This window comes from Mycobacterium sp. NGS49 (assembly GCF_059812565.1).
In genome coordinates, this window is record NZ_JCALCX010000009.1 from 1 (window position 1) to 57,671 (window position 57,671).

53 protein-coding genes and 1 pseudogene (1 of these 54 running past the window's edge) are annotated in these 57,671 nt (G+C 65.7%); 38 read left to right on the plus strand and 16 right to left on the minus strand.

From position 1 onward, the window contains the following. Positions 1-1,068: pseudogene (locus AC5Y7D_RS11100) on the plus strand (PE family protein); the annotation flags it as partial. Between the two features lie 257 nt (positions 1,069-1,325). On the opposite strand, the gene AC5Y7D_RS11105 reads toward AC5Y7D_RS11100, so the two are convergent. Next, positions 1,326-1,547, minus strand: a complete 222-nt coding sequence (locus tag AC5Y7D_RS11105; protein ID WP_499923905.1) for a hypothetical protein — start codon at positions 1,545-1,547, stop codon at positions 1,326-1,328. A 479-nt stretch (positions 1,548-2,026) separates the two neighbouring features. Between AC5Y7D_RS11105 and AC5Y7D_RS11110 the strand changes: the two genes are divergently transcribed. The 5 genes from AC5Y7D_RS11110 (at position 2,027) to AC5Y7D_RS11130 (ending at position 9,152) form a co-directional block, all read left to right on the plus strand. Continuing rightward, complete coding sequence (locus AC5Y7D_RS11110; protein ID WP_499923906.1) at positions 2,027-3,184, plus strand: PPE family protein; 1,158 nt, start codon at positions 2,027-2,029, stop codon at positions 3,182-3,184. A 54-nt stretch (positions 3,185-3,238) separates the two neighbouring features. Next, the gene (locus tag AC5Y7D_RS11115) at positions 3,239-4,078 is read left to right on the plus strand and encodes a PPE family protein (protein ID WP_499923907.1); all 840 of its coding nucleotides are present in this window, start codon (positions 3,239-3,241) and stop codon (positions 4,076-4,078) included. Between the two features lie 425 nt (positions 4,079-4,503). Then, entirely contained in the window at positions 4,504-5,862 is a 1,359-nt protein-coding gene (locus AC5Y7D_RS11120; RefSeq protein ID WP_499923908.1) for a lipase family protein, read from the plus strand. A 642-nt stretch (positions 5,863-6,504) separates the two neighbouring features. Next, positions 6,505-8,481, plus strand: a complete 1,977-nt coding sequence (locus AC5Y7D_RS11125; RefSeq protein ID WP_499923909.1) for a PE family protein — start codon at positions 6,505-6,507, stop codon at positions 8,479-8,481. 146 nt (positions 8,482-8,627) lie between these two features. Further along, entirely contained in the window at positions 8,628-9,152 is a 525-nt protein-coding gene (locus AC5Y7D_RS11130) for a hypothetical protein (RefSeq protein ID WP_499923910.1), read from the plus strand. A gap of 425 nt (positions 9,153-9,577) precedes the next feature. Here the strand turns inward: AC5Y7D_RS11130 and AC5Y7D_RS11135 are convergent, their stop codons facing one another. After that, positions 9,578-11,068 carry a cytochrome P450 gene (locus AC5Y7D_RS11135; RefSeq protein WP_499923911.1) on the minus strand — a complete coding sequence of 497 codons (1,491 nt, stop codon included), beginning with the start codon at positions 11,066-11,068 and terminating at the stop codon, positions 9,578-9,580. Positions 11,069-11,186: 118 nt separating this feature from the next. Between AC5Y7D_RS11135 and AC5Y7D_RS11140 the strand changes: the two genes are divergently transcribed. Then, positions 11,187-11,840 (plus strand): TetR/AcrR family transcriptional regulator, encoded by a 654-nt coding sequence (locus tag AC5Y7D_RS11140; RefSeq protein WP_499923912.1) that lies wholly within the window; start codon positions 11,187-11,189, stop codon positions 11,838-11,840. A gap of 14 nt (positions 11,841-11,854) precedes the next feature. Here the strand turns inward: AC5Y7D_RS11140 and AC5Y7D_RS11145 are convergent, their stop codons facing one another. Further along, positions 11,855-12,016 (minus strand): hypothetical protein, encoded by a 162-nt coding sequence (locus AC5Y7D_RS11145; protein ID WP_499923913.1) that lies wholly within the window; start codon positions 12,014-12,016, stop codon positions 11,855-11,857. A gap of 389 nt (positions 12,017-12,405) precedes the next feature. Between AC5Y7D_RS11145 and AC5Y7D_RS11150 the strand changes: the two genes are divergently transcribed. Further along, complete coding sequence (locus tag AC5Y7D_RS11150) at positions 12,406-13,278, plus strand: SDR family oxidoreductase (RefSeq protein ID WP_499924163.1); 873 nt, start codon at positions 12,406-12,408, stop codon at positions 13,276-13,278. Here the strand turns inward: AC5Y7D_RS11150 and AC5Y7D_RS11155 are convergent. Beyond that, complete coding sequence (locus tag AC5Y7D_RS11155; protein WP_499923914.1) at positions 13,275-14,312, minus strand: DNA polymerase IV; 1,038 nt, start codon at positions 14,310-14,312, stop codon at positions 13,275-13,277. The two genes, AC5Y7D_RS11150 and AC5Y7D_RS11155, sit on opposite strands and share 4 nt — an antisense overlap. A gap of 8 nt (positions 14,313-14,320) precedes the next feature. Continuing rightward, positions 14,321-14,947 (minus strand): TetR/AcrR family transcriptional regulator, encoded by a 627-nt coding sequence (locus tag AC5Y7D_RS11160; RefSeq protein WP_499923916.1) that lies wholly within the window; start codon positions 14,945-14,947, stop codon positions 14,321-14,323. A gap of 91 nt (positions 14,948-15,038) precedes the next feature. Between AC5Y7D_RS11160 and AC5Y7D_RS11165 the strand changes: the two genes are divergently transcribed. The 4 genes from AC5Y7D_RS11165 to nrdE all read left to right on the plus strand — a co-directional run bounded on the left by AC5Y7D_RS11165 (position 15,039) and on the right by nrdE (position 19,007). Beyond that, positions 15,039-15,599 (plus strand): NAD(P)H-dependent oxidoreductase, encoded by a 561-nt coding sequence (locus AC5Y7D_RS11165; protein WP_499923917.1) that lies wholly within the window; start codon positions 15,039-15,041, stop codon positions 15,597-15,599. A gap of 505 nt (positions 15,600-16,104) precedes the next feature. After that, complete coding sequence (locus tag AC5Y7D_RS11170; RefSeq protein ID WP_499923918.1) at positions 16,105-16,344, plus strand: redoxin NrdH; 240 nt, start codon at positions 16,105-16,107, stop codon at positions 16,342-16,344. A gap of 42 nt (positions 16,345-16,386) precedes the next feature. Further along, positions 16,387-16,860 carry a class Ib ribonucleoside-diphosphate reductase assembly flavoprotein NrdI gene (nrdI, locus tag AC5Y7D_RS11175; protein ID WP_499923919.1) on the plus strand — a complete coding sequence of 158 codons (474 nt, stop codon included), beginning with the start codon at positions 16,387-16,389 and terminating at the stop codon, positions 16,858-16,860. A gap of 8 nt (positions 16,861-16,868) precedes the next feature. Continuing rightward, complete coding sequence (gene nrdE / locus AC5Y7D_RS11180) at positions 16,869-19,007, plus strand: class 1b ribonucleoside-diphosphate reductase subunit alpha (RefSeq protein ID WP_499924164.1); 2,139 nt, start codon at positions 16,869-16,871, stop codon at positions 19,005-19,007. 60 nt (positions 19,008-19,067) lie between these two features. Here nrdE and AC5Y7D_RS11185 read toward each other — a convergent pair whose 3' ends face one another. Next, positions 19,068-19,811, minus strand: coding sequence for a hypothetical protein (locus tag AC5Y7D_RS11185; protein WP_499923921.1), 744 nt, complete (start codon positions 19,809-19,811; stop codon positions 19,068-19,070). A gap of 144 nt (positions 19,812-19,955) precedes the next feature. On the opposite strand from AC5Y7D_RS11185, the gene AC5Y7D_RS11190 reads away from it, so the two are divergent. The 5 genes from AC5Y7D_RS11190 (at position 19,956) to AC5Y7D_RS11210 (ending at position 25,087) form a co-directional block, all read left to right on the plus strand. Further along, positions 19,956-20,693: a TetR/AcrR family transcriptional regulator gene (locus tag AC5Y7D_RS11190; RefSeq protein WP_499923922.1), complete on the plus strand. Its 738-nt coding sequence runs from the start codon at positions 19,956-19,958 to the stop codon at positions 20,691-20,693. Between the two features lie 131 nt (positions 20,694-20,824). Further along, positions 20,825-22,384 carry a flavin-containing monooxygenase gene (locus AC5Y7D_RS11195; RefSeq protein ID WP_499923923.1) on the plus strand — a complete coding sequence of 520 codons (1,560 nt, stop codon included), beginning with the start codon at positions 20,825-20,827 and terminating at the stop codon, positions 22,382-22,384. A 25-nt stretch (positions 22,385-22,409) separates the two neighbouring features. Beyond that, entirely contained in the window at positions 22,410-23,456 is a 1,047-nt protein-coding gene (locus AC5Y7D_RS11200) for a YncE family protein (RefSeq protein WP_499923924.1), read from the plus strand. A 154-nt stretch (positions 23,457-23,610) separates the two neighbouring features. Next, the gene (gene nrdF / locus AC5Y7D_RS11205; protein ID WP_499923927.1) at positions 23,611-24,585 is read left to right on the plus strand and encodes a class 1b ribonucleoside-diphosphate reductase subunit beta; all 975 of its coding nucleotides are present in this window, start codon (positions 23,611-23,613) and stop codon (positions 24,583-24,585) included. An 85-nt stretch (positions 24,586-24,670) separates the two neighbouring features. Then, complete coding sequence (locus AC5Y7D_RS11210; protein ID WP_499923928.1) at positions 24,671-25,087, plus strand: DUF3349 domain-containing protein; 417 nt, start codon at positions 24,671-24,673, stop codon at positions 25,085-25,087. Here the strand turns inward: AC5Y7D_RS11210 and AC5Y7D_RS11215 are convergent. Together AC5Y7D_RS11215 and AC5Y7D_RS11220 are read right to left on the minus strand one after the other, a co-directional pair. Further along, entirely contained in the window at positions 25,076-26,116 is a 1,041-nt protein-coding gene (locus AC5Y7D_RS11215; RefSeq protein ID WP_499923929.1) for an NAD(P)-dependent alcohol dehydrogenase, read from the minus strand. The genes AC5Y7D_RS11210 and AC5Y7D_RS11215 overlap by 12 nt on opposite strands. A gap of 89 nt (positions 26,117-26,205) precedes the next feature. Further along, the gene (locus AC5Y7D_RS11220; RefSeq protein ID WP_499924165.1) at positions 26,206-27,282 is read right to left on the minus strand and encodes an iron-siderophore ABC transporter substrate-binding protein; all 1,077 of its coding nucleotides are present in this window, start codon (positions 27,280-27,282) and stop codon (positions 26,206-26,208) included. A gap of 192 nt (positions 27,283-27,474) precedes the next feature. On the opposite strand from AC5Y7D_RS11220, the gene ctaD reads away from it, so the two are divergent. From ctaD to AC5Y7D_RS11295, 15 genes are all read left to right on the plus strand, one after another. Further along, positions 27,475-29,235, plus strand: coding sequence for an aa3-type cytochrome oxidase subunit I (gene ctaD / locus AC5Y7D_RS11225; protein ID WP_499923930.1), 1,761 nt, complete (start codon positions 27,475-27,477; stop codon positions 29,233-29,235). A gap of 14 nt (positions 29,236-29,249) precedes the next feature. Continuing rightward, on the plus strand, positions 29,250-30,485 hold the full coding sequence (gene serB / locus AC5Y7D_RS11230; RefSeq protein WP_499923931.1) for a phosphoserine phosphatase SerB: 1,236 nt from the start codon (positions 29,250-29,252) through the stop codon (positions 30,483-30,485). 189 nt (positions 30,486-30,674) lie between these two features. Next, positions 30,675-31,019 carry an ArsR/SmtB family transcription factor gene (locus AC5Y7D_RS11235; RefSeq protein WP_499923934.1) on the plus strand — a complete coding sequence of 115 codons (345 nt, stop codon included), beginning with the start codon at positions 30,675-30,677 and terminating at the stop codon, positions 31,017-31,019. Between the two features lie 8 nt (positions 31,020-31,027). Further along, positions 31,028-31,507 carry an NADH-quinone oxidoreductase subunit B family protein gene (locus AC5Y7D_RS11240; protein WP_499923935.1) on the plus strand — a complete coding sequence of 160 codons (480 nt, stop codon included), beginning with the start codon at positions 31,028-31,030 and terminating at the stop codon, positions 31,505-31,507. A 50-nt stretch (positions 31,508-31,557) separates the two neighbouring features. Then, complete coding sequence (locus AC5Y7D_RS11245) at positions 31,558-33,474, plus strand: proton-conducting transporter transmembrane domain-containing protein (protein ID WP_499924167.1); 1,917 nt, start codon at positions 31,558-31,560, stop codon at positions 33,472-33,474. Next, complete coding sequence (locus tag AC5Y7D_RS11250) at positions 33,471-34,430, plus strand: respiratory chain complex I subunit 1 family protein (RefSeq protein ID WP_499923936.1); 960 nt, start codon at positions 33,471-33,473, stop codon at positions 34,428-34,430. Before AC5Y7D_RS11245 ends, AC5Y7D_RS11250 begins: the two co-directional genes overlap by 4 nt. Positions 34,431-34,434: 4 nt before the next feature. Further along, entirely contained in the window at positions 34,435-35,094 is a 660-nt protein-coding gene (locus AC5Y7D_RS11255) for a hypothetical protein (protein ID WP_499923938.1), read from the plus strand. 8 nt (positions 35,095-35,102) lie between these two features. After that, entirely contained in the window at positions 35,103-36,566 is a 1,464-nt protein-coding gene (locus AC5Y7D_RS11260) for a proton-conducting transporter transmembrane domain-containing protein (protein ID WP_499924169.1), read from the plus strand. Beyond that, on the plus strand, positions 36,566-38,023 hold the full coding sequence (locus tag AC5Y7D_RS11265) for a hydrogenase large subunit (RefSeq protein WP_499923939.1): 1,458 nt from the start codon (positions 36,566-36,568) through the stop codon (positions 38,021-38,023). The genes AC5Y7D_RS11260 and AC5Y7D_RS11265 overlap by 1 nt, the downstream gene beginning before the upstream one ends. A 116-nt stretch (positions 38,024-38,139) precedes the next feature. Next, positions 38,140-38,982, plus strand: a complete 843-nt coding sequence (locus AC5Y7D_RS11270; protein WP_499923940.1) for an ABC transporter ATP-binding protein — start codon at positions 38,140-38,142, stop codon at positions 38,980-38,982. Beyond that, positions 38,979-39,809 (plus strand): NUDIX hydrolase, encoded by an 831-nt coding sequence (locus AC5Y7D_RS11275; RefSeq protein WP_499923942.1) that lies wholly within the window; start codon positions 38,979-38,981, stop codon positions 39,807-39,809. Before AC5Y7D_RS11270 ends, AC5Y7D_RS11275 begins: the two co-directional genes overlap by 4 nt. Next, positions 39,806-40,573 (plus strand): enoyl-CoA hydratase, encoded by a 768-nt coding sequence (locus tag AC5Y7D_RS11280; RefSeq protein ID WP_499923943.1) that lies wholly within the window; start codon positions 39,806-39,808, stop codon positions 40,571-40,573. The genes AC5Y7D_RS11275 and AC5Y7D_RS11280 overlap by 4 nt, the downstream gene beginning before the upstream one ends. 21 nt (positions 40,574-40,594) lie before the next feature. Next, positions 40,595-41,569 (plus strand): class I SAM-dependent methyltransferase, encoded by a 975-nt coding sequence (locus AC5Y7D_RS11285; RefSeq protein ID WP_499923944.1) that lies wholly within the window; start codon positions 40,595-40,597, stop codon positions 41,567-41,569. A 47-nt stretch (positions 41,570-41,616) separates the two neighbouring features. Further along, the gene (locus AC5Y7D_RS11290; protein ID WP_499923947.1) at positions 41,617-42,753 is read left to right on the plus strand and encodes a class I SAM-dependent methyltransferase; all 1,137 of its coding nucleotides are present in this window, start codon (positions 41,617-41,619) and stop codon (positions 42,751-42,753) included. 83 nt (positions 42,754-42,836) lie between these two features. After that, positions 42,837-43,520, plus strand: coding sequence for an esterase (locus AC5Y7D_RS11295; RefSeq protein ID WP_499923948.1), 684 nt, complete (start codon positions 42,837-42,839; stop codon positions 43,518-43,520). Between the two features lie 4 nt (positions 43,521-43,524). Here the strand turns inward: AC5Y7D_RS11295 and AC5Y7D_RS11300 are convergent, their stop codons facing one another. Then, complete coding sequence (locus AC5Y7D_RS11300; protein ID WP_499923950.1) at positions 43,525-44,751, minus strand: outer membrane protein assembly factor BamB family protein; 1,227 nt, start codon at positions 44,749-44,751, stop codon at positions 43,525-43,527. Positions 44,752-44,880: 129 nt separating this feature from the next. Here AC5Y7D_RS11300 and AC5Y7D_RS11305 point away from each other — a divergent pair, with 129 nt between their 5' ends. Continuing rightward, on the plus strand, positions 44,881-45,618 hold the full coding sequence (locus AC5Y7D_RS11305) for an acyltransferase (protein WP_499923951.1): 738 nt from the start codon (positions 44,881-44,883) through the stop codon (positions 45,616-45,618). Positions 45,619-45,713: 95 nt separating this feature from the next. After that, the gene (locus tag AC5Y7D_RS11310) at positions 45,714-46,349 is read left to right on the plus strand and encodes a hypothetical protein (protein WP_499923953.1); all 636 of its coding nucleotides are present in this window, start codon (positions 45,714-45,716) and stop codon (positions 46,347-46,349) included. A gap of 145 nt (positions 46,350-46,494) precedes the next feature. Here the strand turns inward: AC5Y7D_RS11310 and AC5Y7D_RS11315 are convergent, their stop codons facing one another. From AC5Y7D_RS11315 to AC5Y7D_RS11330, 4 genes are all read right to left on the minus strand, one after another. Beyond that, complete coding sequence (locus tag AC5Y7D_RS11315; RefSeq protein WP_499923954.1) at positions 46,495-47,040, minus strand: anti-apoptotic protein; 546 nt, start codon at positions 47,038-47,040, stop codon at positions 46,495-46,497. Positions 47,041-47,150: 110 nt separating this feature from the next. Continuing rightward, positions 47,151-48,485 (minus strand): cryptochrome/photolyase family protein, encoded by a 1,335-nt coding sequence (locus AC5Y7D_RS11320; protein WP_499923956.1) that lies wholly within the window; start codon positions 48,483-48,485, stop codon positions 47,151-47,153. Positions 48,486-48,496: 11 nt separating this feature from the next. Beyond that, positions 48,497-48,976 (minus strand): TspO/MBR family protein, encoded by a 480-nt coding sequence (locus AC5Y7D_RS11325; RefSeq protein ID WP_499923957.1) that lies wholly within the window; start codon positions 48,974-48,976, stop codon positions 48,497-48,499. Further along, complete coding sequence (locus AC5Y7D_RS11330) at positions 48,969-51,056, minus strand: MMPL family transporter (RefSeq protein WP_499923959.1); 2,088 nt, start codon at positions 51,054-51,056, stop codon at positions 48,969-48,971. Before AC5Y7D_RS11330 ends, AC5Y7D_RS11325 begins: the two co-directional genes overlap by 8 nt. 59 nt (positions 51,057-51,115) lie before the next feature. Between AC5Y7D_RS11330 and AC5Y7D_RS11335 the strand changes: the two genes are divergently transcribed. Further along, complete coding sequence (locus tag AC5Y7D_RS11335) at positions 51,116-51,625, plus strand: MarR family winged helix-turn-helix transcriptional regulator (protein WP_499923960.1); 510 nt, start codon at positions 51,116-51,118, stop codon at positions 51,623-51,625. On the opposite strand, the gene AC5Y7D_RS11340 is transcribed toward AC5Y7D_RS11335, so the two are convergent. From AC5Y7D_RS11340 to AC5Y7D_RS11350, 3 genes are all read right to left on the minus strand, one after another. Then, entirely contained in the window at positions 51,595-53,853 is a 2,259-nt protein-coding gene (locus tag AC5Y7D_RS11340) for an MMPL family transporter (RefSeq protein WP_499923962.1), read from the minus strand. The two genes, AC5Y7D_RS11335 and AC5Y7D_RS11340, sit on opposite strands and share 31 nt — an antisense overlap. 142 nt (positions 53,854-53,995) lie before the next feature. Then, positions 53,996-54,379, minus strand: coding sequence for a hypothetical protein (locus AC5Y7D_RS11345; protein ID WP_499924171.1), 384 nt, complete (start codon positions 54,377-54,379; stop codon positions 53,996-53,998). 29 nt (positions 54,380-54,408) lie between these two features. After that, on the minus strand, positions 54,409-54,792 hold the full coding sequence (locus AC5Y7D_RS11350; RefSeq protein ID WP_499923965.1) for an STAS domain-containing protein: 384 nt from the start codon (positions 54,790-54,792) through the stop codon (positions 54,409-54,411). A gap of 470 nt (positions 54,793-55,262) precedes the next feature. On the opposite strand from AC5Y7D_RS11350, the gene AC5Y7D_RS11355 reads away from it, so the two are divergent. The 3 genes in view from AC5Y7D_RS11355 to AC5Y7D_RS11365 are tightly spaced (at most 49 nt apart) and all read left to right on the plus strand, a layout consistent with a single transcriptional unit that may run on beyond the window. Further along, positions 55,263-55,859 (plus strand): SOUL family heme-binding protein, encoded by a 597-nt coding sequence (locus tag AC5Y7D_RS11355; protein ID WP_499923966.1) that lies wholly within the window; start codon positions 55,263-55,265, stop codon positions 55,857-55,859. Between the two features lie 49 nt (positions 55,860-55,908). Continuing rightward, on the plus strand, positions 55,909-56,934 hold the full coding sequence (gene fni / locus AC5Y7D_RS11360; protein ID WP_499924172.1) for a type 2 isopentenyl-diphosphate Delta-isomerase: 1,026 nt from the start codon (positions 55,909-55,911) through the stop codon (positions 56,932-56,934). Positions 56,935-56,941: 7 nt separating this feature from the next. After that, a protein-coding gene (locus AC5Y7D_RS11365) for a glycosyltransferase (RefSeq protein ID WP_499923967.1) crosses the window boundary here: on the plus strand, positions 56,942-57,671 show its 5' portion. The gene runs 563 nt beyond the window's last position; the window shows 730 of its 1,293 coding nt (coding positions 1-730); the start codon lies at positions 56,942-56,944; its stop codon lies off the right edge, out of view.

Consider the following 57,671-nt stretch of genomic DNA (forward strand, 5'->3'; position numbering starts at 1 on the left):
GTGAGCGTTGTCACTGGTGGTGATGCGGTTGCCACTAATGGCGGCGATGGCCAAGATGGTGCGTTTGCGGCCGTCGGGGGCACGGGCGGCCCCGGCGGCGACGCTGTTTCCGAAGGTAGCCAGGGCAACGTTGCCGCTGGCAGTGGGGGGGCTGGCGGCGTCGGCGGAATCGGAGGCGCCGGCGGCGACGGCGGACTGGCCGCTACGAATGCAGGAAATGCAGCGGGAGGTTCCGGGGGCAACGGCACCGTAGGGATCGCCACCGGCGGCGACGGCGGTGCCGGCGGCAACGGCGGGAATTCCCTATCCGGTACTGGCGGGAACTCTACCGGCGGCCGTGGCGGCCTGGGTGGCGATGGCGGCACGGGCGCTTCTGGTGGTGTGGGTGGTACTGGCGGGACAGGCGGCGCTGGTGGCCGCGGCGGCCTACTGATCGGCAACGGCGGCGCGGGGGGGGCGGGCGGAACCGGTGGGACCGGAGGCAACGGCGCGATCGGCGGGAACGGCGCTCTCGGCGGCAATGGTGGCACTGCGCAGGCGGGTGCCTTACAAGCTGTCGGTGGCGACGGCGGTGATGGCGGTGTCGCGGGCGTGGGTGGCACTGGTGGCACTGGCGGTGCAGGAGGGAGCGGTGGCTCCGGTGGTGACGGCGGGCTCCTGTTTGGCAATGGGGGCCAAGGCGGCAACGCCGGGATCGGTGGCACAGGAGGCACCGGGGGTATCGGCGGTGTTGGCGGCGGCGGGGGCGCTGGTGGGAGCGGCAACGGAACCTCAGCTCAAGCAGGAGGCTTTGGCGGCGATGGCGGGAATGGCGGTAATGGCGGCACCGGTGGGGATGGGGGTAACGGAGGCGCCAGCGGCACAACAGGCCAGGGTGGGTCCAGCGGATTCTTGCTCGGTCAGGATGGCGCCAGTGGCAACAGTGCCCAGGGAGGCACCGGGGGAACCGGCGGAACTGGCGGCGGGTCCGGCGCGGGCGGCGTCGGCGGCAACGGAACCACCGAATCCGGCGCTGACGGCCAGGCCGGCACCGCAGGCATCAATGGCAACTCCGGCCAGAACGGCTAGTTGAACCCCCGGTCGCTTTGTTTCTGAACTCCCGACCGGACGGTGGGGCTGGTGTTCACGGTAGTAGGCGGCATCCGAGTTGGCTGGTGGGATGTCCGCGGTAGGACTCGTAGCGCCGGCGGTGATGGAACCAGTCGACCCCTTCGGCGGCGGCATCTTGGCCTGCGCGGCGGTGCCCCAAGGTCAGCGGGGTTTGATTAGCTCGGCGCTTACGCGGCAAGGGTTCCGCCGATACGCGTCGTAATCGGTCATCGGTGCTATTGGTGTCCCATGCCGGCTGAGCACGCGACGTGCCTGGACAGCTCGGCGAGGTTGGTCAGGCCGAGGCTCAGAAGTGCGCAGGCGGTGACTAGCTGCGCCGTGGACAGGGCACGCAGGTGCGTGCGTAGTGGCTCGGGTGCGGTGATAACCATCGAGCACAGGGTGTTGAGTGCGGCGCAGCGGGGTTTGGCCTCACCGTTGCGGGTGATGCGCAGCATCCTGGTGGGCTTTCGATTGGTCCGGCGGCGAGATCAGGTACGCCCCTTCCTTTGTTTGCCAGACCGATTCGTGCCGCTGCTTCGTCGCCGATCGGGTCGCTCTTGTCGCACGTGCAGCGCAACTCGCACGATTTGATTTAAGTATCTGGGGTACTACGTATTTCGTATATCACCATAGGTAAAGGTTGGGGATCGGATACCTGACAGGCGTGCGCCAGGGGGGCCTTGTTGCGCCGCGATCCAAACTTGCTGACCTCTTGCGCCGTCATGCAAAATGTCTAAAAGCGTTGTGGCAGAGGTATATTGGTGCAAACATGGCTTTACGCTGATCGCAATCTTCTGCAGTGGACAGTAGTAAACGCTGCCGATAAAAGCCTGTGATTCGCCTGCCGTTTGGCTGGCCGAGGCGACCGTTTCTCCGCCTTTGTGATATGCCTCACCGGGGCGGTCGGTGACAGTTCTATGGTCTAATCGTCTGTATGACAGTTGATTTCGCATCACTGCCCCCAGAGGTCAACTCTGGCTTGATTTTTGGTGGGCCTGGTCCGGCGGAGTTGGTCGTCGCCGCAAACAGTTGGCAGTCGTTGGCCGCGGATCTGCGCGGGTCAGCATCTTCGGTTGAGGCGTTGATTTCGACGCTGGCCCAGGACTCATGGTCCGGGACATCTTCCGAGGCGATGGTGACTGCCTCAGGTCCTTACGTCGAGTGGTTGCACCTGACGGCGGCGCAGGCGGAAGACTCTGCCGCAAAGATCCGTTTGGCAGTAGGTGCCTTCGAAACAGCACAGGCGTCATCTGTGCATCCAGCCCTGGTGATCGCAAACCGGATGCAATTGGCTTCCCTGGTTGCCACTAACGCGTTCGGTCAGAATTCGCCGGCCATTGCCGCAGTTGAAGCTGAGTACGGCGAGATGTGGTCGCAGGATGTCTCTGCGATGTTGAGTTACCAGACTCAGGCAGCTGGGTTTGCGACACTAGCTCCTCTCGAAGATCCGCCATCTCTGGCCGGTACTGCAGCGGACCTTCTGCCTGTTGCCCAATCGGAGGCGGCCGCCACGTTGACGGCGGCATCTCAGGTGGCCTCGGACGCCCCGGACGTCACGTTGCCGTCACTGCAAGACGTTGTGGCACCAGCGTTTACTGCGGCGCAGACACTTGCGTCGCCGGTCGGCTCACTCATGCAACCCGCCATGATGCTGCTGAGCTCGGGCATGCAATTCGGCATGCAAGGTGCGAATTCGGCTACCGGTGCGGCTTTGCCCGCGGAGGCCAATTGGACAAGTGCCTTGATGGGTTCAGAAGCTAAGCTGCCTGCAACTACCGGCTACAGCGGAACAGCGGCGTCTGCGGCGCTAGGTGAAGCCCGATTGGCGGGCGCGCTTTCGGTGCCCGCGGGGTGGGCTGGGGCCGTCGCCGGGATTGAGAACGGAGCTACAGCATCAGCGCTGTCCAATCTCAATGCCACCACTGGTGATGCACTAATGACTGAACAAGCTGCGGCAGCAGGCGGCGGGACGCCGATGCTGCCGATGGCTCCGAGCAGCGCGGGCGCGACTCCGCTCACACGAGCTATGGGCGGGGCCGTAAACCTATACACCAAGTCACGACCCAGCGTCGTACCCCGAACCGGGGTCTAGCCCAGATAAACACCAACCACTCAGTCCAATTGCGTCGAACTTGAAAGGAAGATCATGTCTTTCGCTACTTTGCCGCCCGAGATTACTTCAGCGCTTCTGTATAGGGGAGCAGGGTCAGCACCAATGTTTTCAGCCGCGAATTCATGGGAAGGCCTCGCGGCCGAGTTACGTTCAGCCGCAGCATCATTCGGATCGCTGACGACGAACCTCGCCAACGGACCGTGGCAGGGCGCCGCTGCAGTCAAGATGACGGAGGCAGCTGCCCCGTACGCGGCGTTTCTCGCTACGGCAGCGATCCACTCAGAGCAGGCGGCCGGCCAGGCCGCTGCGGTAGCGACGGCTTTTGAGGGGGCACGTGCGGCGGCCGTTCCTTCAGCGGTCATCGCGGCGAATCGCGCGGTTACGTCAGCCCTGGCTAGAGCGAACTTCTTCGGCTTCAACTTCCCAGCGATAGCGGCGAAGGAGGTCGAATACGAGGAAATGTGGGCACAGGATGTGGCTGCAATGTCGGCTTATCACGCCGGCGCATCGCAAGCAGCGTCACAATTGCACCCCGTCGAGCAACTTGCGCGATTCGTGCCCGCCGCGCCATCCTCACCCAGCGAATCTCGTTCACGCGGCACGGCCGCGGCCCCGAACTCGCCATCTGCGCCGGCGCTAGGCCAGCCCTCCACAACTCGACCTCTGTCACCAACGCCGAGACCTACCGCTCCGATAGCGCCGGCATCGCCGTCCTCCCGTCCCACGATCTCACCGACGCCTTCGACGACTAGCCCGGCGTCGCCAAACTTGCGACCTACAGCGCCCTCGACCACCGCTCCCATGTCGCCAGCAGCACCTGCGCCTGGCGTTGTCGGTCCCACTAGGCCCGGTGGGCCCGTTCCGCGGCGCTGATCACGGAGACCGGTCCCATGAATCCACAGCGGCGGCGCGAGGTTCGAAATCCCGATCGGCGCTCATCTGCAGTCTTGGCGCACAAAAGATTGTGAAGGGGTGAGGCCGGAGTCGCCACATTCGATAGAGGTGCGGCTCGAGAGCGTGTTATTGCACACGCCGAGGGTTCGGCACCGCAGGACCTAGGGGGACTGACTTCAGCACCGCGTCTGCACGCAATTGGCGGAAAGCTGATGGGTTTATCGAGGAGTCATTGAGAAAGACAACTCCCCGAGTACGTCGAGCACCGCAATGCCGCATGTCAGTGCCACTAAGACTTCTTTGGGCTGCCGGTGAGCCGGCCACGAGCCGGAGTTGGCCGTCTATTGCATTGAGTTAAGCACTGTTTCATTAGCGCCAGTGAGAGAGACAAGGACCGCGATCGGATGTTCCGCGACCATGAAGGAGGCAAAGCTGCCGCTAGCGCCCGACCAGATCGAACGCAGTGGATCGGGCGGTCCGCGCACGAGGAGTTGCAGCGTAAAGTGCGCCCGCTGCTCCCGGCGGACGACCCCTTCTACCAGCCGCCGGCGGGCTTCGAGCACGCCGCACCCGGCACGGTGCTGCGCTCCCGCGACGTCGAGCTGGCCTTCATGGGCCTGATCCCGCAGTCCACCACGGCCACCCAGTTGCTGTATCGCACGACGGACATGAACGGTAAGCCGGAGGCGACGGTGACGACGGTGCTCCTGCCCAAGGAGGTGGCTCCCGGCAAGACCATGCCCCTGCTGTCGTATCAGTGCGCGATCGACGCCATCTCGTCCCGGTGCTTCCCGTCCTACGCGCTGCGGCGCCGGGCCAAGGCCGTCGGCTCGCTGGCCCAGCTCGAACTGCTGCTGATCAGCGCCGCCGTCGCCGAAGGATGGGCGGTCTCGGTACCCGACCACGAGGGCCTGCACGGGCTGTGGGGCACCCCGTATGAACCCGGCTACCGGGTGCTGGACGGCCTGCGAGCCGTACGCAGTTCCGAACGGCTCGGCGTGCCCGCATCGGCGCCGATCGGGCTGTGGGGCTACTCCGGCGGCGGCTTGGCCAGCGCCTGGGCCGCGGAAATGTGCGGCGACTACGCCCCCGAACTCGACATCGTCGGTGCGGTACTGGGATCACCCGTGGGCAACCTCGGAAACACCTTCAAACGGCTCAACGGCAGCCTGCTCGCCGGGCTGCCCGCTCTGGTGGTGGCGGCGCTCACCCGTGCCTATCCCGACCTGGATGCGGTGATCAAGGAGCACGCCAACGAGGACGGCCTGGCCATGCTCGAGAGCATGGAGCGGATGACGACCGCCGAAGCGCTCATCTCGATGGCAAACAGAAACATCGGTGACTACCTCGACCACCCGTTGGAGGACATTCTGGCAACGCCGGGGGTCGCGCATGTCATTGACGACACCACCCTGGGTGTCGCGGTGCCGACGCCGCCGGTGTTGATCGTGCAGGCCGTGCACGACTATTTGATCGCCGTCGACGATATCGACGCTCTGGCGGATTCGTATTCAGCCGGCGGCGCCGACGTCACCTACCACCGGGACGCGTTCAACGAGCACATGCTGCTGCACCCGCTGTCGTCGCCGATGGCGCTGCGCTGGCTCATCGACCGGTTTGCCGGTCGGCCGCTGACCGACAACCTCATCCGCACCACCTGGCCGACCATGTTCAACCCGATGACCTACATAGGAATGGCACGCCTGGCCGTGATCGCGGCCAAGGTCATCACCGGCCGGACGATCCACCGCCGCCCGCTCTGAACTGCAGCCGATGCATTACGTGACAACCAGGTGGGGGCGCATGAATTCAGCGGCGCCTTGAGTCTGGCTGGGTGGCTCTCGTCGCAACTGGTTTCCAGCACGTGCAAGTGCCCTACTGGTTTCCCGTCTGTCGCTGCGGTGCGCACAATTCACGTTCAGTCGTTGCGCTATGACTCATCACATCAAGACTTAACCAGTACATTCGCGAGCCGTGGCCATCAAATCGCGATATGGGGATATCGGCAATACGTATTTCCTTACTCGTTGGTCGGCGTGGATACTAGAAATCATCAACTGTATGTGCCGCATGCCCAAGAACTGATTGGCCGGGCCTGTGTTGGAAAGGTAGGCAATGAACGACGCCGTTTGCCCTGACTCAATCAAGTGAGGTCGCCGTCCTGAGTCGTCGTCTCCCCTGTTTTCCGATCCCGACGCCTGGGAAATCGACACCACAACGTGCACAACTTTCACACGAATTGTTTCCGGCTTCGCCGCCTCTGTTAACGCGCAGTCTGTTGATCGATGGATGCTGAATAAGACCCACGAGAATGCTCATTTGTGGACAAAAAAATACATCGATGAACATTACGTAACCAAGACGTCTGATATGCGGCATTTTGATGGAGAAACGAGGTATTATTTATGTCGTTCTTGACTGTATTGCCCGAAGAAATAATTACCGCCGCTGCCGACTTGTCCGGGGTCGGGTCGACGCTGAAATCAGCACATGCGCTGGCGTCGACCAACACCATTGGACTAGCTGCGGCCGCAGAAGACGAGGTGTCGGCTGCGGTGGCGGCGTTGTTCTCCGGGTATGCGCAGGACTATCACCAAGTCAGCGCCAAAGCCGAGGTGTTGTACTCGGAGTTTGTGAAGACGATGGCATCGACAGCGAGCACCTATGCCAGTGCCGAAGCCGCTAGCGTCTCGCCGCTGCGTAGCTTTGAGCAAGAACTGTTGGAGTGGATCAATGCACCTACAAACGCGCTGCTGGGGCGCCCGCTTATCGGCAACGGCGCCAACGGCGGGCCCGGACAGAACGGCGGCGACGGAGGACTGCTGTTCGGCAATGGTGGCAACGGCGGCAACGGAGCCTCGGGCCAAGCCGGTGGGACCGGAGGCAACGCCGGACTCATTGGCAACGGCGGCAACGGTGGCAGCGGCGCTACCGGTTTCAACGGCGGCAACGGTGGCAACGGCGGACTGCTGTTCGGCAACGGTGGCAACGGCGGCAGTGGTGGAGCCGGAGCCATTTCCGGCGCCGGAGGCAACGCATTTTTCTTCGGCAACGGTGGTAACGGCGGCGTAGGCAGTAGTGGGGTTGCGGGTGGCGACGGTGGTAATGCCGGCTTTATCGGCGACGGTGGCGACGGTGGCGACGGCGGCGACGGACGCAGGGGGGGCCAAGGGGGTACAGGTGGCTCTTTGCTCGGGAATGGTGGCGACGGCGGGGCGGGCGGCATCTTTAGTGCTGGCGGAAAAGGCGGCGACGCCGGGCTGTTTGGCAATGGCGGTGATGGCGGCCGGGGCGGCGACGGCGTAGTCGGCGATAACAGCAACAGGTTCGTATTCGGGCAGGGGGCGACCCCCGGTACCGACGTGACCCAGGACGGCGAAGCCATCGCGACAAATGGCGGCAACGGCATTAACGGGCAGACTGGGCCCGGCGGTGGCGATGCTTCTCAGGGAGGCGCCGGCGGGGACGGTGGACGCGGTGGCATTTTGATTGGCCACGGTGGTGCCGGTGGAGATGGCGGGACCGGAGGGACCGGCGGCGTCGGCGGCCACTCTACGTTGATACTCGCTGGAGATCGTCTTTCAATAGAAGACAGCGCCGGTGCTCCTGGCGCTGATGGTGGCCAGGCCACTTCGCTGTCGGGTGATCTGGCTCAAGGGGGTGACGGCGGTGTTGGCGGCAATGGGGGAATCGGTGCGTCCGGCGGAGACGGCGGTCAGGGGGGATCTGGCGGCAACGGTGGCCGAGGCGGTCTCCTGATCGGTAACGGTGGTGCCGGCGGCTCGGGCGGGACCGGCGGGGCAGGAGGCGCGGGCGCGAGCGGTGGTGCCGGCGCGATCGGCGGTAATGGCGGAGCCGCCAATTCCGGTGGGGAGGCAATCGGCGGTGCCGGCGGCGACGCGGGCGACGGTGCGACCGGTGGCACCGGTGGCCGCGGCGGCGTCGGGGGTGTTGGCGGTAACGGCGGCGACGCAGGGCTGATCGGCAACGGTGGTCAAGGCGGCAATTCGGGCAACGGCGGTGTCGGCGGCACCGGCGGTGTCGGTGGTGCGGGCGGAAATGCAGGCTTCGGTGGAGTCGGCGATGGCGGACAAGCCACCGGCATCGGAGGCGACGGCGGGGACGGCGGTAACGGGGGCGACGGCGGTACCGGCGGTGCCGGCGGTGCCGCCGGCACCCGCGGCGTCGGCGGAGCTGGTGGATCCTTGTTCGGCCAAAGCGGTGCCGACGGCAACGTCGGCCAAGGCGGTGGCGGCGGAGCAGGTGGGGTGGGCGGTGCGTTCGGCACCGGCGGGGTAGGTGGAGTGGGTACCAATACCGATGGTATTCAAGGCTTGGATGGTACTGCGGGTCTCAACGGCAAGTCCGGGCAAAGCGGATGAAGTAACTCAACGTTACCGCAGCGTCGACCCAGCGAAATGCGTGGACGATCCCACTGATCAGGGTCGGACTGGAGGTGAAGAAAGTGTCGACGTTGTTGTCCATTCGTCCAATCTTCAGTTCGTTCATGACTTAACTACGACAGTATGTGCTTTTCGTTAATTGCACCCGCACCAGACTGATCGTTGAAACCGAAGTGCTGAGGCGGCGAGTTTACGGTGATCCTGTCGACGATCCGAAAGCACCGCCCTCGCCGATCAAAGGACTTTTAAGCTTTTCCTGGCACTATATTGTCACCGCTCCGACTTTTGAACCGGAGGCCATCATCTCTGCTCGTAAATCTACTTTGGACAAGAATGCCGCTACAATTGAGTCCGAATTTGTAGACTTGGGCACACGCGGTGTATCGCTTCGGCGGCGCCGCCAGCCGTCGCGGACCGAGTCAAGTAATGCCATAAAAGTGCCGAAAGCCGCTATCGCCGACACGGCGGTCATCGAGCCCGATGTCTCCGATATCGGCCAGCTGAATTTTCGACCGATTGATGCCGCGGTCGAAGTCGGAGGACTAGCGACGCGGCACACTTTCGAGGTGCAGCCGGAGCCGATTGAAGCCCTTCGACCGCACGGACGGCGTCGCTCCCATCGCCGAGTCGCGAGCAGTCCGGACTACTGAGGGATGCCCGATGAATCCCCGACCGATGACTGTTTTGCGGTTGTCACCAACAGTCTCACCGCCTACCTCCATGCGGTTGTCGAGGAGCGCTGGGTCGGTGAGATACGGCGACCACGAAGCCCTGTGACGCACGAGCCGCTCGTCGAGCGCAGCCCCGAAGATCATCCCAGTGGAGCAGACACCTCGGTGAATGGGATTGCAGTTCCCCGCACTTGACCGGCTGTCCGGCCGCGACCGGTGCTGGAACGGATGGTGCAGAAAAATCTCGTGTGTTGAGTCGTTAATTCGTGGGTTCTTGTTGAATGAGTGATGCCGTCACCGCACGCTGCGCAGATCGTGTTGACCGAGGACGAACGTGCCGAATTGGAGGGGTTGGGTTCGTCGGCGCAACAGGGCTGGATTGGCTCCACACAAAGCCCCGCGGCTCAGAGCGGGCGCAACACGATGTGCATGCCGTCCATCGGTACCGGCATGCCGCCGTAGTCCCAGCGCGGCTTGTAGTCGGGCCGGGGCAGCTCCAACTGGTAGCGGCGCAGCAGCCGGTGCAGGATCGTCTTGACTTCCAACTGGCCGAACACCATCCCGATGCACTTGTGCGCTCCGCCGCCGAACGGGGTGAACGCATACCGGTGCCGCTTGTGCTCATTGCGTGGCTCGGTGAACCGTTCGGGGTCGAATTTCAGTGGGTCGGTCCAGATTTCGGGCAGACGATGGTTCATCCCAGGGAATGCGGTGACGTTGGTCCCCTTCGGCAGGTAATGGCCGAGCAGTTCGGTGTCCCGCACCGTCCTGCGCATCGCCCACTGGACGGGTGTGACCAATCGGATCGATTCGTTCATCACCAGATCGAGTGATTCCAGCTTCTCCAACGACTCGATGTCCAAGGGGCCGTCTCCGAGGCGGTCCGATTCGTCGCGGCAGCGTTGCTGCCACTCCGGGTGCGCGGCCAAGTGGTAGATCATCGTGGTGGCCGTCGACGTGGAGGTGTCGTGCGCGGCCATCATCAGGAAGATCATGTGATTGATGACATCTTCGTCAGAGAACCCGTTGCCGTCCTCGTCCTCGGTCTGACACAGCACCGTCAGCAGGTCGTTGCCGTCCTTGCCGCGCCGTTCCTTGACCCGTTCGGCGAAATAGTCCTCCAGCAACTCCCGGGCCTTGAGCCCGCGCCACCACGTGAACGGCGGGACCCCTTTGCGGATGACGGCGTTGCCGGCCCTTGTAGTCGTGGTGAATGCCTTGTTCACCCTGGTGACCAACTCACGATCGGTGCCGGGTTCATGTCCCATGAAAACCATCGAGGCGATGTCGAGCGTCATCTCCTTCATCGCCGGATAGAGCAGGAAGCGGGCGTCGTTGGTCACCCAGTCATCGGCAATGACGTGCTGCACCACTTGGTCGATGTGCTCGAGGTAGCCCACCAGGCGAGAGCGGATGAAGGCTTCTTGCATGATCCGCCGGTGGAACATGTGCTCCTCGAAATCGAGCAGCATCAGGCCGCGGCGGAAGAAGGGGCCGATCACCGGTACCCACCCCTGCTGGGAGAAGTCCTTGTTGCGGTTGGAGTAAATTGCCTGCGCGGCGTCCGGCCCCAGGGCCGTGACGAACGGCAGAAACGGCGAGTCGCCGAAGATGAGCGGACCCTTGGTCTCGTAGAGAAACATCAGGTATTCGGGCCCGCCGCGCAGCAACTCGATCATGTGCCCGAGGATCGGCAGGCCGGCGTCGCCCACGACCGGCTTGAGTCCGCTGCCCGGCGGCGGGTCGGCAAGTGTTTTCTCCGGGAACTGGGTGTTGCGCAGCTTGCGTTCGACCAGGCCCATGCCGGGAAAGTTGTTGAAAGACGGCGTAAACCGGCGCTTGGCCTGGTCCAGGAGGTAGTCCGGGGTGCTGATGGTCGCCCTTCCAGCGGACATGACACGCGCTCCTCACCGGTTGTGGTCACCGTCACTTTTCACTATTTCGGACCGACTTGACGCCTGTCAAGTTTTCTTTTTGGATTGGTGTGGTGCAAGGTCAGGGTGTGATCGCGAAGTGAGTAGTCAGGCCGCTGACGAGGGCCAGGGGGCGCCGGCGTCGCGACGGCGCGGCGACAAGCACCGCCAAGCGATCATGCAGGCGGTTCGTGAGCTGCTCGAAGAGGAGCCGTTTTCCGAACTCTCGGTCAGCGCGATCAGCCTGCGGGCCGGGGTGGCGCGATCGGGCTTCTACTTCTATTTCGACTCGAAATACTCGGTGCTCGCGCAGATCCTGGCCGAGGCGGCCGAAGAACTCGAGGAGCTGACGCAGTACTTCGCCCCGCGGCAGCCGGGGGAGACGCCGGAGCAGTTCGCCAAACGAATGGTCGGCAGTGCCGCCGCCGTCTACGTGCACAACGACCCGGTGATGAGCGCCTGCAATGCGGCTCGCCACACCGATATCGAAATCCGCTCGATTCTCGATCGGCAGTTCGAGGCGGTGCTCCAGCAGATCGTCAGCATCGTCGATGCGGAGATGAGGGCCGGAACCGCACAGCCGATCAGCGACGACCTGCCGACGCTGATCCGCACGCTGGCCGGGGTCACGTCGCTGATGCTGACGGGCGACCCCCTGCTGGTCGGGCGCGACAGCGATCTCGAGCGCCGGGTGCGCGTGCTGGAGCAGATGTGGCTCAACGCGCTTTGGGGCGGGCCGGCCCGCCAGACCTGACCGCCCCCGCGCGATCAGCTGTTGGTGTGCTGCGGCGCTGTGTTCTCGCCGCCGGACTGGAGCTGGTAATTGGTGTGGAGGTCAGCCCCGCAGGCCGCCGTCGTGCTGACGACGGCTGTGGCCAGCGCGGCGGCCACCAATAGCCGAATCGCCCGCGTCCTGGCTTTTGTATTCATGAATGCCCCTTTCATGGGTAATGCGGTGTGCGATGGAGAATCGAACTTTAGCTCAGCCTGGACCAGGCGTAAATGGGGATTTGGAATGAAGTTTTTGGGCGGAACCGGCGCAATGGTGAATTGCGGGAGTGGTGATGTTTGTTATCTGTAGGTGAATGAAATAACCTGGCATGCAGCATATTTCGCGTCGTGCGACGGATCTTCGACAGCACGTCTGATCCTTGCCGAGTGGTTCTTTATCTGGCCGCCAAGCGGCGCGTGTAAACAATTTTTACACAGCCGGCATCCAATCTTCGGATGCAAATGCAGTGCGAGAACACCGGCGCAAGGCGAATCGTCAAGGTGCCGGGTTGTCTGGCCGTGTCGGGCCCGGCGGTATCGTTCCGGCCATGGTGCAGGGTGGCTCCACGGAGTATTTCGCGGGCAAGCGGTGTTTCGTGACCGGCGCGGCGAGTGGCATCGGCCGCGCCACCGCGCTGCGGCTGGCGGCGCAGGGCGCCGAACTTTATCTGACCGACCGCGACGCCGACGGGTTGGCGCAAACCGTGGCCGACGCCCGGGCGCTCGGTGCGGACGTGCCCGCGCACCGGGTGCTGGACATCGCCGACTACGAGCAGGTAGCCGCGTTCGCGGCCGACATCCACGCCGGTCACTCCACGATGGACGTGGTGCTCAACATCGCCGGCGTTTCGGCGTGGGGGACCGTCGACCGGTTGACCCACGACCATTGGGACAAGATGATCTCGGTCAACCTGATGGGCCCGATCCACGTGATCGAGTCCTTCGTCCCGCAGATGATCGCAGCCCGACGCGGTGGGCATGTGGTCAATGTTTCCTCGGCGGCCGGAATCGTCGCGCTGCCCTGGCATGCCGCCTACAGCGCCAGCAAGTACGGGCTGCGCGGTCTTTCCGAAGTGCTGCGATTCGACCTCCACCGGCATCGCATCACGGTGTCGGTGGTGGTGCCCGGCGCTGTGCAGACTCCGTTGGTCAACACCGTCGAGATCGCCGGTGTGGACCGCGAACACCCGCACGTCGCCCGCTGGGTGGACCGCTTCAGCGGCCATGCGGTCTCCCCGGAGCGGGCCGCCGAGAAGATCCTGGCCGGCGTGGCGCGCAAGCGATACCTGATCTACACCTCGCAGGACATCAGGGCGCTGTACGCGTTCAAACGGCTGGCCTGGTGGCCGTACAGCGTGGCGATGCGCCAAGTCAACGCGATCTTCACGCGTGCGCTGCGGCCCGGGCCCCCGGTGCGCTAGGAAGGCATTTCCAGTTCCAGGCGCACGCCGAGCAGGCGGATGGGGCGGTCGAGTTCGAACAGGTCCAGGATCCGCAGGGCCGCGGCGGTGATGACGCCGGAGTCGGTGGTGGGAGTGTCCAGCTTGCGGATCTTGGTGCGGGTGTAGAAGGTCGCGGTGCGGACGGTGACGGCTACCCGGGTGACGATGCGCCCCCCGGGGTGCATGCGCACCACGTCGTCGAGTGCCCGTGTTGCCAAATCGGTTACCGCCGACTCCATTTCAGTGCGGTCGGTGAGGTCGCGCGGGAAGGTGACGACATGACTGCGCGAGCGCGGTATCCACGGCTGCGCGCTGACCTCGGTGTCTCCGCCGCCCTTGGCAAGCAACAGTAACCACAGGCCGGTGCGTGGGCCGAACGCGGAAGTCAGCAGCTCTCCGTCGGCGTTCGCGAGTTGTGCCACCGTGGTGATCTCAAGGGCAGCAAGCTTTTTGGAGGTCTTGGGGCCGATGCCCCAGAGTGCGTCGACCGGACGGTCGGCCATCAGCGTCATCCAGTTGGCGTCGGTGAGCGCGAAGATGCCGGCCGGTTTCGCAAAGCCGGTCGCGACCTTGGCGCGTTGCTTGTTGTCGCTGATGCCTACCGAGCAGGACAGCCCGGTCTCCATGGCGATGACCGTGCGAATGTTCTCGGCGACCGCCACCGGATCGGACGGCACGCCGACGTAGGCCTCGTCCCATCCCCATACTTCGACGGGATGACCGAGGTCGCGCAACAGTCCCATCACGTGTTCGGAGGCCGCGTCGTAGGCGGCGGGATCCGAGGCGAGGAAGGTGGCACCCGGGCAGCGGCGGGCTGCGGCACGCAACGGCATGCCGGCGTGCACGCCGAACTCGCGGGCCTCGTAGGAAGCACACGTGACCACCTTGCGCGGTTCGGTGGGATCACCGCTGCCGCCGACGATGACAGGGAGGCCGACGAGATCGGGATGCCGGCGCAGCTCGACCGCGGCGAGAAACTGGTCGAGGTCGACGTGCAGGACCCAGTGCGACATGTCAGCGGTTATCGGCCACACAGTTTGTTGGCCAGGCTCGCCCAGGCATCGGCAAGCGTATGCATCGTGTGGCCGCCCTCGGTGAGTTGGTGCTGGACATAGTCGACGTCGAGCAGGGCAAGCAGCGCGTCGGTCTGGATGCCCAGGTCTCCTGTGGTGTGCGCGGCCTGCAACAGCGTGCGGACGTGCGTGCGCAGCACGACGGCGGCTCCCACGTGGCGCATATGCGGGTCACGGCTGGCCGCGGACATGACTTCACGGTGGGTGTGCACGAAGCGCATCCGTTCGCGACCGAACGCGACGAGCCGCTCCAAGGGTGGCGCGTCGGGCCCCAACGGCGGTGGGCCGAACAGGAATGCCTGTTGGCTGGCCTTTTCGTCTTCGTCGAGTAGCACCAGCATGAGCCCGGATCGGCTGCCGAACCGGCGAAATAACGTCCCCTTGCCGACACCGGCGGCCGCGGCGATGTCGTCCATGGTGACCGCGTGGGCACCGCGCTGGGCGACCAGCCGGCGTGCCGCCTCCAGCAGCAGCGCCCGGTTTCGTGCGGCATCGCTTCGCTCCGGCAGCGGTTCTGTCGTCAAGTCTTCGTGCGCGGATACCGGTAATCCGCGCAGCTTCTCGACACCGCCCACCACTGCACCTTAACGCGACCGGAATAAAACGGACTAAAGTCCGCTTAATAGGTGCGACGATGAAGACCAACAATCCGAAGGGGACGTAACAGTGTCGGGAATCAAGATCTTGGCCTTGGTGGGCAGCCTGCGTGCGGGGTCGGTCAACCGGCAGATTGCCCAATTGGCGGCCGACGTGGCGCCGGAGGGCGTCACGGTGTCGATATTCGACGGGCTCGGGGAGGTGCCTTTTTACAACGAGGATATCGACGACGCGATGAACAGCGAGCTGGACCAGGCTCCTGCGCAGGCCGAGGCGCTGCGAGCCGCGGCCGCCGGGGCCGACGCCGCTCTGGTGGTCACTCCGGAATACAACGGAAGCATTCCCGCCGTGGTCAAGAATGCGATCGACTGGCTGTCGCGACCCTTCGGCGACGGCGCCCTGAAAGACAAGCCGCTAGCGGTGATCGGCGGCTCGCTGGGCCAGTACGGCGGAGTATGGGCCCACGACGAGACGCGCAAGTCATTCGGGATCGCCGGCGCGCGGGTGAGCGAGGCGATCAAGCTGTCGGTGCCGTTTCGGACCCTGGGCGACGGTGCCCCGGCCGACAACGCGGAGTTGTCGGCCAACGTGCGGGACGTGGTGGAAAAGCTGGCCGCCGAGGTCGGCTGACTTCGCTGCACGGGATCGCCGGCGGGTGACAACTCCCGGATAACGCTCTGGTCAAAGCCGTCGACGGACCCCGTCGACGGCTTTGCTGGCTGGGGCGCCGATGTCGCCGGCCCGAACTTGTCGGTGCCGGCTGATATACCCGACACCATGTCGAGGTTCGGTACACCTTCCGCGCGTTGTTGTGATCTACGACACGCCGACAAGGCGGCGTCGACACGCTTACGACCTGGGAATTTCAAAAATGTTATTCAGAACATGTTGTATCTCTTCTCGTTGTCACCCCCTAGGTGTAGTGTTTCGAGCACCGGCAGATCCCAGGTTCACCAGGTCCCGCGGCCCGATGAACTTCCCAGAATCGACGCAACCGATTCGAGCCCGGCCGGCTCGGAACGGACGCCGCACGACGGGAATCTGGGGGCTCGCCGGGCCGCTGAACATAGCGCGGATGTACCACCCCAGTCGTTGCCAGTCCCGTTAACTCCCCCCGCAAAGGAGCGGTACGCCCATGAGCATCACCGTCTACACCAAGCCCGCCTGTGTGCAGTGTGTCGCCACCTACAAGGCGCTGGACAAGCAGGGCATCGACTACCGGAAAGTCGACATCACCCTGGACCCCGAGGCGCGCGACTACGTGATGGCGCTCGGCTACCTGCAGGCGCCCGTGGTGGTGGCCGACAACGCACACTGGTCCGGCTTCCGGCCCGACCGCATCAAGGCACTCGCCGAATCGGCGATGAGCGCTTAGTGCGGCAGACGATCTAGATAAGAGGAAGGGTTGCGGTGCCTCATGGACATCTCAGAGATCGCGGGGCGCAACCTGGTCTACTTCTCGTCCGTGTCGGAGAACACCCACCGCTTCGTGCAGAAGCTGGGTGTTCCCGCCACGCGGATACCGCTGCACGGCCGAATCGAGGTCGACGAACCGTACGTGCTGGTGTTGCCCACCTATGGCGGCGGCCGGGCGGCTCCGAACATCAATGACGGTGGCTACGTCCCCAAGCAGGTCATCGCTTTCTTGAACAACGAACACAACCGTTCGCTGATCCGCGGCGTCATCGCCGCGGGCAACAACAACTTCGGTGCGGAATTCGCCTACGCGGGCAACGTGATCTCCCGCAAATGCGGTGTTCCGTACCTCTACCGGTTCGAACTCATGGGCACCGAGGACGACGTGGCCGCCGTGCGCGACGGCCTCGCTCACTTCTGGGCTCAATATTGGAAGGAACAGACGTGCCACCAACCGTCACTGCAGAGCCTGTAACCGCCGGCGTGCACCCCCACCTTGCGGGAGGCGCGGCGGAGCTGGATTACCACGCGCTCAACGCGCGGCTGAACCTGTACGACGCGGACGGCAAGATTCAGTTCGACAAGGACGTGCTCGCCGCACGCCAGTACTTCCTGGAGCACGTCAACCAGAACACCGTCTTCTTCCACAATCAGGACGAGAAACTCGATTACCTGATTCGCGAGAACTACTACGAGCGTGAGGTTCTCGACCAGTACTCACGCAATTTCGTCAAGACCCTGCTGGACCGCGCCTACGCCAAGAAATTCCGCTTCCCGACGTTCCTGGGCGCCTTCAAGTACTACACCTCCTACACCTTGAAGACCTTCGACGGGAAGCGTTATCTGGAGCGCTTCGAGGACCGCGTCGTGATGGTCTCGCTCACTCTGGCCGCCGGGGACACCGCGCTCGCCGAGAAGCTGGTGGACGAGATCATCGAGGGCCGATTCCAGCCGGCCACCCCGACGTTCCTGAACTCCGGCAAGAAGCAGCGCGGCGAACCGGTGAGCTGCTTCCTGCTGCGTATCGAGGACAACATGGAGTCGATCGGGCGGTCCATCAACTCCGCGCTGCAGCTGTCCAAGCGGGGCGGCGGAGTCGCGTTGCTGCTCACCAACATTCGCGAGCATGGCGCGCCGATCAAGAACATCGAGAACCAGTCCTCCGGCGTCATCCCGATCATGAAACTGCTCGAGGACTCGTTCTCCTACGCCAACCAATTGGGTGCCCGTCAGGGCGCCGGCGCGGTGTACCTCAACGCCCACCATCCCGACATCTACCGTTTCCTGGACACGAAACGAGAGAATGCCGACGAGAAGATCCGGATCAAGACGCTGAGCCTGGGCGTGGTGATCCCCGACATCACCTTCGAGTTGGCCAAGAATAACGAGGACATGTACCTGTTCTCGCCGTACGACGTCGAACGGGTCTACGGCATGGCGTTCGCCGACATCTCGGTGACCGAGAAGTACTACGAGATGGTCGACGACGCGCGCATCCGCAAGACCAAGATCAAGGCCCGCGAGTTCTTTCAGACGCTCGCCGAGCTGCAGTTCGAGTCGGGCTACCCGTACATCATGTTCGAGGACACGGTGAACCGGGCCAACCCCATCGAGGGCAAGATCACCCACTCGAACCTGTGCTCGGAGATCCTGCAGGTTTCCACGCCGTCGCTTTTCAACGACGACCTGTCGTACGCGAAAGTGGGCAAAGACATTTCGTGCAACCTCGGATCGCTGAACATCGCCAAGACGATGGACTCACCCGACTTCGCACAGACCATCGAGGTGGCGATCCGCGCGCTGACCGCGGTCAGCGACCAAACTCACATCACATCGGTGCCGTCGATCGAGCAGGGCAACAACGACTCCCACGCGATCGGGCTGGGGCAGATGAACCTGCACGGGTACCTCGCCCGCGAGGAGATCTTCTACGGCTCCGAAGAAGGTATCGACTTCACCAATATCTACTTCTACACCGTGCTCTACCACGCGCTGCGCGCCTCGAACCGCATCGCGATCGAACGAGGAACGCATTTCAAGGGTTTCGAGCGTTCCAAGTACGCCTCGGGTGAGTTCTTCGACAAGTACACCGACCAGGCATGGGAGCCCGCGACCGAGAAGGTGCGCCAGCTCTTCGCCGACGCCGGAATCCGCATCCCTAACCAGGATGACTGGAAGCGGCTCAAGGAATCGGTGCAAGCGCACGGCATCTACAACCAGAACCTGCAGGCGGTGCCGCCGACCGGGTCGATCTCCTATATCAACCATTCGACGTCGTCGATCCACCCGATCGTGTCCAAGGTGGAGATCCGCAAGGAAGGCAAGATCGGTCGCGTCTACTACCCGGCGCCGTACATGACCAACGACAACCTGCAGTACTACCAGGACGCGTACGAGATCGGCTACGAGAAGATCATCGACACCTACGCCGCGGCCACGCAGCACGTGGATCAGGGACTGTCGCTGACGCTGTTCTTCAAAGACACCGCCACCACACGTGACGTGAACAAGGCGCAGATCTACGCCTGGCGCAAGGGAATCAAGACGCTGTACTACATCCGGCTGCGCCAGATGGCCTTGGAAGGAACAGAGGTCGAGGGCTGCGTGTCCTGCATGCTCTAAGGCAATTCGGGGCAACCCGCGGATCGTCGTTCAGGGCCTCGACATCGCCTTTTCGGGAACTTAGCCAGGGCTGCTCGTTGCCGCGAACCAAGCCGTGGTCACCGAGCGCGTCTGCGGGGGTGGGAAATGCGCGTCGCCGGCTCCGAGTGGACCCAGCTTCACCGTCCACAGCGGTTGGGAACGATCGATGGGCATCGAATTATCCGCGGTTGCCATCAAGACGACGTCCTTACCGCTGCATCCGTAGGCGCCGACCAGGCCGTCGTCGCGGCCACCCCAGGCACCTCCGTTACGAATTCGACACTGCGTGCCGTCGTCCAATAGCAGGGCGAACGGCCGCGGCAACGACACCGGTTGGACGGCAGGCAGCGCATCGGTCACCCTCAGCCGGTGAAGTTGTTTCTTCCACGGATCGTCGACGCACAACAGAGTCGGCGCAGTCGATTTCCAGCAGACGTCGGCGGCCGCTACTGACGGTGAACATCGATAGATACCGGGGTCGACGGCTGAGGGCGAGGCATCACACCTCGAGACGGTGCCGCTCACCTCTCCGGTTGTCGTGTCGCGGTAGCTGTTGGCAGGTTCTCCGTCGACGACCGCCACCACGTTGACGACCTGCGTTTTCGCCGCCGCGGGCGTGGAAGCTGCAGGGCCGGGCGACCCTACCGCCGATGAACTCGGAGCCGCGGGCGTATTCGAGGTGTGGCATGCGGTGCCGGCGGCCGCGGCAAGTACGAGAGTTGTGCATACCGTTGCGCCGCGTAGCGATCGGCGTCCACCGGCGATGAGTCGTGTTCGGCGCATCCGATGATTATGAGCGCGTGCCCTAGGGCCGACGGTGAATCCCACGACGCTCAGTCCGCGTGTTGTGTCGGGATTCACATTCGGCCGGGTGGTGAGCGCCCGGTCTGCGCAGGTCAGCGGCGCCCAAGCGGTAAGGTGCTTGACGTGGTGAGAATCCCGCGGCCGCACCCCCCGAGCGTCAAGCCGGGGGTGAAAGTCGATGCCCGCAGCGAGCGTTGGCGCGAGCACCGCAAGAAGGTGCGCGCCGAGATCGTCGACGCCGCCTTCCGCGCGATCGACCGGCTGGGGCCGGAGTTGAGCGTGCGGGAGATCGCCGAGGAGGCCGGCACCGCCAAGCCGAAGATCTACCGGCACTTCACCGACAAGTCCGACCTGTTCCTCGCCATCGGGGAACGGCTGCGCGACATGTTGTGGGCCGCGATCTTCCCGTCGATCAATCTGGCCACCGATTCGGCCCGCCAGGTGATACACCGCGCGGTCGAAGAGTTCGTCACCCTTCTTGACCAGCACCCCAACGTCATGCGGGTCTTCATTCAGGGCAGCTCCAGCGCCCAGTCCAAGGCCACCGTGCGGACGCTGAACGAGGGCCGCGAGATCACGCTGACCATTGCCGAGATGTTCAACAACGAACTGCGGGACATGGAGCTGGACGCCGCCGCGCTCGAACTCGCTGCTTTCTCGGCGTTCGGGTGCGCCGCGTCGGCCACGGAATGGTGGCTGGGCCCCGAACCGGACAGCCCGCGGTCGATGACGCGTGAGCAGTTCGTCAGCCAGCTGACCACGATCATGATGGGCGTCATTGTCGGTACCGCCGAAACGCTGGGCATCGCGATGGACCCCGACAAGCCCATCCACGATGCGCTGCCCGCCGCATTGCCGTGAGCTGAGCCGCCGCGACGTTGACATCCTCGCGGGGATCGATAACACTCGGAGATATCCGATACCCCGGGTACTGGGTATTTGCGTTTAAGTGCGTGCGCCCGCCAGTAGCGGACACAACAGGAAAGATCACCATGACCGACGTCGTGACCTCGGATACCGAAGCAACCGAGAAACCGCAGTCCGAGCCGATTCACACCCGCACCGTCATCATCGGGACCGGATTCTCCGGCCTCGGTATGGCCATCGCGCTGCAGAAGGCGGGCGTGGACTTCGTCATCTTGGAGAAGGCCGACGACATCGGGGGCACGTGGCGCGACAACAGCTACCCCGGCTGCGCCTGCGACATCCCGTCGCATCTGTACTCGTACTCGTTCGAGCCCAAGCCGGACTGGAAGAACCCGTTCTCCTTCCAGCCCGAAATCTGGGATTACCTCAAAGGCGTCACCGACAAATACGGGCTCCGGCGTTACATCGAGTTCAACTCGCTGGTCGATCGGGCCTACTGGGACGACGACGAGTACCGCTGGCATGTGTTCACCGTCGATGGGCGTGAGTATGTGGCCCAGTTCCTCGTCTCGGGGGCTGGCGCCCTGCACATCCCGTCCTTCCCCGACATCGAAGGCCGTGACGAATTCATCGGTCCCGCATTCCATTCCGCGGAATGGGACCACAGCGTCGACCTGACCGGCAAGCGGGTGGCGATCATCGGAACCGGTGCCAGCGCCATTCAGATCGTGCCCGAGATCGTCGAGCAGGTCGCCGGGCTTCAGCTCTACCAGCGCACCCCGCCCTGGGTGGTGCCGCGGTCCAACCCCGAGATTCCGCGCTCACTGCGCACTGCCATGGAGAACGTTCCCGGGTTACGCGCCTTGGCTCGGCTGGCGATCTACTGGACCCAGGAAGCGCTCGCCTTCGGCATGACAAAGCGCCCGAATGCGCTGAAATTCATTGAGGCGTACTGCAAGTGGAATATCCGGCGCTCGGTCAAGGACCGCGAACTGCGCCGCAAGCTGACCCCCAAGTACCGCATCGGCTGCAAGCGAATCCTCAACTCGTCCACCTATTACCGGGCCGTTGCACACCCCAGGACCGAGTTGATCACCGAGGGCATCACTCGAATCACCCCCTCTGGGATCGTCACCGCGGACGGTCGTGAGCGTGCGGTGGACGTGATCGTGTACGCCACCGGCTTCCATGTCACCGACTCTTACACCTACGTCCAGGTCAAGGGCCGGCACGGCGAAGACCTGGTGGACCGGTGGAACCGCGAGGGCATCGGCGCGCACCGGGGCATCACCGTCGCCGACGTGCCGAACCTGTTCTTCCTGTTGGGTCCCAACACGGGGCTGGGGCACAACTCGGTGGTGTTCATGATCGAATCCCAGATCCACTACGTCGCCGACGCGATCGCCAAGTGCGACAAGATGAACGCCCAAGCCCTGGCTCCGACCCGCGAAGCGCAGGACCGGTTCAACAGCGAGCTGCAGGAGAAGCTGTCCCACTCGGTGTGGAGCAGCGGGGGATGCAGCAGCTGGTATCTCGACGAGCACGGCAAGAACACGGTGTTGTGGGGCGGCTACACCTGGCAGTACTGGATGGCCACCCGTTCGGTGAAGCCCGAGGAGTATCAGTTCCTGGGTGTCGGCAAGGGGTCTGGAAAGAGCAAGCCGAAGGTCGCCGCGGCGCGTTAGCCCCACTTGGGGGTACAACGGGCAAGTGCCCCGACAGTTCCGCGTTCGACTCGCCGCCGGTCTCGTTGTCCTGCTCGCCGGCTGCGGTCAGCAGGGCGGGGGATCGGCGCCGGTGCCCACCGCGGGGAAACCCCCGGCCACCACGGCGGGGCTGCCACCTGCGGCCGAGCCGCAGCGGGCACCGCCGCCGCAGCGGACGCTGCCCGGACGACTCGTGCGGGTCGGCGAGGCGCCCGAAGGGGTGGCGGTGGATGCGCAGACGCGCACCGTCGCCGTCGCCACCCGTAACCCCGACGAACTCGTGTTGCTGGACGCCACCTCCGGCACCATCACCGGCCGGGTCCGGCTGCCGGGCACGGTCCGGCACCTACAACTGGCCGGACCGGGTGGACCGGTGCTGGTTCCGGTCGAAACGGCCGATGTCCTGGTCCGCGTCGAGTTGCCGGAGGGCAAGTCGCTGCCGGCCGTCCACACCGGCGAGCACCCCCACGACGCCGCGGCGGCGGCCAACGGTGCCGTGTTCGTCGCGAACGAACACGGCGCGACAGTGGCCGTGCTGCGCGGCGATCACATCGTGAAGGTCTTCGCCGACAGTGTCCAGCCGGCCGGTACGGCGGCGGTGGGGACGTCGATGGGTGTGCTGGATGTCCGCAGGAACGACCTGACCGTCTACGACGCCGAACGGCTGACCATCGTGGGCTCGACGCCGGCCGGGGCGGGTCCGACGCACCTGGTGGCTGACCGGCACGGCCGGATGATCGCCGCCGACACGCGCGGCGATGCCGTACGGGTGTTCACCCCGCTGCCCGTGCCGCGCGAGGTGGCCAGCGTGGCTCAGCCCGGTGGTCCGTACGGCATCGCTTACGACTGGCCGCGTGACCTGCTCTGGGTCGCGTCGTCGGGAACCAACGAAGTCGTCGGCTACGACATGGCGGATGCGAAGCCGCGTGAGGTGCAGCGCTTTCCGACGGTACAGAATCCGTACACGGTCGGGGTCGACGCGGACACCGGCCGGCTGTTCGTCGCGGGGGCGAGCGCAGGCGTCGTGCAGATCATCGAGGCCACGCCCTGACCTCGGCGATCGGGTGCCGTCGCGTTGATTGCGACACGCGCAAAACACAACCACTTGTGTTCCGGCGGCTTGTCGTACCCCAGGGGTAGTGTCTGAGGCCTAAGCACATCCGGCGCAGCCGGCAGCCAAATCAGTCTGGTGAAGTGGGGTTCTGGTGAGTGGAAATGCAAAGCTGATCGACCGTGTTTCGGCGATCAACTGGAACCGTCTGCAAGACGACAAAGACGCCGAAGTGTGGGACCGGTTGACCGGAAACTTCTGGCTGCCCGAGAAGGTGCCGGTGTCCAACGACATCCCGTCCTGGGGCACGCTGACTGCCGCCGAGAAGCAGCTGACGATGCGGGTCTTCACCGGCCTCACGATGCTGGACACTATCCAGGGCACCGTCGGTGCGGTCAGCCTGATCCCGGACGCGCTGACCCCGCACGAGGAGGCGGTGTACACCAACATCGCCTTCATGGAGTCGGTGCACGCCAAGAGCTACAGCCAGATCTTCTCCACGCTGTGCTCGACCGCTGAGATCGACGACGCGTTCCGCTGGTCGGAAGAGAACCCCAACCTGCAGCGCAAGGCCGAGATCGTGCTCGAGTACTACCGCGGCGACGAGCCGCTCAAGCGCAAGGTGGCCTCCACGCTGCTGGAGAGCTTCCTGTTCTACTCCGGGTTCTACCTGCCGATGTACTGGTCGAGCCGGGCCAAGCTGACCAACACCGCCGACATGATCCGGCTGATCATCCGCGACGAGGCGGTGCACGGGTACTACATCGGCTACAAGTACCAGCGCGGCCTGGCGCTGGAAGACGAGGCCAAGCGCGCCGAGCTAAAGGACTACACCTACGAGCTGCTGTTCGAGCTGTACGACAACGAGGTCGAGTACACCCAGGATCTCTACGACGAGGTAGGGCTCACCGAGGATGTCAAGAAGTTCCTGCGCTACAACGCCAACAAGGCGCTGATGAATCTCGGCTACGAGGCGCTGTTCCCGCGCGACGAGACCGACGTGAACCCGGCGATCCTGTCAGCGCTGTCACCGAACGCCGACGAGAACCACGACTTCTTCTCGGGCTCGGGGTCGTCGTACGTGATCGGCAAGGCCGTGGTTACCGAGGACGAGGACTGGGACTTCTGACACCGTCATGAACGACGCGTGAATAGTCTCACCCGCGCCCCTCGGCAAGTGGCGTCGTCGACCTCGCTTTCGGAACACTGAGCGGGTGACGAAAGACCAAGCAGACTGCGCCCACCCCCACTTCTTTCGCTCGGTGATCCGCTGGCTGCAGGCCGGCTATCCCGAGGGCGTGCCCGGACCCGACCGGGTCCCGCTGTTCGCACTGCTGCGCAGCACGCCGCTGACCGCAGAACAGCTCAAGGAAGTCATCGACAACCTCACGGCCAAGGGCTCGCCCGCGGTGGTCGACGGCGTGATCGACGGCAACGAGATCGCCGAGTCCATCGCCGAATTGACCCACCGCGACCCCGGTCCGGAGAACGTCCGGCGGGTGGCCGCCACCCTCGCCGCCGCCGGCTGGCCGCTGGCCGGCATCGACGTCAGCGAAGTGATCCCCGGCGACGAGGACGGCGAGGCGGCCGAAGAGGTGGCCGCCCGGCTGCGGGCTACCTCACAAGGTTGAGATGTCGATGACGAAGCGATAGCGCACGTCGCTGGCCAGGACGCGCTCGTAGGCTTCGTTGACGTAATCGGCTGCGATGACCTCGATTTCGGGCGTCACGCGGTGTTCGGCGCAGAAATCGAGCATCTCCTGGGTCTCGGCGATGCCGCCGATGTTGGAACCGGACAGGCTGCGCCGCGCCAGCGCGAGCGGGAACGCGGGCACTTCCATCGGATGCTCGGGAATGCCGAGCTCGACCAATGTGCCGTCGACGTCGAGGAGGCCGAGGTACTGGCCGAGATTCAGGTTCGCCGAGACGGTGTTCAGGATCAGGTCGAAGCTGCCCCGCAACTTTTTGAATGTGTCGGAATCGGCGGTCGCGTAGTAACTGCTTGCGCCCAACCGCAATCCGTCTTCCATCTTCTTCAGCGACTGCGACAGCACGCTCACCTCGCAACCCATCGCCGCGCCCAGCTTGACGCCCATGTGGCCCAGGCCGCCCAAGCCGACGATCGCCAGCCGGGTGTCCTTTCCGGCCTTCCAGTGCCGCAGCGGCGAGAACAGCGTGATGCCGGCGCACAGCAGCGGCGCCGCGGCATCCAGCGGCAGCGAGTCGGGAATGTGCACGACGAAGTTCTCGTTGACGACGACCGCCTGGCTGTAGCCACCCTGCGTCGGGGTGCCGTCCTTATCGATGGAGTTGTAGGTGAACGTGGCGCCGGACTTGCAGTACTGCTCGAGCCCGGCTTTACAGCTGCTGCACTGGCCGCACGAGTTCACCATGCAGCCGACGCCGACGTGGTCGCCGACCTTGTGCCTGGTCACTTCGGAACCGACCGCGGTGACCACGCCGGCAATCTCGTGGCCCGGTACCACCGGGTAGTTCGGTACGCCCCACTCGGCTTTGACGGTGTGGATGTCGGAGTGGCAGATTCCGGCGAACTTGATATCGATGGCGACATCGTTGGGGCCGGGCTCGCGGCGTTCGATCGTGGTCTTGGTCAGCGGTTCGGTCGCCGATGTCGCGGCGTATGCGGAAACGGTGCTCATCATCTTCCTCTGGGATCGAATTTTCGCTCCAATAAAGGTTAGCTAAGTTAACGGTTTCGGGCCAGTCGCGCCCGGGATGCGCTGATCACCTAATTGATCGGCGCGTTGATCCAGCGCAGGTCATTGACGATGCCACGGGCGGCGATCAGCCCCTGGCCGGTCTGCCAGATCTGGTCGTCGACGACGAAGACCCGGTTGTCCCGGTTGGCGCCCAGCCGGCGCCACGGGTCGCTGTCCAGGACCGCGGCGGCGCGCTCGGCCGCCGCGGGGGAGACGCACGACACGTAGATGATGTCGGCGTCGGCGGCGGAGAAGTCCGGATTCTTGGCCAGGTCGCTGTCGGTAGTGCCGAACTCGCTATAGGGCTTGTCGGTGAACCGCTGCGCGGCGGGACGGTCCACGCCCACCGCGGTCAGCACGCTGGCGGGAAAGTTGTTCGCCCCGTAGACGCGCATCGTGGTCGTGGTCAGCTGCACCACCGACACCTGGAAGTGCGGAGCGTCGTGCTTGGCGCCGATATCGGCGGCGCGCTGGCGGAAACCGTTGACCAGGCCGTCGGTGGCACCGCTGCGTGCCGTCGCGGCGCCGACGCCGCGCAGGTTTTCCTCCCAGGCTGCGCCGGGAGCGGCGGTGAACACGGTCGGCGCGATCGCCGCCAGCTGCGGGTACAGCGTCGGCGTCACCCCCACCGAGCCCAGAATCAGGTCCGGATGGGCCGCCGCGATGGCCTTCAGATCGGGCGCGTTGCGGGAGCCGACCCCCGGCGCGTCGTGCACCACCTTGCCGAGGTAGGTCGGCTGACTCGACGATCCTTCCGGCAACGCCGCGGCGACGATGCGGGACTGCAGACCCAGTGCACACAGCATGTCGAGCTGGTCTCCGGAGAGCACCACGATGCGCTGGGGGTCGGCCGGCACCCGGGCGTCAGCGGGCACGACGCCCGCGGCGTTGGGGGCCGGGCGCGGGGGACCGGGATCGGGCGCGGCGGCCTCGCGCGCACACGACTCCTCGGGCTTGCGGTCATTACCCAGCACCCCGGCCCCGGCGATCTGGGTGGTGGGCGTGACCAGAGGTCGCGACGACGCCGCCGTGGGTTTGTCCGAACCGCAGGCAATGCAGGTCAGGGCCAGCGCCGCGACGGACAGGGCGGCCAGGCCGGTTCGGATGCCGCCAAATTGCACGCGTCCGACGTTAACATTCCAGCCCGCTCAGCCCTCGCCGCCCGCGCGGCCGGCCGGCGCTCGCCGAACCAATTACGACAGTTTGTAGGACCAGGCCTACCGTCGAGCCGAACGCGGGCTAAGATTCGAGGCAGCATTGTTGTGCGCCCTTGTCCGGATGGATGTTTGGAGGAGCTGTTGACAGCCGAAGCGCCCCCCTTGGGAGAACTCGAGGCAGTCCGTCCCTACCCGGCCCGGACCGGCCCCAAGGGCAACCTGGTCTACAAGCTGATCACCACGACCGATCACAAGCTGATCGGCATCATGTACTGCGTCGCCTGCTTCATCTTCTTCATGATCGGCGGCCTGATGGCGCTGCTGATGCGTGCGGAGCTCGCGGTACCCGGTCTGCAGTTCCTGTCGAATGAGCAGTACAACCAGCTGTTCACCATGCACGGCACGGCCATGCTGCTGTTCTATGCCACCCCGATCGTGTTCGGCTTCGCCAATTTGGTGCTGCCGCTGCAGATCGGTGCTCCCGACGTGGCCTTCCCGCGGCTGAACGCGTTCTCGTTCTGGCTTTTCCTGTTCGGCGCGACCATCGCCATCGCCGGCTTCATCACCCCGGGCGGCGCCGCGGACTTCGGCTGGACTGCCTACACCCCGCTGACCGACGCCATCCACTCACCCGGCGTCGGCGGTGACCTGTGGATCATGGGCATCGCGGTCGGTGGTCTGGGCACCATCCTGGGCGCGGTCAACATGATCACCACGGTGGTCTGCATGCGCGCGCCGGGCATGACGATGTTCCGGATGCCGATCTTCACCTGGAACATCCTGGTGACCTCGGTGCTGGTGCTGATCGCCTTCCCGCTGCTGACGGCCGCGCTGTTCGGCCTCGCCGCCGACCGGCACCTCGGTGCCCACATCTACGACCCGGCCAACGGCGGGGTGCTGTTGTGGCAGCACCTGTTCTGGTTCTTCGGCCACCCCGAGGTCTACATCCTGGCGTTGCCGTTCTTCGGCGTCGTGAGCGAGATCTTCCCGGTGTTCTCGCGCAAGCCGATCTTCGGCTACACCACCCTGGTCTACGCGACATTGTCGATCGCCGCCCTGTCGGTTGCGGTGTGGGCGCACCACATGTTCGCCACCGGAGCCGTGCTGCTTCCCTTCTTCTCCTTCATGACCTTCCTCATCGCGGTCCCGACCGGGATCAAGTTCTTCAACTGGGTGGGCACGATGTGGAAGGGGCAGTTGACCTTCGAGACGCCGATGCTGTTCGCCATCGGTTTCGCCGTGACGTTCCTGCTCGGCGGTCTCAGCGGTGTGCTGTTGGCCAGCCCGCCCCTGGACTTCCACGTCACCGACAGCTACTTCGTGATCGCGCACTTCCACTACGTGCTGTTCGGCACCATCGTGTTCTCCACGTACGCGGGCATCTACTTCTGGTTCCCGAAGATGACCGGGCGGCTGCTCGACGAACGGCTGGGCAAGCTGCACTTCTGGTTGACGTTCATCGGGTTCCACACCACCTTCCTGGTGCAGCACTGGGTCGGTGACGCGGGCATGCCGCGCCGCTATGCCGACTACCTGCCCACCGATGGCTTCACCACGCTGAACATCGTCTCCACCATCGGGGCCTTCATCCTCGGCATCTCGATGTTCCCGTTCGTCTGGAACGTGTTCAAGAGCTGGCGCTACGGCGAGGTCGTGACCGTCGACGACCCGTGGGGCTATGGCAACTCGCTGGAGTGGGCGACCAGCTGCCCGCCGCCGCGGCACAACTTCACCGAACTGCCCCGGATCCGTTCGGAGCGTCCGGCGTTCGAACTGCACTACCCGCATATGGTCGAGCGGATGCGTGCCGAAGCCCACATCGGCCGTCACGCCACCGCCGGTGAGTCCCCGAAGGGCTTCGGTCCACGGACCGAGCCGGATCGCTCGACAAGTGAGCAGTAGCGGCGGCAACCTGGGTGAGTAAGTCACCCAAGGTGTCGGTGCTGATCACCGTCACCGGCGTCGACCAGCCAGGGGTCACGTCTGCGCTCTTCGGCGTGCTTGCCCGGCACCGGGTCGAGCTGCTCAACGTCGAGCAGGTGGTGATCAGGTCCCGCCTGACGCTGGGCGTACTGGTGTCCTGCCCACAGGAGGTCGCCGACGGCACCGCGTTGCGGGACGACGTCGAAACGGCAATCCGTGACGTGGGCTTGGACGTCGCGATCGAGCGAAGTGACGACCTGCCGATCATCCAGGAGCCGTCCACCCACACCATTTTCGTGCTGGGCCGCCCCATCACCGCCCGGGCCTTCGGCGCGGTGGCCAGGGAAGTGGCGGATCTCGGCGTCAACATCGATTTCATCCGCGGCGTCTCCGATTACCCGGTCACCGGTCTGGAGCTGCGGGTCTCCGTGCCGCCCGGCGCCTACGGTCCGCTGCAGAGTTCGCTTACCAAGGTGGCCGCCGATGAGCAGGTCGACGTGGCGCTGGAGGATTACGGTCTGGCCTGGCGCACCAAACGGCTAATCGTGTTCGACGTCGACTCGACGTTGGTCCAGGGCGAGGTCATCGAGATGCTGGCGGCCCGTGCCGGCGCCGAGGGCAAGGTCGCGGCGATCACCGAGGCCGCCATGCGTGGCGAACTGGACTTCGCGGAATCGCTCGAGCAGCGGGTCGCCACGCTGGCGGGCCTGCCCGCGTCGGTGATCGATGACGTCGCCGGCCAGCTGGAGCTGATGCCGGGGGCCCGCACCACGCTGCGTACGCTGCAGCGCTTGGGTTTTCGCTGCGGCGTGGTGTCCGGCGGCTTCCGGCGCATCATCGAGCCCCTGGCCGAGGAGCTCAAACTGGACTTCGTGGCCGCCAACGAGTTGGAGATCGTCGACGGCACCCTCACCGGCCGCGTATTGGGCACGATCGTCGATCGCGCCGGTAAAGCCACCGCGTTGCGGGCGTTCGCCGAGCAGTACGGGGTGCCGATGGAGCAGACCGTCGCGGTCGGCGACGGCGCCAACGACATCGACATGCTGGCGGCCGCGGGCATGGGCATCGCATTCAACGCCAAGCCCGCGCTGCGTGAGGTGGCGGACGCGTCGTTGAGCCATCCGTACCTGGACACCGTGCTCTTCCTTCTCGGCGTGACGCGCGGCGAGATCGAAGCCGCCGACGCGATGGACGGCGTGGTCCGCCGGGTCGAAATCCCCGCCGAGTAGTCGGCTCGGCTGGCTCGGCCCGGCCTGGCAGCTCGGGCGGGGGAGCTGCCGCTCAGCTCGGCGAGCAGACGCAAAGTCGCCTCGGAGCGTGCGCTCCAAGGTGACTTTGCGACTGCTCGCGCCAGGGCGGTACCCAACACATGATAAGTTCTTCAATTGTTAAATTGATGAAGTCTTAGCGAGGGTCGGGTGTCGGAGCCGCTTTACAAGTTGAAGGCCGAGTTCTTCAAGACCCTGGGCCACCCGGCACGGGTCCGGATCCTCGAGCTGTTGTCGGAGCGCGACCACACGGTGGCTGAGTTACTGCCGGAAGTGGGCCTGGAGTCCTCGAACCTGTCCCAACAACTCGCGGTGCTGCGCCGGGCCGGGGTGGTGACGGCGCGCAAGGATGGCAACACGGTGATCTACTCGATCACCTCACCACTGATCGCCGAACTGATGGCGGTGGCCCGCCGGGTGCTGACCGGCATGCTGACCGGCCAGGTCGCGATGCTCGAGGACCTGCGCGCCAACCCTTCCGCGGGCCGGCGCTAGGCACGCAGATGGGTTGGTTGGGCAGAATACTGCGGCTCGGGCGGATCACCGAAAGTGCGGGCCGGCAACCCGCGTCGGCCGTGGCAGCGCCGACCGGGGTCAGGGGATCATTGCAGGTGCGGCACGTCGATGCGGGTTCGTGCAACGGCTGCGAGGTGGAGATCTCCGGAGCGTTCGGGCCGGTCTACGACGCCGAGCGGTTCGGCGCCCGGCTGGTCGCGTCGCCCCGGCACGCGGACGCGCTCCTGGTCACCGGCGTGGTGACCCGCAACATGGCGCAGCCGCTGCGTAACACCCTGGCAGCGACGCCGCATCCGCGGGTGGTGATCGCCTGTGGAGACTGCGCCGTCAACCGCGGCGTGTTCGGTGATGCCTACGGGGTGGTGGGCGCGGTCGGTGAGGTGATCCCGGTCGACGTACAGGTCCCGGGCTGTCCGCCCTCGCCCGATCAGGTGGTTGCGGCGTTGCGATCGGTGACGGGCCGGTGACGGCGGCGCTGGCTGGCGATGCTACGCCGGAAACGTTGTCCCGCAACGGAATCGGCTCCGGATTCAGTGGCGGGGCGACGGCCGGAATCGGTGCTGCGGGTGTGACGCTGGGGCTGAGCGCGATATTCGGAACCGTACCGCCGGTGCGGGTGCCCTGGCTGCTGGCACTGAGCGGGATTGAACTCGACGTCAACCGACTGGGCGGGTTCTTCATCGCGTTGACCGGGGCGGTCGCCGTCGCCGTGGGCGTTTACAGCATCGGCTACCTGCGCCGCGAGCGGCTCGGCGCGGTCGCGCAGCTGACAATGCCGCTGTTCGTCGCAGCGATGCTGTTGGTGCCCGCTGCCGGGTCGGCGACCACCTTTCTGCTGGCCTGGGAGCTGATGGCGATCACCTCCTTGATCCTGCTGGCCTCTGGCCATGGCCGGGCGGAAGTCCGTTCCGCGGCAGCCTATTACGCGGTGATGACACAGCTGGGTTTTGCCGCGATCCTGCTCGGGCTGATGGTGGCGGCCGCGGCGGCGGGCAGCGACCGGTTCGCCGACATGACCGGGATCTCGGGTCCGACGCGCAACGCGGTCTTTGTGTTGACTCTGCTGGGTTTCGGATCCAAGGCAGGCCTGCTGCCCATGCATGCGTGGTTGCCGCGCGCGCACCCCGAAGCGCCGAGTCCGGTATCGGCGTTGATGAGTGCCGCAATGGTCAACCTCGGCGTGTACGGGATCATCCGGATAGACCTGCAGGTGCTCGGCCCTGGCCCGCGGTGGTGGGGCGCCACGCTGCTGGTCGTCGGTGCGATCTCGGCCATGTACGGGGTGCTGCAGGCTTCCGTTGCCGCGGACCTCAAACGCCTGCTGGGGTATTCGACGATCGAGAACATGGGCCTGGTCGTCTTGGCGCTGGGTACCGCGACGCTCTTTTCGGCCTGCGGCGCCGGTGCGGCCGCCGTGATCGCCATGACGGCCGCCCTGCTGCACCTGATCGCGCACGCTGCTTTCAAGAGCCTCGGATTCATGGCCGCCGGTTCGGTCCTGGTGGCCACCGGTGTGCGCGACCTGGACCGGCTGGGCGGGCTGGCGCGCCGAATGCCCTATACCACAACTCTTTTCGGATTGTCCGCCCTGGGCGCGTCGGGGTTGCCGCTGGGTGCGGGATTCGTCAGCGAATGGCTGCTGGTGCAGTCGCTGATTCATGCCCGGCCCGAACACAGTTCGTTAATCGGATTGGTGACGCCCATCGGCATTGGAGCGGTGGCGCTGACGACGGGGTTAGGGGTGGCGGCGATGGTCAAGGCGTTCGGTACCGGCTTTTTGGCGCGCGCCCGTTCCGAGGGGGCAGCTCATGCGCGCGAGGCGCCGGCCAGCATGCTGGGCGGGATGGCGGTGGCCGCCGCCGGTTGCGTCGTCGTCGCCGTGCTACCGTTCGTCGCCGCCCCGACCCTGCAGTCGGTGCTGGACAGTGTCCCGGCGTCTCGCAACGCCGACCTGACCGGCATGGGGATGGTGCTGCGGCTGCCGGGAATCGACGGTTCCATGTCGCCGACCCTGCTGGCCGCCGCGCTGGCCGGCGCGCTCCTGGTTGTGCCGGCATTGACCAGGTGCGGATCGCGGCACCGCCCCGAACCGGCGACCTCGCCGCTTTGGGCTTGCGGCGCCGACGACCTCACACCGCGGATGCAATACACCGCAACATCTTTCGCCCAACCGCTGCAACGAGTCTTCGACGACGTCTTGCGGCCCGATACCGGTGTCGAGGTGACACACCTGGAGGAAACCCGCTACCACGTCGCGCGGATCGCCTACCGGGCCAACGTCTCCGACGCCATCGAAGACCGGATCTACGCTCCGGTATTGCGGACCCTAGCCGCATGCGCCATGGCGGTCCGCCGCGCCCACAACGGAAGTGTGCATCTCTACCTCGGTTACGGCGTCCTCGGTGTGTTGATCGTCTTGGTGGTAGCGCGATGAACGTCAGCTCCGCGCTGGCCGGTGCGGCGCAGATCAGCGGTGTCATGGCCGGGGCACCGTTGGTGCTCGGGTTGATGCGCCAGGTCCGCGCCCGGTCCGAGGGACGGCGCGGCGCAGGCGTTTTGCAGCCTTGGCGGGATCTGCGTAAGCAGCTGCGCAAACAGCAGATCACCCCGTCGGGTACCACGCTGGTCTTCGCGGCCGCGCCGGTGGTCTTGGCGGCCACCACGCTGCTGATCGCCGCGATAGTGCCACTGGTGGCAACCGGTTCGCCGCTGGATCCGGTCGCGGACCTGTTCGGTGTGGTCGGCCTGCTGTTCGTGGGCACGGTCGCGTTGACGCTGGCAGGCATCGACACCGGCACGTCCTTCGGCGGTATGGGCGCCAGCCGTGAGATCACCATCGCCGCGCTGGTGGAGCCGACGATTCTGCTCGCCGTCTTCGCGCTGTCCATTCCGGCTCGTTCGGCCAATCTGGGCGCCATCGTCGGCTTCACCCTAGCCAACCCCGGCGAGGTGGTGTCGGTGGCGGGAATACTGGCATTCGTCGCGTTGGTGATCGTCGTCATCGCCGAGACCGGACGGCTGCCGGTGGACAACCCGGCGACCCACCTGGAACTGACCATGGTGCACGAGGCGATGGTGCTCGAGTATGCCGGACCGAAGCTGGCACTCGTCGAGTGGGCGGGCGCCATGCGCCTGACGGTGCTGCTGGCGTTGCTGGCGAATCTGTTTGTCCCGTGGGGGATTGCCGGTGACCGGCCCACCCTGCTCGGCGTGGGCATCGGCATCGCCGCCGTCAGCGGCAAGGTGGCCGCGGCCGCGGTCGTCCTGGCCGGCGCTGAGGTGTTCATCGCCAAGCTGCGACTGTTCCGGGTGCCTGAATTACTGGCCGGTTCCTTTCTGCTGGCTCTGCTCGCGGTGAGTTCAGCGAACTTCTTTGCGGCACCGGCGTGACGGGATGACCGACTCTTACGTGGGCGTGCTCGATCTGGCACCGGGCGGACTGGTGCTGACCGCGGTGCTGATCGTGTGGCGGCGTGACCTGCGTTCGATCGTGCGGTTGCTGGCGCTGCAAGGTGTGGCCCTGGCGGCAATACCGGCGATTCTCGGTGTGCACAGTCAGGATTGGGAGCTGGTCGCGGTCGGGGCGGCTTTGTTCGTGTTGCGCGGGGTGGTGTTGCCCTGGCTGCTCGCGCGCGCACTGGGCGCCGAAGAGCGACAGCAGCGCGAGGCGACACCACTGGTCAACAGCACCGCGTCGCTGTTGATCGCTGCCGCGCTCACGATGGTCGCCCTGGCCGTCACCAGGCCGGTGGTGGACCTGGACCCGGGCGCCGCGGTCAGTGCCGTCCCGGCGGGGCTGGCGGTGGTGCTGATCGCGATGTTCGTGATGGTCACCCGTCGGCACGCCATCTCCCAGGCTGCGGGTTTCCTGATGTTGGACAACGGGATTGCGGCCACGGCATTTCTGCTGACGTCGGGGGTGCCGTTGATCGTCGAACTCGGTGCCTCGCTGGATGTGCTGTTCGCGCTGATCGTGTTGGGCGTGCTGACCGGCCGACTGCGGCGCATGTTCGGCCGACCCGACCTCGACCGGCTGCAGAGATTGCGGGATTGAGTATGACGATGGGATTGATTTTGGCGCCGATACTGGCGCCCGCGGTGGCCGCCGGCGTCGCGTTCGTCGGCGGGTGGCGGCGCCCGACCACGGTGCTGACGGTGCTGTCGGCGTTGGCCGTTCTGGGATCCGCCGTGGCGCTGGCCATCACGACCGGCGTGCGCCAGCACGTCGTGCTGGGCGGTCTGCTGCGCACCGATGCGCTGTCGGTGACGATGCTGATCGTCATCGGCGTCGTCGGCACCCTGGCGACCTGGGCGGGCATCGGCTACATCGACGCCGAACTGGCCCGCGGCCACACCGACCGGCGCGACGCGCGCATGTATGGCACGCTGATTCCAGCGTTCCTGTCGGCCATGGCAATTGCGGTATCCGCCAACAACATCGGCGTGATCTGGGTAGCCGTCGAAGCCACCACGGTGATCACGGCGTTTCTGGTCGGACACCGTCGCACCGCCACGGCCCTGGAAGCAACCTGGAAGTACGTGGTGATCTGCTCGGTCGGCATCGCCGTCGCGTTTCTGGGTACCGTCCTGTTGTACTTCGCCGCGCGTCATGCCGGCGCCGGCGGCGCCGGCGCCCTGAACCTCGATGTGCTGGCCGCCCGCGCCGCACATCTCGACCCGGCGGTCACCAGGCTGGCCGGCGGCCTGCTGCTGATCGGATATGGCGCGAAGGTCGGGTTGGTACCGTTTCACGGTTGGCTTGCCGATGCGCACAGCCAGGCCCCGGCGCCGGTGTCGGCGTTGATGAGCGGAGTGCTTCTGTCGGTTGCGTTTTCGGTGCTGATCCGGCTACGGCCGATCGTCGACGCTGCGGTGGGGCCGGGCTTCCTGCGCGCCGGTCTCTTGACGGTGGGGCTCGCCACGGTGTTGGTCGCCGCGCTGTTGCTCACGGTGGCAACCGATCTCAAGCGGATGTTGGCGTACTCCTCGATGGAGAACATGGGATTGATCGCGGTGGCGGCGGCCGCGGGCACCAAGCTTGCGATCGCCGCACTGTTGCTGCACGTGCTGGCGCACGGCGTCGGCAAGACGGTGCTGTTCCTGGCCGGTGGGCAGTTGCAGGCGGCGCACGGCTCGACGGCGATCGACGAGATCGGCGCCGTCTTGTCGCGGTCGCGGTTGGTCGGCGGGTCCTTCGCCGTCGGTGTGGTTGTCCTGCTTGGGTTACCGCCGTTCGCCATGTTCGCCAGCGAGATCTCGATCGCCCGTTCGCTGGCCGATGCCCGGTTGTCCTGGGCACTGTCCATCACACTGTTGCTCATGGTGGTGGCGTTCTCGGCGCAGGTCGGCAATTCGCGGCGCATCCTGCTCGGGGCGCCGAGCGACCAGGCGCCGCCCATCGTGGTACCCGCCGCCGTGGCGGGCGCCCTGGTCACCGGTGTGGCGGCGTCACTGGTGCTGGGGGTGACGGCAGGACCACTCACCGGCTTGTTCAGTGCTGCCGCCGGCCAGTTCGGAGCGGGTTGATGCAACGGCGCGAGGTCTCGAGCGACGAACTCGCCGGAGCAGTAGAGGATCTGCTGGACAACGGTTTTCGGCTGGCGCTGGTGGCTGCCCACGATGACGGCGATGCGATGAGGATCGTGTACCTGTTGTTGGCCGGCGGGCCGGACCGCCGAGTCGAGCTCACGCTGACCACCGATACCGCCCAGCCGTCGGTGCCCTCGCTTGGCCATCTGTCGATCCCCGCCGGCCGCTTCGAGCGCGAGATGATGGACCTCTACGGCGTGCTGCCGCTCGGGCATCCCCAGCCGCGACGGTTGGTCAGCCACGCGCACTGGCCGCAGGACTGGCATCCGATGCGCCGCAATGCCGGGCGGCCCCCGGACTTCGCGACGGTCGGCGGATTCCCGTTCGTGACCGTCGACGGCCCAGGGGTTTTCGAGATTCCGGTCGGACCCGTGCACGCCGGCCTGATCGAGCCGGGGCACTTCCGGTTTTCGGTCATCGGTGAATCGGTGTTGCGGCTGAAGGCTCGATTGTGGTTCGTGCACAGGGGAGTCGAGAAGCTGTTTGAAGGGCGTACCGCCCCGGGTGCCGTCGAGTTCGCCGAGCGAATCAGCGGCGACAGCTCGGCCGCGCATGCCATGGCCTATAGCCTTGCCGCCGAGGATGCGCTCGGGGTCGACATACCCGAACCGGTGCACGCGTTGCGGGCGATGCTGGTCGAATTGGAGCGGCTCTACAACCATGCCGCCGACTTGGGCGCACTGGCCAACGATGTCGGCTTCGCGCTGGCCAATGCACACGCCCAACGCGTCCGCGAATGCCTGTTGCGGATCAACGGCCGGGTCACCGGCCATCGCCTGTTACGCGGCGCGATGCGGCCGGGTGGCGTTGTACTGCAGCAACTTCCGGATCTCGCGGAGTTGCGCACGCTGGCCCGCGATGTTGCCGAGATCAGCGAACTGACACTGGGCAATCCGGTTATCTACGACCGGTTTGCCGACACCGCGGTGCTGAGCCGCGACGATGCCCATGCCCTCGGCTGCCTGGGCTACGTGGCCCGCGCCAGCGGCGTCAGCACCGACGCGCGCCTGGACCACCCGACCACCGCAATGCCGGTCGTTCCGGTGGTCCGGACCGAGGGGGACGTGCTGGCCCGCTACACGATCCGGCGCGACGAGTTCGCCGCGTCCGTCGACCTCATCGCGGCGTGCATCGATCGGCACGATGGCCGGTTGGAGCACCAGTCACCCCTGCCGGCGGGCCGGAATTCGGGGGTGGGGATCGTCGAAGGGTGGCGCGGGACGGTGGTCCACCGGGTCGAGGTCGACGCCGGGACGGTCACGCGGTGCAAGGTGGTCGATCCGTCCTGGTTCAACTGGCCCGCCCTGCCCGTCGCGATGGCCGACACGATCGTGCCGGACTTCCCGTTGGCCAACAAGAGCTTCAACCTGTCCTACGCCGGCAACGACCTATAAGGGTGAGCAGACACAAAATCGCGTTGGAGCGGACGCTCCAGCGCGATTTTGTGTCTCTTCGCGGGGTAACGCGACCCGGCAACCAGCGCCGGGGTGCGGTACGGCACGATGGGCGGGTGCCCGAATCAGGCTCTCTCGAGGCCGATCCCGACCTGCTGATCGACTTCAGAAATGTGTCGCTGCGCCGTGGCGGACGCACCCTGGTGGGACCGCTGGACTGGGCCGTCGAACTCGACGAACGCTGGGTGATCATCGGACCCAACGGGGCGGGAAAGACGTCGCTGCTGCGCATGGCCGCTGCCTCCGAGCACCCCTCCGGCGGGACGGCGTTCGTGCTGGGGGAGCGGCTCGGCCGGGTCGACGTCAGCGAGCTGCGCGCCCGCATCGGGCTGAGCTCTTCCGCCCTGGCCCAGCGCATACCGTCCGACGAAGTGGTGCGCGACCTCGTCGTGTCGGCCGGCTACTCGGTGCTGGGCCGCTGGCGCGAGCGCTACGAGGACGTCGACTACCGCCGCGCGGTCGACATGCTGGAGAGCCTGGGTGCCGAGCACCTCGCTGACCGAACCTACGGAACCCTGTCCGAGGGCGAGCGTAAGCGGGTGCTGATCGCGCGCGCCCTGATGACCGATCCGGAATTGCTGCTGCTCGACGAGCCCGCCGCCGGTCTGGACTTGGGTGGCCGCGAGGAACTGGTGGCCCGGCTGGCCGATCTGGCCGCCGACCCCGACGCGCCGGCGCTGGTGCTGGTCACCCATCACGTCGAGGAAGTGCCACCGGGATTCAGTCACTGCCTGCTGCTGTCGGAGGGTCAGGTCGTCGCCTCCGGCCTGCTGCCCGACGTGTTGAACGCCGAAAACCTGTCCGCGGCGTTCGGGCAGCGGATCGCGCTGGATGTGGTCGACGGACGGTACTTCGCCCGTCGGGTTCGGACTCGAGCAGCGCATCGGAGGCGCTCATGAACGAACCGCACGTTCCGCTCCCGGCGCGTCCGGCCGCCACCGTGATGCTGGTCCGCGATGCGCCCGGGGGCTTGAACATCTTCCTGATGCGCCGTCATTCCGCCATGGAGTTCGCTCCCGGGGTCATCGTCTTCCCCGGTGGCGGGGTCGACGACCGCGACCGCAACGCCGACCTGGTAACCAAGGGCGCGTGGGCCGGTCCGCCGCCGGACTGGTGGGCGCAGCGGTTCGGCATCGAGACCGACCTGGCCATCGCTTTGGTTTGCTCCGCAGCGCGGGAGACGTTCGAGGAGTCGGGCGTGCTGTTCGCCGGCCCCGCCGACGATCCGCACGCCATCGTCGGCGACGCCTCGGTGTACCGCGAATCGCGCCACGCGCTGGCCGACCACACGCTGTCCTTCGCGGACTTCCTGCGCCGCGAGAAGTTGGTGTTGCGCTCGGATCTGCTTCGGCCGTGGGCGAACTGGGTCACTCCGGAAGCCGAGCGGACCCGTCGCTATGACACCTACTTCTTCGTGGCGGCCCTGCCCGAGGGGCAGCGCGCCGACGGTGAGAACACCGAATCGGACTTCTCCGGTTGGGCGCTGCCGCAGGAGGCTATCGCCGACTTCGAGTCCGGCCGCAACGTGTTGCTGCCGCCGACCTGGACGCAGCTGGATTCATTGGCCGGCCGCAGCGTCGCCGAGGTGCTTGCCGTCGAACGTCAGATCGTGCCCGTCCAGCCGCTGCTGGAGAAGCGAGGCGACAACTGGGTCTTCGAGTTCTTCGACTCCGACCGCTACCACCGGGCCCGGGAAGCCGGCGGATCGATGGAATGGCCCCTGTGAGCACTCACTCACGCGAGTTCGTGACCGTAATGGTCAGCGACGGGTCGCAGGACCCCGGTCTGGCCATGCTGCTGCTGTCCCGGCCACCCACCAACGCAATGACCCGGCAGGTCTACCGCGAGATCGTCGCCGCCGCCGACGAGTTGGGCCGGCGCGACGACGTCGCCGCGGTGATCCTGTTCGGCGGCCACCAGATCTTCTCCGCCGGCGACGATATGCCCGAACTGCGAACGCTCAGCACCGCCGAGGTCGGCACCGCGGCGCGGGTGCGGCGCGAGGCCGTCGAGGCGGTGGCGGCGATACCCAAGCCCACCGTGGCGGCCATCACCGGATACGCCCTGGGCGCCGGCCTCACGTTGGCATTGGCCGCCGATTGGCGGGTCAGCGGCGACAACGTGAAATTCGGCGCCACCGAGATCCTGGCCGGCCTGGTGCCCGGCGGAGACGGAATGGCCCGTCTGACCCGTGCGGCCGGTCCGAGCAGGGCCAAGGAACTGGTCTACAGCGGCCGATTCTTCGACGCCGAGGAGGCGTTGGAACTCGGTCTGATCGACGACATGGTCGCTCCCGACGACGTGTACGACGCCGCGGCGGCCTGGGCGAGGCGGTTTCTGGGCGGTCCGCGGACCGCGCTGGCCGCCGCGAAAGCCGGAATCAACGCCGTCTACAACGGGTCCTCCGCCAGCGAACGGCTGGCCGCCGACGACCGCCGTTACGTCGAGGTGTTCGCCGCTGGTCAGGACGGCGATAACGGTAGCGGTTAGCGGGCGGATAGGCTGCCCTGCATGACGAGGAGTTCTGAAATCCCCGCCGCCAACCCCCACGCCACCGCGGAGCAGGTAGAGGCGGCCCGGCACGACAGCAAGCTCGCGCAGGTGCTCTACCACGATTGGGAAGCCGAGAGCTACGACGACAAGTGGTCCATCTCGTATGACCAGCGCTGCATCGATTACGCCCGCGGCCGCTTCGACGCGATAGTGCCCGAAGAGGTCCTTCGCGACCTGCCCTACGACCGCGCCCTGGAACTGGGTTGCGGCACCGGGTTCTTCCTGCTCAACCTGATCCAGGCCGGGGTGGCCCGGCGCGGATCGGTCACCGATCTCTCGCCCGGCATGGTCAAGGTCGCCACCCGCAACGGGCAGTCGCTGGGTCTGGACATCGACGGCCGGGTCGCCGACGCCGAGGGCATCCCCTACGACGACAACACCTTCGACCTGGTGGTCGGGCACGCCGTGCTGCACCACATTCCCGACGTCGAACTGTCGCTGCGCGAGGTGCTGCGCGTCCTCAAGCCCGGTGGTCGGTTCGTGTTCGCCGGGGAGCCGACCACGGTGGGCAACGGCTACGCGCGGGCGCTGGCGGACCTGACATGGAACGTCACCATCCGCGCGGTGAAGTTGCCCGGACTGGGCAGCTGGCGCCGCCCGCAAGAGGAGATCGACGAGAATTCGCGGGCCGCGGCCCTGGAATGGATCGTCGACCTGCACACGTTCGACCCCAAGGACCTCGAGCGCATGGCCGCCAACGCCGGTGCGGTGGAGATCAGGACCGCCAGCGAGGAGTTCACCGCCGCCATGCTCGGCTGGCCGGTACGCACCTTCGAGTCCACCGTGCCGCCCGGCAAGCTGGGCTGGGGCTGGGCGAAGTTCGCGTTCAACGGCTGGAAGGCGCTGAGCTGGGTGGACGCCAACATCTGGCGGCACGTCGCCCCGAAGGGGTGGTTCTACAACGTGATGGTCACCGGGGTCAAACCCTCCTGAGTGTCTTCGGCTCCGGCGACGTCAGCTATCTGCGCTCGGAATCGGGCATGTCGGCCCTGGCGGCCGTCGCCCAACTGGAGTTGAGCGAGACCACGCGGGTCGCCGACATTGCCCGGGTGCGCAGCCGATTCGGCGAGCGGGCCCCGGTCCTGGTGGAGACGACGCTGCTGCGCCGCAAGGCGGCCGAGAAGCTGAGCGGGCTTGGCGAAGTGTCGGGCTGGCTGTTCACCGGCGAATCGCTGCAGCAGGCCACGGCGGCACCGGTGGCGCTGCACCGCGCCGGCCGGCTGGCCGGGCGGGTGGTGCACGACGCGACCTGCTCCATCGGCACGGAGTTGGCCGCCTTGAGGGGTGTCGCGCAGCGCCTGATCGGCAGCGACATCGACCCTGTCCGGCTGTCGATGGCACGCCACAACCTGGGCGACGAAATCGCCCTCTGCCGTGCCGACGCCCTGCACCCGGTGACCCGCGACGCGGCCATCATCGCCGACCCGGCGCGGCGCGGCGGCGGCCGTCGCCGCTTCAGACCGGCCGACTACCGGCCCGCGCTGGGCCCGTTACTGGACGCCTACCGCGGCCGGGACCTGGCGGTGAAGTGCTCTCCCGGAATCGATTTCGACGAACTGCAGCGGCTCGGATTCGACGGTGAGATCGAGGTGACGTCGTTGCGGGGCTCCGTTCGGGAGGCGTGTCTGTGGTCTGGCGGGCTGGCCCAGCCGGGGGTGCGCCGACGCGCGAGCGTCCTCGATAGCGGCGAACAGGTCACCTCAGCAGACCCTGACGACTGCCCGACGGGCCCTGCCGGGCGGTGGATCGTCGATCCCGACGGCGCCGTCGTGCGGGCCGGGCTGGTACGTCACTACGGCGCCCGCCACGGGCTGTGGCAACTCGACCCCGACATCGCCTACCTGAGCGGGAATGAGCTACCACCGGGCGTGCGCGGCTTCGAAGTCCTCGAGCAGCTTGCCTTCGACGAGCGCCGGTTGCGTCAAGCCCTCACGGCGCTGGGCTGCGGGGCGGTGGAAATCCTGGTCCGCGGGGTGCAGGTGGACCCTGACGCCCTGCGTCGGCGCTTGCGGCTGCGCGGTGACAGAGCGCTGTCGGTGGTGATCGCCCGCATCGGACGCAGCGGTGCGGATACCGCGAGTCACGCCGTGGCTTATGTTTGCTGTCCGTCCCGGTAACGCCGGGTACGCTGGCGGCGATTACGTGATAGGGCGTGTTCGCGCCATCGTTGGTGTGCAAGGACTCGGTGCAAGGACAGATGATGCGTTATCTGATGACGGCCACGGTGCTGGCCGTTGCCGCCGTGCTGGGCTGGCCGGCCAACGCCGCGCCGCAATCGTGCGCCGCATTGGGCGGCTCGGTGGAGACTGCCCAGATCTGCCACATCCACCAATCCGGGCCGACGTACACGCTGGACATCTCCTTCCCTGTGGACTATCCCGATCAGCAGGCACTGACCGACTACATCACCCAGAACCGCGACGGGTTCGTCAATGTTGCGCAGGGTTCGGGCCGGCGTGACCAGCCGTATCAGATGGACGCCACCAACGAACAGCACAGCGCCGTACAACCGCCCCACAACACCCGCAGCGTGGTGCTGAAGTTCTTCCAGGATCTGGGCGGGGCCCGTCCGTCGAACTGGTACAAGGCCTTCAACTACAACCTCACCACGAAGCAGCCCATCACCTTCGACACGCTGTTCGCGCCGAACGCCAACGCGCTGGACACCATCTTCCCGATCGTGCAGCGCGAGCTGGAGCACCAGACCGGGCTGGGGGTGGCCATCTCGCCGGGCGCCGGTCGTGACCCCACCAACTACCAGAATTTCGCCATCACCGACGACGCGCTGATCTTCTACTTCGCCCAGGGCGAATTGTTGCCGTCGTTCGCCGGCGCCACCCAGGTCCAGGTGCCGCGCAGCTCGATCCCGCCGCTGACCGTCTAGCCGGCTAGGCCGGTTCGAAGCTGTACACCTGACCGTCACTGGTGGCAGCCACCACTTGCCGCTCCTTGCCCACCGAAACCCCCAACGGCGTTCCGGTGGCCGCCGGGAGTGGGTAGCTGTTGAGGGTGTGGCCATCGCCCGGATCGAAGACCAACAGTGACATGCCGGCGGCCACGGTATAGCCGACACCGGCGCCGGCCACCGACGACGTCGACAGCGGCGTGACGTCATCGCGTCGCCACGCGGCCTCGGCGTGATCGCCCGCATCGCGGAAGGCGGTCAGCCGGGCATCGGGGCCGCCGCCGGACACGATCACACCCCCAGGAGTGACGGTGGGCGGCGTCTGCGCCGAGAAGCCAAGGGGCACAGACCATTTTACCTTCCCGTCGGCGGCGTGCAGCGCCCACAGCCGTTGGTCGCGGCCGTTGACGTAGACGGTGGACCCGTCGGCGGACAACACCGGACTGCCCAGCACGCCGGCGCCGACGGCGTCGCTGGTCCACTCTCGGGCGAACTGGCCGCCGCGGTACTTCAGTCCGACCAGTCCCGCGGCCGGGGCACCCGGTTGCCATACGCTGATCACCAGTGTTCCGCTGGCCGTCGAGAACGCGGGTGCGGCCGCCACCGGGCAGCCCGCACGTGCCGGCGCGCAGTCGGCCAACCCACGGGTGGCATCGGCCGGGTCAACGCCTTCCACCAGATCCACCGCCGTGCCGACGACAGCACCGCGGTGAGTGTCGAATACCAGCAGCTGGCCCAGGTGCGTGCTCACCAGGAGGCGCCCGTCGCCCAGGAACCGCGGGGTGGTCGGCATGCCGATCACCGGCTGCCGCCAGCGCGTCCACTGAGTCGGCGGGAACGAAATAATCGCGCCGGGCTGCCCGACGTAGAGGTTGTCGAAGCCGTCGAACAACGGACCGCCGAAACCGCCACCCTGCACCAGGCGGGTGCACCAGCGTTGCCGCCCGTTCCCGAGCTCCCACTCCATGAATGAGCAACCACCCGGCGTCTGTGCGTTGAGTGCGAGGTAGCCGCGGGCTCCCAGGGCCGGTCCGGCCGCCAGACTTCCCTTGGCCGACCGCGTCCATCGCAGCACGAGCTTGCCGGCCCCCGCTGCCGGGCTGTAGCTGCTGTTGGCGGCGTCGCCGTATTGTGCCGGCCAGCCCAGCGCGGGTGCCGCATCCACCCAGGAGTCGGTATTGCCGCAGCCGCCGAGCGCGAGGATGAGCATGGCCGCCAGAACAGGCGTCAGAAGACGTCGCACGAGCACACGTGAGGGTAACCCGTCGAGCTTTGCGGGGATCGCCCGACGCCGCAGCCCGCCGTTAGCCCGTGCGGCATCGTCGGTAGGCTTCCGCACATGACGAGCATGTGGGGTGCTCCGCTGCATCGCCGATGGCGCGGAGGGCGGCTCAGAGACCCGCGCCAGGCGAAATTCCTGACGCCGGCCTCGCTGAAGTGGGTGCTGCGCAATAAGGCATACACGCCGTGGTACCTGGTGCGATATTGGCGCTTGCTGAAGTTCAAGCTGCAGAATCCGCACATCATCACCCGCGGCATGGTGTTCCTGGGCAAGGGTGTCGAGATCCACTGCACACCGGAACTGGCCCAGCTGGAGATCGGCCGTTGGGTGCACATCGGGGACAAGAACACCATCCGGGCGCACGAGGGGTCGCTGCGGTTCGGCGACAAGGTCGTGCTGGGCCGCGACAACGTCATCAACTGCTACCTCGACATCGAACTCGGTGACTCCGCGTTGATGGCGGACTGGTGCTACGTCTGCGATTTCGACCACCGGATGGACGACATCACCCTGCCGATCAAAGACCAGGGCATCATCAAGTCGCCGGTGCGGATCGGCCCGGACACCTGGATCGGGGTGAAGGTCTCGGTGCTTCGCGGCACAGCCGTCGGCCGGGGGTGCGTGCTGGGCTCGCACGCGGTGGTGCGGGGTGTCATCCCGGACTATTCGATCGCGGTCGGCGCCCCGGCCAAGGTGGTCAAGAACCGCAAGCTGTCCTGGGAGACGTCAGCCGCCCAACGCGCTGAACTGGCTGCCGCGCTTGCCGACATCGAACGCAAGAAGGCCGCCCAGTAGCAGGGTTGCAGACCCGCTCACCATGCTGTTCTATCAACCCTACCGGGGACCGCGTATCTCGCCCTCCTTGCCGTAAGCACACGATGGGAGCGCGGATGAACAAGCCGACTATTGCAGTGGTGGGTGTGGCGGCGGCCATAGCTCTGGGCACCTTGGTGCCGGCATGCGACAGCAAGTCCGACAACGCGTCTCCGTCATCGGTGGCGTCGTCATCAGGCTCGACCAGCGCCGGGTCGTCGGCATCGGCCACGGCGACCTCTCCGACAGGCGCGCCTGCTGACTACACCAACCTGGTGGTTCCGGCCACCGACATCAGCGCCTTATCGGGGACCCCCTTCACCGTGGGCCAGCCGGCCACTCCGACCGACGGGACGCCGGGAGCGCAGGGCACATTCAAGAATTCGGCCGGCGACAACATCATCAGTGTCAACATATTCGTCCTGCCGGACCCCGCGGCTGCGGTCAACGCCATGAACGGCACGCTGGGTTCCATCGACAGCACGGTGGTCGGCGGCACCCCGCAGCCCGTTTCCGTCGGCAACGGGGGAACGCTGGTGGCGGGAACGTCGCCGGACAAGTCGAAAGCGGTGACGGTGCTGTTGTTCACCGAGGGCAGGGCGTCGGTCACCCTGCACTTCGAAAGCCCCCCGGCAGACGTGGTTCCGATCGATTTCGCCACTGCGGTCGCTCAGGCGCAGGACGGCACGATCAAGAAGAACCTGCCCGCTTAGCACGGCCGTCGCCTGGTCTCGCCCATCGTCCGGCGGGACACTGACACCACGCACATGACACGCCGAGGCGGGTGTGCGTGGCTTCAATTTCGGCCACCGCGCGGCATGCCGACGGCGATGGTTATCCGGGGTTATCAGGTCCGGGCTACTCCGGGTGGTCGTCGACCTTGAAATCGAAATTGACGTCGCCGCCTACCACGTCGGTGACGGTCACGTTGATGCCGTACTTGGAGCTGCCGTCGGTGAGTTGGCAGCGCAGCGTTGCACCCTGGTAGCCCTTGAGGTTGTCCGGGCAGGTCACCGCATCAGGTCGCTGACCCACCTGCTGATACAGCTTGTCGCTGATGATGTGGGCGACCTGGTCCTTGTCGACCGTCTCCACCATGTCGAACTTGACGTCCTTGCCTTCGACGCTGGTGACCGTGACGTTGACGTTGTAGGTCTCGTCCTTGACCTTCATCTCGCAGTTGGTCTGCGCGCCAACCTTTGCCGGCAGGTCTTCGGGGCAGCTCACCGAACTGGGCTTGTTTCCGTTTGCGTCGGTCATCTTGGTGATGATCTGTCCGGCGACATCCTTCTTGCTCACCGTCTTCGGACCCGACGACCCGACCGAACAGGAGCAGGCTCCGGCGCTGGCCATCAGGCCGACAGCGGCACCCGAGACCACCAACGTCCGTACGAACCGAGCCATATCGCCGCCTCCCTGGCGTGTGCAAAACCCGACAAGAGTCGGGGAGATAATTGCACGCCGCAGACCATCAGGAAAGCGATCGGGCAAAACTGCGGAACCTTCCCGCCGGATCAGCCGATGTCGCGGTAGCGGCGCAGGGCTTCGGTCCGCTCGGCGGCGTGGTCGACGATGGGTGCGGGATAACCTTCCGGCCGTTCGCCCTTGACGAGGTGGACGTCCGTGGCGTCGGCCAGCTCGGGTACCCATCGCCGGATGTAATCGCCTGAGGGATCGAACTTTTCGCCCTGCTTGTTCGGGTTGAACACCCGGAAGTACGGCGCCGCGTCGGTGCCGCAGCCGGCGCTCCACTGCCAGCCGTGTTGATTGTTGGCCATGTCGCCGTCCACCAGCTGCTCGAGAAACCAGCGGGCCCCCCATTGCCACGGCAGGTGGAGGTCCTTGACCAGAAACGACGCGACCACCATGCGCACCCGGTTGTGCATGTATCCGGTCTCCCGCAATTGACGCATCCCGGCGTCCACGAACGGGTAGCCGGTCTCACCAGCTTTCCAGGCCTCGAACCGGCCTTGGGCCTGCGTGTCGGTGTCGGTGTCGATGGCGTCGAAGTCGCGGTTCCAGTTCCACCAGACGCTGTCCGGCCAGTGATGCAACACCGCGGCATAGAAGTCGCGGAAGGCCAACTCGCGCAGAAACGCTGAGTCGCCTTTCCGCCCGCCGTCGAGGTCCGCAACGAGAGTCCGGGGGTGGATGGTGCCGAACTTCAGGTGTGCGGACATGCGGCTGGTGCCCGGCAGGTCCGGCCGGTTGCGGTCCTCGGCGTAGCTCTGCAATCCCCGGTCGAGGAAGGTCGCCCACTGTGCAAGGGCAGCCGCCTCGCCGGCATTCACATCCAGCGCGACGCCGGGATCGGGAATCTCGGCCCGGTTGCCGGCCTCGACGTCCGACGGATTGAGCCAGCGGGCCGAATCGGCGCCTGTCTGCGCGGGGGACCGCCATCCCGTTTCCCGCCATCTGCCGAAGAACGGCGTGAACACCTTGTACGGCGTGCCGTCGTCCTTGATGACCCGCCCGGGTGAAACCAGGTATGGCGAGCCCGTGGCCACCAGCGGGACCGGGCCCAATGCGGCACGGACCCGCTCGTCGCGGCGCCGTCCGAACGGCGTGAAATCCTCGGAGACGTGCACCGACGAAGCGTCGATCTCCCTGGCAAGTGCGCCAATACGCTCTTCGGGACGTCCGCGGGTCACCAGTAGGTGGCCGTCGAGAGCGTCATTGAGTTCCCGTAGCGAGTCGCCGAGGAACTGCAGGCGTCGCGGACCCGACGAAGCCTCGAGACGCGGATCCAGCACGAAGCAGGCCAGCACCTGATCGTTCTCCGATGCAGCCGCAAGCGCGGGATGATCGCGCACCCGCAGGTCGCGTCGAAACCATAAGATCGCCGGCATATTTGGCCCCCCTAGCGGTTGAGCCGCCAGATGTGCGTGGCCAATACGGTGGCGAATCCGCACCACAATGGATATGGCAGTAACGCCCATCCCTTGCCGGGGTCAGCGTCGACGGCCCGGCGAACCAGATCTGCGCTGCTGGCGGTCAGTGCCGCGCATACCAGCGCTGAGGTGCCCAGCTTGTGATAGCGGAAAAACAGCCAGCTCCAGCTGCCGTTGATGGCGAGGTTGGCAGCGAGTGCGGCGGCATACTGCCGTGCCTCGTCGTCGCGCCCGTCCTCGCGGAACCGGTCGATGGTGTGGGCGGAGGTAACGGCGATATCGGTGTAGATGCTGGTCCAGGCTATCGGGAACGCAACTGCGGGTGGCTGGTAGCTCGGCTTGCGCAGTCGGTCGTACCAGCCGGGTGTCCGGTTCGGGCCGGCGCCACTTCCGGAGATTGCCGTCGCAGCGACGGCCAGGGCGGTGCCGGCCAGAGTTGATCTATTCATGGTTATTTCCTTCGGTGTTGGTGTTGGTGTTGGTGTTGGTAAGGACAGCGGGCCACCAGATGCGGTCGCCGATCAGGGCGAACAATGCGGGGATCACCAGGGTGCGGACGACGAATGTGTCGAGCAGGATGCCCAGGCCCACGATGATGCCCAGCTGTGTCATGACGATCAGCGGCAACACGCCCAAGACGCAGAAGACCGCGGCCAGAACGATGCCGGCGCTGGTGATGACGCCACCGGTGGCAGACACGGCGCGGACCATGCCGTCCCGTGCGCCGTGATCGGCCGACTCTTCACGCGCGCGGGTGACCAGGAAGATGGTGTAGTCGACGCCGAGGGCAGCCAGAAATAGGAACGCATAGAGCGGGGCGATGTTGTCCAGCGCCGGAAACCCGAACACGTGCATGCTCGCCCAACCGCCGAGGCCGAGCGCAGCCAGCGCACCCAGAATCGTTGCCGCCAACAGCGTCGGCGGGGCGAGCGCTGACCGCAACAGCACGTACAGGACGAACAAGATCACCAGCAGGATGGCCGGGATCAGCAACGTCCGGTCGCGCACGGCCGCGTCCCGCGCGTCGAGCGCCTGCGCGTCCGGGCCGCCGACCACCGCGTCAGCGGCTACCGCCCTGGTCGAATGCCGGAGCGCCGCAATGGTATTGAATGCCTGGGGCGATGACGGCGCGGCTCTGGTCACCACCGACCATTTGGTCAGCCCGGTCGTCGACGTGCCGGACTGGTTCGCCGAGACCACCCCCGGCGTGGCGGTGATGGCCTGCTGCACCTGCGGCGCCTTGTCGGTCGGCGCGATGACCTCGGTGGGGTTGGCCAGACCGGCGGGGAAGTGCCGGGCCACAACGTCGTAGCCGGTCACCGAATCTGCCTTGACGCGGAACTGCTCCGTCTGGGAGAGGCCGATCCGCGTGCTGAGCAGACCGGTCGCCAGCACCCCCAGCAGCACGATCGTGACCGAGGCGACCAGTACCGGGTTCCGCGCCACCGACTCGGCGACGCGGTACCAGATGCCGGTTTCCGTCGGCGGTTCTCCGGCGTCATCGGGTCGGGGAATGAACGGCCAGAATAGCCGCCGTCCGCACACCGCGAGCAGTGGCGGCAGCAGCACCAGCACCGAGACCGCGGCAACCAACAGGCCGCACGCCGCGAGCGCACCGAGGCTGCGCGTGCTAGGGGTGGACGCGAAGATGAGGGTGAGTAGCGCCAATACCACGGTGGCGTTGCTGGCCACGATGGCCGGTCCCGCCATCCGCACCGCTTGCCGCAGAGCGTCACGATGATTGCGATCACGCCGAAGTTCTTGCCGGTAGCGCGAAATCAGCAACAGCGCGTAATTGGTGCCGGCACCGAACACCAACACGCTGGTGATGCCGGAGGTGGACCCGTCGAAGCTCAATCCGGTGAGTGAGGAGACCGCGATGCCGACGGCGCTGGCCAACCGGTCGGCGAATCCGATCACTATCAAGGGCACCAGCCACAGGACGGGGGAGCGGTACGTGGCGATAAGCAGCAGCGCCACCACCGATGCGGTCACCGCGAGCAGAGTGATGTTGGCATTGCTGAATGCGTTGGCGATGTCGGCACCGAATGCCGGCCCCCCGGTGACGTTTGCCGTCATTCCCGGCGGCAACCCCTTGTTGGCGGCTTCGCGCAGCGCTGACACGGTGTCGTTGAGGGGCAGACCCGACAGCTCGGCGCTGATCGGCACCACCCCGACCGCGGCCTTCCCGTCAGCCGAAACCTGCACCGGCGCCGCGGAAATGCCCGCATGGTCAGCGGACTGCATCCGGTCGCGCGCGCCTTCGCATGCCTGCTTCAGGGCGTCCGGACTGTCGGCGGAAGAGCCGTGTACCACCACGATCAGCGGTACCCGGTCCCCACCGGGAAACTGGTTGGACAGCTTCTGCACCTTCGCGGAATCGGAATCGGTCGGCACGGACAACGGAGCCTCTCCCGCTGCGGCATTCCCGCCGACCAGTGCCATGAAACCGGCGGCCACCACAAAGACTCCCAAAGCGAGCAGCCAAGAGCGTCGTCCGGTGACCACTGTCGCAAATCGCTCCCACACAACCCAAGCATTTCAGTAACTGAAATATTAATCAACTGAAATTGCGACAAAAAACCGATATGCTGCTCAACGGTATGAAAGCCGAAGAGCAGGAGCGCCAACGGGCCGCACTGGAAGCGCAGATCGCGGCTGATCTGCGTGAGCTGTCGTCCGAATCTGACCAGATCGGGCGAATTTTCGCCGTTTCGCACGATGTTCGGCCGACGGACTTCCGCGCACTGCTGCACATCATGGTCGCCGAAACCTCCGGTCAGCCGATGACGTCCGGGGACCTCAGCCAGCGGATGGGACTATCCGGCGCGGCGATCACCTACCTGGTGGACCGCCTCATCGACTCTGGCCACATCCGCCGGGATTCCCATCCCGCCGACCGGCGCAAGGTGATCCTGCGCCACGCTGAACCGGGGATGAACACCGCGCGGTTGTTCTTCACCCCGCTCGGAGAACATACCCACACCGCCATGGCCGACCTCCCTGACGCCGATCTGGCTGCCGCCCATCGCGTTTTCAACGCGCTGCTGAGTGCGATGCGCCAGTTTCAGGCCGAACTGGGCCCAACTGATTCCTGATATTCGCGGCGTGGGCCGGGTGTCGGTGCGGCGGTGAACGTCCGCCGGTGCCACGCCGCGAGTGGCTTGGGTGCCCACCAGTTTCGCCGGCCGAGAACATGCATGAACGCCGGCACGAGCAACATGCGGATCACGGTGGCGTCCATCAGGATCGCTATCGTCAGCCCGACGGCGAACATCCGCATGAACGACACACCGGCGGACATCAGCGCTGCGAATGAGATCGACATCAGCAAGGCGGCCGCCGTCACCACGCGGCCGGTGCGCGCGATGCCCATTGCGACGCTTTCGTCGTTGTCGATGGTGGATTGCGGCGAAGCGAGCCAATATTCGCGGATGCGCGACAGCAGGAAGACCTCATAGTCCATTGACAAGCCGAAGGCGATGCAGAACATCATGACCGGAACGTTCACCGCCAATGTTCCGGTCGGTGTGGTCCCCGCAGCTCCCAAATGGCCTTCCTGGAAGATCCATACCAGCGCGCCGAAGGTCGCGGTCAGCGAAAGCATGTTGAGCAGCACGGCCTTGACCGGCAAGACCACACTGCCGGAAAGCAGGAACAGCAGGACCAGCATGACGACCGCGATGAAGCCGAACACCAGCGGAAGGCGTGACGTGATGCCTTGGACGCAGTCACGATTCGTCTGCGCCATGCCTGTGATCAGTACTTTCTTGTCCGCAGGCAGCGAAACGTGGTGTACCCGCGCCAACTGTGTCTCCGAGGCCTCGGTATACAGCGGTGCGGTGCTTTCCACGGTCAAAAAGGCGGCGCCGTCGGCCATTCCGGCCGGTGCGGACGGCGGTCCCTTGGACTCACCCCCGACGAAGGTTCCGGTTGGTGAGGAGACCGATGACACGTCCGGCACCCGGGACAGCTCGGCTGCGTAGGCGTCGAGATCTGAGTGGGTCAGTCCGGTGGTGTCGGGAATGACGACCTTGACCCGTGTCGCGGAGTTCGTGGGGAACTCGTCGCGAATCCGGTCATTTGCCAACCGCGCCGACGACGTGGCAGGCAGCACCCGGTCGTCGGTATACCCCCATTTCACTCCGAGGAAGGGTATGCCCAGCGCCAGTAGCAGCACTACCAGCACCAGGCCCACCGGAATCGCGTGCCTGATAACGAATTTCGCCAGCCGGTACCAGAAGGTCTGTTCGATTGGGCGCACGGATGGTTCGGGGCGGCGCAGCATGCGCCGTCCGAGTCGCCGAACGTCGAACGCATCGAGTCGGTCGCCCAGCAACACAATCGCTGCCGGGGTGATCGAGACTGCAGCAGCGGCAGCGAACGCCACCACCGCGATGCCGGCATAGGCGAACGACTTCAGGAAGTACATCGGGAAGAAGGCCATCCCCAGCAGCGCGAGGGCCACCGTCAGCGCCGAGAAAAGGACGGTTCGGCCGGCTGTGGCCATGGTGTGCAACACGGCCTCGCGGGGCGGCACTCCATCTGAGAGCTCTTGGCGATAACGGCTGATGATGAGCAGGGTGTAGTCGATGGCCAACGCGAAGCCCAATGCGACAGTGACGTTCAGTGCGAAGATCGACACATCGGTGAACAATGCGATCGCGCGCAATGCGGCCAGTGAACCGAGGATCGCGAACCCGCCCACAGCCACCGGTAGGGCGGCAGCAAGCACACCGCCGAAGATCCACACCAGGGCGATGAAACTCAACGGTATCGCGATGAGTTCCATTCGGAGCAAGTCGTTTTCGGTTTGTGTGTTGATCTGGGCGTAAACCATCGCCGATCCGCCGGCTTGGACGGTGACCCCGTCTCGGTCGCTGACGAAGCGGTCGGCCAGGGTGCGCGCGTGCTTGGCCGCGGTGTTTTCGTCACCCTTCATGGCGGCGATGATCATCGCCGATCTGCCGTCACCGCGCAGCGTGCCCGGGGCCGGTTGGGGTTGCCACGGCGAGGCCACTTGGGAGACCAACGGTGACTCGGACAGCTGTCGAGTGATGTCGGTGCCGACCAGGTTTGCAGTGCCTGTTTTCACGCCCGCTTCGGAACTGACCAGCAATACCAGTTCGAGGTCGCCCTGATGGAAGGTGTGGGCAAGCATCGCCGAGGCCCGGGCGGATTCGGACGTGGGGTCGACGAATCCGCCGCCCGACAGGCTGTCGGCGACGGGAATGCCGAAGACCGCCGCCCCGGCCATCACCAGCAGGGCAACGGCGATCACCCGTCGCGGCGCGTCGACGCAGATTCGGGCGAGTGCCGCAAACATGGACCGTCCTTTGCTGACCCCGTGCCGACAACCGAAGAGAACGATTAAGTTTGTTAAACATTAATCTAATGAAGTGAAAGTGGCTAGTTGAGGAAGCCACACAACGTCGACAGATCTTCTTCGAGCGGGCAGCAGGTTGCGGTCAGCTGCCGAACTTCAGCGCGCTGACCAGACCTTCGGGGTCTGCAACGGTAACGGTGAGGGCCGAGTGGTCCCGAAATCCGATTACTCGGCGCATGCGCGGATCGAAGTGGACGCACACTCCGGCACGAGCGTTGGTCCCGAAGGTAAGACCGTCGTCGACGAACGACAAGCGTGGCCCGACGGCGGTCCACCAGCGGTAGGGCCCGGTGACGTGAGCATCGACCACATCGGAAAGCGGCGATTCGGCATGCAACGGCCCGTAACGGGCGACGAATCGGCCGTCTTCGGTAAGCGTCACACCCTGTTGCCCGGGAAACCGGAAGGGCAGCCACAGCGGGGCCAGGCGCGCGTCGTAGCGGTAGGGAAAGTGACGGGCCCGCATTCCAGGTGACTCCATTGCAGTCTCCGGTGCTACCGCACCAGTCCGGGAGCCACTTGCCGGGTGGCGAGGGCGTCCTCGATAAGTTGCAGGGCTTCCGGCACCGACTTGACGAGCGGTAATCCATGGTCGGTCACCACCCGAGTCAGCGGTCGCACGGCAGCACCGGTGACGATGTTGCAGTACAGGCCGGCCGCCCGGTGCTGGTGGTTGAGGGCGAGCAGTTGCTGGAAGCCCTCGATACCCAGGAATTCGAGACGGCTGAGGTCGATGATCAGGGGAGCCTGGGCCTTGGTGAATCGGCGGATTTCGGCGGCGATGTGTCCGGCGTTGGACGCGTCGACACCACCGTCCACTCGAACCACGGTCGCGAAGCGGCGGGCGTACACGAACATCTGTGCCCGGCCGCAGTTCACCGCATATCGGTATCGGGGGCGTCGTTGGTCTGGTGAATCCACAGCGTGCATCGGCATGGCCTATCGAATTATGGTGATGGCGCAACAGGAACTTTGTTCCAGCGCTCGAGGTCTTCAGCTGCGGACTCAACTGACACCAGCTTAGCGGCAATCAGTGCACATCGCCTAGTCGGCAGCTTTCCGACAACCGGTCCCAAGACGGTATCCGCAAGCGGTACAGGCAAATTCAGAGATCCCGGCGAAGCAGGACGGAGAAGGAGAAGCTTCGTTCTGCGCATCCCTGCCGGGTAGTCCGGCTGGCCGCCGGCGACAGCAAGTAAGTTAACAAAGTGAAACGTTCAGTTAGTTAACAAAAAACCCGAGTCCGCGTATGCTGAAGGTTCCGGATGAGGCGCCGCCCCGGCGTTGGTTCGGTTGTGGGCGCAGCAGAACCGCGACACGATGGAACCCCGAAGAGAAAGAGACGATACGTGCTCAAATCGATTGGCGCAGTGGTCGGCCAAGTCGCCGAAGCTGCCGGCACGGTGGTGGGTTACCGACACGGCATCGAGGAGCCCGCGCACAGCTCGGAGAAGCTCACGCGCGATGTGGAGATCCGCCACTACGGTGACCGCATCGCAGCTCAGACGACAGTGGTGGCGGACGAGGAGTCGGCGCGTAACGTCGGATTCCGCCGCCTCGCGCGCTACATCTTCGGCGGCAACGGCGACCGCGAAAAGGTCAAGATGACCGCTCCGGTGGCCCAGGAGTCCGGCCGCAAAGGGGAATGGGTGATCAAGTTCTTCATGCCGGCCCACAAAACCATGGACACCTTGCCAGCGCCTGACGACGGCGATGTCGAGCTGGTCACGGTGCCGCCGGCCACCGTTGCCGTGCACCGGTTCACCGGTATCCCCACCCGCAAGGCTGTCGAGTCCCACACCAGGCGGCTGATGAGCACGTTGGGTGAGCTGGGAATCGAAACCACCGACGAACCGGTCGCGTGGTTCTACGACCCTCCTTGGACCGTTCCGGCATTGCGCCGCAACGAGATCGCGGTTGCGGTCAAGCCCCGAAGCGAGGGCTGACCGTGCTGGCCGGGGGGGCTGAAGTGTCGTGACGGCCGAACGCCGCGACATGGCGTCGCGCAAGCTCCGTCACATCGACGCCTGCCGGGACGGAGACGTGGCATATCACGGGGTGACGACGGGATTGGAACGTTACCGCCTGCCCTACAACGCGCTGACGCAGACCAACCTGGCCGACATCGACCTGTCTGCGGAGTTCCTCGGGACTCGGTTGCGGGCGCCGGTGCTGGTGGGAGCCATGACCGGGGGCGCCGAGTTGGCCGGCACCATCAATCGCAACCTGGCCACCGCCGCTCAACGACTGGGCATCGGAATGATGCTCGGCTCGCAGCGGGTGATGCTGGACAGCGCACTCGGAGAGCGCGCGGCCCCCAGCTTCGCCGTGCGCGATGTCGCACCTGACGTGTTGCTGGTCGGCAACATCGGTCTGTCCCAGTTCGTCAAAGACGCGATACCCGAGATCGTCAAGGCGTTGGACCGGGTCGGTGCGAATGCCCTTGCGGTGCATACCAATCCGTTACAAGAAGCGATGCAGCATAACGGCGACACCGACTTCTCCGGATCGTTGGACCGGTTGCACGATCTGACAGCGATGCTCGATTACCCGGTGCTGCTGAAGGAAGTCGGACACGGCATCGGCGCCACCGCCGTTGCCCGGCTGCTGCGCTTGACCGGCGAACCGCCGGTGGCCGCCATCGATGTGGCAGGCGCCGGGGGCACCTCGTGGTCGCGAGTCGAGCAGTTGGTTCGTTACGGCGAAATTCGGTATCCCGATCTTGCCGACTGGGGGATACCGACCGCGCAGGCGCTACTCGAGGTGCGGGCGGCACTGCCCCGCACGCCGCTGGTCGCTTCCGGTGGGATTCGGACCGGTATGGACGCGGCCAAGGCGATCGCTCTGGGTGCCGACGTGGTGGCCGTTGCGCGTCCACTGCTGGCCGCCGCTATCGAGTCCGCAGACGCCGCGACTGCCTGGTTGCAGGGCTTCGTCGATGAGCTGCGCATCTGTCTGCACGGATGTGGTGCACCGGATGTGCCGACCCTGCGCAACCTCGGCGCGCTGCCTGTCGAATAGACCAAACATGGCAGTGATTCTGGCTTACGGGTCGCCCTCGCTGGGTCATCTCTACCCGATGGCCGCACTGCTGAAGGAGTTGACCGCGCGCGGTCACCAGGTCCACCTGCGCACGATGGCCGGTGAAGTCGCCGGCATGCGCGCGATCGGGGTGCGCGCCACCGCTGTCGACGCCCGGATCGAGGCCATCGTGGGGGAAGACTGGTTGGCGCACAATGCATTAGGTGTGCTGAAGCGGTCCATCGACGTGCTGTGCCGACGCGCGGTGATCGAGGTGGGTGATGTCCGCCGCGCGATAGACGACGTAGCTCCCGATGCCGTCATCGTGGACGCGAACTGTTGGGGTGCGATCTCGGCGGCTGAGGTCGCCGGCCTGCCGTGGGCGATATTCTCGCCGTTCACGCCGTATTTACGGTCGCGGTCGTCGCCACCGTTCGGGCCGGGGTTGCGGCCCCTGCCCGGTCCGATCGGACGGGTCCGCGACGCGTCGATGCGGCCGTTCGTCCGATTCCTCTTCGATCGCCCGATGCGCCCGAGAATCAACGCGCTTCGCGCCGCCCTGGGCGCGCCGGCCATCCGTTCGGTGGATGAGCTGATGCGTCGGGCACCACTGCTCTTGGCGGTCGGAGGTGAGCCGTTCGAATACCCGCACCCCGACTGGTCTGATGCGGTGCACTTCATCGGTGCATGCGTTTTTCAGCCGACTGCGGCACCGGTTCCCGATTGGCTGAACTCCA

Coding starts and splice junctions, on each gene's coding strand:
- AC5Y7D_RS11315 (WP_499923954.1), bottom strand. CDS start 47,040: ATGGCTCGGTTCGTACGGACGTTGGTGGTCTCGGGTGCCGCTGTCGGC.
- AC5Y7D_RS11335 (WP_499923960.1), top strand. CDS start 51,116: ATGCTGCTCAACGGTATGAAAGCCGAAGAGCAGGAGCGCCAACGGGCC.
- AC5Y7D_RS11255 (WP_499923938.1), top strand. CDS start 34,435: ATGACCGACTCTTACGTGGGCGTGCTCGATCTGGCACCGGGCGGACTG.
- AC5Y7D_RS11325 (WP_499923957.1), bottom strand. CDS start 48,976: ATGAATAGATCAACTCTGGCCGGCACCGCCCTGGCCGTCGCTGCGACG.
- AC5Y7D_RS11110 (WP_499923906.1), top strand. CDS start 2,027: ATGACAGTTGATTTCGCATCACTGCCCCCAGAGGTCAACTCTGGCTTG.
- AC5Y7D_RS11135 (WP_499923911.1), bottom strand. CDS start 11,068: ATGTCCGCTGGAAGGGCGACCATCAGCACCCCGGACTACCTCCTGGAC.
- AC5Y7D_RS11105 (WP_499923905.1), bottom strand. CDS start 1,547: ATGCTGCGCATCACCCGCAACGGTGAGGCCAAACCCCGCTGCGCCGCA.
- AC5Y7D_RS11145 (WP_499923913.1), bottom strand. CDS start 12,016: ATGAATACAAAAGCCAGGACGCGGGCGATTCGGCTATTGGTGGCCGCC.
- AC5Y7D_RS11215 (WP_499923929.1), bottom strand. CDS start 26,116: ATGAGCACCGTTTCCGCATACGCCGCGACATCGGCGACCGAACCGCTG.
- AC5Y7D_RS11300 (WP_499923950.1), bottom strand. CDS start 44,751: ATGCTCATCCTCGCGCTCGGCGGCTGCGGCAATACCGACTCCTGGGTG.
- AC5Y7D_RS11115 (WP_499923907.1), top strand. CDS start 3,239: ATGTCTTTCGCTACTTTGCCGCCCGAGATTACTTCAGCGCTTCTGTAT.
- AC5Y7D_RS11265 (WP_499923939.1), top strand. CDS start 36,566: ATGCAACGGCGCGAGGTCTCGAGCGACGAACTCGCCGGAGCAGTAGAG.
- AC5Y7D_RS11155 (WP_499923914.1), bottom strand. CDS start 14,312: ATGTCGCACTGGGTCCTGCACGTCGACCTCGACCAGTTTCTCGCCGCG.
- AC5Y7D_RS11310 (WP_499923953.1), top strand. CDS start 45,714: ATGAACAAGCCGACTATTGCAGTGGTGGGTGTGGCGGCGGCCATAGCT.
- AC5Y7D_RS11340 (WP_499923962.1), bottom strand. CDS start 53,853: ATGTTTGCGGCACTCGCCCGAATCTGCGTCGACGCGCCGCGACGGGTG.
- nrdI (WP_499923919.1), top strand. CDS start 16,387: ATGGACATCTCAGAGATCGCGGGGCGCAACCTGGTCTACTTCTCGTCC.
- AC5Y7D_RS11320 (WP_499923956.1), bottom strand. CDS start 48,485: ATGCCGGCGATCTTATGGTTTCGACGCGACCTGCGGGTGCGCGATCAT.
- AC5Y7D_RS11120 (WP_499923908.1), top strand. CDS start 4,504: ATGTTCCGCGACCATGAAGGAGGCAAAGCTGCCGCTAGCGCCCGACCA.
- AC5Y7D_RS11150 (WP_499924163.1), top strand. CDS start 12,406: ATGGTGCAGGGTGGCTCCACGGAGTATTTCGCGGGCAAGCGGTGTTTC.
- AC5Y7D_RS11290 (WP_499923947.1), top strand. CDS start 41,617: ATGTCGGCCCTGGCGGCCGTCGCCCAACTGGAGTTGAGCGAGACCACG.
- AC5Y7D_RS11260 (WP_499924169.1), top strand. CDS start 35,103: ATGGGATTGATTTTGGCGCCGATACTGGCGCCCGCGGTGGCCGCCGGC.
- AC5Y7D_RS11345 (WP_499924171.1), bottom strand. CDS start 54,379: ATGCGGGCCCGTCACTTTCCCTACCGCTACGACGCGCGCCTGGCCCCG.
- AC5Y7D_RS11195 (WP_499923923.1), top strand. CDS start 20,825: ATGACCGACGTCGTGACCTCGGATACCGAAGCAACCGAGAAACCGCAG.
- AC5Y7D_RS11170 (WP_499923918.1), top strand. CDS start 16,105: ATGAGCATCACCGTCTACACCAAGCCCGCCTGTGTGCAGTGTGTCGCC.
- AC5Y7D_RS11125 (WP_499923909.1), top strand. CDS start 6,505: ATGTCGTTCTTGACTGTATTGCCCGAAGAAATAATTACCGCCGCTGCC.
- AC5Y7D_RS11275 (WP_499923942.1), top strand. CDS start 38,979: ATGAACGAACCGCACGTTCCGCTCCCGGCGCGTCCGGCCGCCACCGTG.
- AC5Y7D_RS11240 (WP_499923935.1), top strand. CDS start 31,028: ATGGGTTGGTTGGGCAGAATACTGCGGCTCGGGCGGATCACCGAAAGT.
- AC5Y7D_RS11305 (WP_499923951.1), top strand. CDS start 44,881: ATGACGAGCATGTGGGGTGCTCCGCTGCATCGCCGATGGCGCGGAGGG.
- AC5Y7D_RS11295 (WP_499923948.1), top strand. CDS start 42,837: ATGCGTTATCTGATGACGGCCACGGTGCTGGCCGTTGCCGCCGTGCTG.
- AC5Y7D_RS11185 (WP_499923921.1), bottom strand. CDS start 19,811: ATGCGCCGAACACGACTCATCGCCGGTGGACGCCGATCGCTACGCGGC.
- AC5Y7D_RS11250 (WP_499923936.1), top strand. CDS start 33,471: ATGAACGTCAGCTCCGCGCTGGCCGGTGCGGCGCAGATCAGCGGTGTC.
- fni (WP_499924172.1), top strand. CDS start 55,909: ATGGCGTCGCGCAAGCTCCGTCACATCGACGCCTGCCGGGACGGAGAC.
- AC5Y7D_RS11285 (WP_499923944.1), top strand. CDS start 40,595: ATGACGAGGAGTTCTGAAATCCCCGCCGCCAACCCCCACGCCACCGCG.